The organism is Gordonibacter faecis, from assembly GCF_030077735.1.
Classification (GTDB): domain Bacteria; phylum Actinomycetota; class Coriobacteriia; order Coriobacteriales; family Eggerthellaceae; genus Gordonibacter; species Gordonibacter faecis.
This window is the reverse complement of sequence record NZ_JASJEU010000003.1, coordinates 171,590-228,528: the sequence shown is the minus strand read 5'-3', so window position 1 is coordinate 228,528 and position 56,939 is coordinate 171,590. Positions and strand designations below refer to the sequence as shown.

Below are 56,939 nucleotides of genomic sequence, written 5' to 3'. Positions count from 1 at the left end.
CACGTGCAGCCCACGGCGCAACAGCGGTAAGTGCGTGCACGGCTGCGGCCTCAGTGCGCCGGGAGAGGCACACCTGGCGCTGGTGCGCGAAGATATTGGCCGCCACAATGCGCTCGACAAACTCATTGGTCAGGCGTGGCTTGACCGCATCAATGTGCGCGACAAAGCTCTGTTCATCACGGGGCGCATCAGTTGCGAGATGGCGCTCAAAGCGCATCGCGCGGGCTGCCCGGTTCTCGTGTCACGCAAGTCCGCCACCGACGAGGCGGTGCTCCGCGCGTCCGAGCTCGGCGTGGCGTTGGTTTCCCACTGCCGCGACGGCGCGTTGCGCGTCCTTTCGTGCCCTGAGCGTATTAGTAACTAAATGCCCTCTGCGCTTCGTCCCCCCCCACAAGCCGAAAAAAGAGCCACGAACCATCCCTCTACCTCACGCTACCCGCCCAAACATTTCTGACCTGGCAAAATGCACACGCTACTCCGTTTGCATGACACGGCACACAGCGCTCTCCCGGACAAAATCACGCGTCTGCATGATAGGCGAGCCGTACGTTTCGGGGCATACTGGGCCTCGTTGAAATCAGGCGGCGCGCGCATTCGCAAGACGTCGCACGAACCTTTTAGGAGGCGCACGTACATGAAGATCCTCGGCATGGGTATGCCCGAACTGCTCATTATTCTTGCGGTTGTTCTGCTCATCTTCGGCCCCAAGAACCTTCCCAAGTTGGGTGCTTCCCTTGGCAAGACGGTCAAGGGCCTGCGCGAAGGTTTGGGCGGCACTAAGGATGAAGTGGCCGAAGAAGTTGTGCTCGTTGAAGAGGACGAGGAGGAGGAAGAGCCCGCGCGTCCCGTTTCCCGCACCGTGAAGGCCACCAAGAAAAAGGCTCCTGCTACCGAAACGGTGTAAGTACTGCCGCATCGTACGCGGTTTGAAGCACTTGTTATTTCTTCCGACCTGCGCCTTGTTTCCGGGCGCTGAGTCGTTGAAAGCGGGCGCGTAACCTCCCTCCCTCACGCGCCCCCGCACGCCTCCGCGCACGCTGTCATGCGCGGAGGCGTGCGCGTTTTCAGGAGGAAGGTACCCCGGCACCTTCTGCTCGCACGCTCCTGCTATCATGAATGCTCGTTTTACTGGGCAAGAAGAGAGGCATTCATGGGGCAGGGTGCGAAAACAATGCGGCACAAGGTACGGGCATCCCTGCGCCCTGTGGTGGGATTCGCCTGCAACCAGGGCTTTGTCTTTTCACTCTTCTATTTGGGAACGAATCGGGCGCTCGCGTTTGGCCCGCACGCCTTCGAGCGGGCCGATCTGTTCGGCACCCTGGCGTTCATGGTGGTGGCGTTCGTGCTGCTGCGCGCTGCGTCCGAACGGGCGCGTGCGGCGCTGCTTTCGCGGCCGCTTCTGTGGTGCTACGCGGCGTTGCTCGTGGTGGGCTCGGCGCTGCCTACACTCGCGGCCGATGTTTCCGCAGCGGGGCTTCTGGTGGAATGCGTTCTTGTGGGCATGCCAGCTGGGTTCATGCTGGCTGCGTGGGGTCGGGCATTGGGCGCGCGGCCCTTCGCGCAGGCGACGTTCGAGGTTTTCGCTGGTTCGGCGCTGGGGGCGACGGTGTGTTTGGCGCTTTCCCTTGTGCCGGTGGCGGGTGTTTTGCTGGCACTTAAGCTGCTGCCAGTAGGAAGCGTGCTCGCTCTGCGCGGGCTGGCACCGTTCGACGCGCCCCGGGCAAAAGAAGCGCGCGCGGATGCAGGGGAGAGCGAGGGGGAAGGTTCCTCGCTTTCGTTCGGCGACCTCTTCGCCACGAGTGCTCAACGGGCGGAAACGGCGCGCCTGTCAAAAAAGATTGTCGCAGGTACGGTGCTCTTTGGCCTGGCCGCGGGCTTCATGGAGACCTATGGCTCCGAACCGGGCATGGCGTCCACGCCGACGTTTTCTGCAACGCTGCTGTTGTTTGTGCTGTTCTGCATTGCTGCGCTCCAGTTTATTGCAACCCCTGCCGAGGACGCTGCGGCTCCCGTGAAAGAGGCCCGTCGTCGCGAGGTGCGCGGGGCACCTCTGCCCACGCCGACGGAGGCGGAAGGCCCGCTTGATAGCGTGTATCGCCTGGCCATCCTCGTGATGATGGCGGGCTTTCTCTTCGTGCCGGTGCTTTCCGATTTCGGCGTGCCGGGTGAAGCCATTGTGCTGGCGGGCTATTTGGGACTCACGTATGTGCTGGTGTCGCTCTTCTTGGTGATGGCGCGCCTGACCGGCCAAGATGCGGCGCTCTCGTTCGCGCGCGGCTTTACAGCGCTGTTCGCGGGCGAGATGGCGGGCATTGGCCTGGGCAACGTGCTTGACGTGGCCGTGCCCACCGGTCAAACGCCCTACGTTGTGGTGGCGTGCGCGGGACTCGCGGCGCTCTTCGCCTACCTTTTCCTGTTCACGGAGCGCGACTTCCGCGCGCTGTCGGTTATTGCGCGCGACGCGGATCGCTTTGACGACGCGTGTGCCTACATCGTTCAAACGTGTAGTTTGTCGAAGCGTGAGGCAGAAATTCTGCCCCTTGCCCTGCGCGGTCGCACGGGTGAGCGCATTGCCGCCGAGTTCTTCATCTCGAAGAGCACGGTGGACACCCACCTGCGGCGTATCTACACCAAATGCGGCGTCCATAACCGTCAAGAACTCATCGACCTGGGTGAACGTACGGCCCGCGCGGAGTTCCCTGACCTCGCCGCGCAAGATGCCGCGCCCGCGTTTCGCACGAAGCGCTAGGCTAAGTCGGCGCAGTAACCGCGCGCCACAGGGCGCTGGGAACGCTCAGGGAACAGGTGAGCGTGCAGGGCGGTGAAGTAGCTGTCGGTCATGGAGGCCAGGTAGTCGGTCACAATTTGGTTCGGCTCGGTGGCCAGGTAGCTCTCAGGTGTGATGGAGGATGACTTCGCACACAGAGACGTCACGTGGTGGCGGAACACTGGCGAGGATTCATCGCCAGCCAGAAGGTCGGCCAACAGGCGCTCGTAGAGTTCTTCGAACATCTCTTCCACCACATTGCCTGCGCCCGACACCATGCCTTCGCGCTCATAAATGAGTTCGTAGTTTTGGCGCTTGGCGCGCTTGAGGTCGGCAAACATGTCTTCGCCAAGCGCAATGCGGTCGCGCCCGTAGCTGTGATTCACAATATCCACGGTAAGGTTGTTGATAATGATGGTGTTGCGCTTACCCATGACCGTGGTCTCGAACGGCGCGTATGACGAAAGCACGCCCATATCCACAGCGTCGGCACGGTCCTTGCCCACATATGCAATCATGTCGGACACGCGCACGACGCACCCTTCCAGCGTGGAGGGTCGCAAGCTTTTAATGGTGCTCTCATCAGCGGTGCAGGCTTCCACGAGCCCGTCGAGCGTTTCGAAATCGTGCGTGTCGCCCATGCGCAGCACCTGCTGGGCGAATTCGCCGTTGTGGCAGAGCACGCCATCGAGCGTTTGCAGGCTGATGTTGCGACGATAGAGCTGGTCAAGTACGCGTACCGAGTGCACGTTGTGGTTGAAGAAACGCCCCGTGCGCTCGTGATAGCACTGGTTGAGGTAGCGTTCGCCTGCGTGCCCAAATGGCGTGTGGCCCACGTCGTGGCCAAGCGCGATGGCCTCAATGAGCTCGCAGTTCAGGCCCAACAGCGACCCGATGCCACGCGCGATACGGCTCACCAGCTGTACGTGCAGCCCGCGTCGGCAGATGTCGTCGTTTTCCACGAACGAGAACACTTGCGTTTTGTCGGCGTAGCGGTTGTAGGCCGGCACGTTCAGGATTTTCTCGATGTCGCGCGCGAAGGCGGGGCGCGTGAGCGTGGCCCTATCGTGCGGGTTCGGCTCGCGGCGTTTCACCTGGGCGTCGTCGAAGGCGTGCGGGTGTTTACGTCCCGCCGCGCGATCGGCGCGAATGGCGGCTTCGATGTCTGGGTCAAGGGTCAGGTAGGGGATGCTCTCGCTCATGGGTGTCCTCTTTCGTCTCGTTCGAGGACATTGTAGCGCATGAGGTGGCCGCGCCGTGCGACAGCGTGCGTTCCATCACGCGCGCGGCGAGCGCGGCATCCCTTCCTTATATATATTAGTAGCGGTACAAAGCCGCAATGCTGGCGCCGTTGGGCATTTGCTCGGCGGGAAGCTCCAGCACTTCGGCATCCTGGGCGAGCGCGGCGCGGGCGAACTGGTCGGCAAGTTCCGGCCCTTGGAAGCGCTCGTGGGGCTCCTGTTCAAAAAGCACCACTGCGCCGGTTTCTTCATTGAAGCCGCCGGGAAGATACACATCTTCAGCTACAAAGAGGGCACGCACCTTGCGTTCCACCAGGGCAAGCCCGATGTCTGCCGGGTCAGCCGAAGCGCCGCCATGCGCCTCGGCATCGCCGAAGAGCTGCAGCAGCTCACGCGCGTGCGCCTCACGGGCACGCTCAATTACCACACGTGCCTCGGCTAAAAGTTCGGGTTCGCCTATTCCACCGACATCCTTCTCGATACCTTCATCAAGCAGATGCGGCAGCGTGGACACACGGCGAAACGCGGCCTGATGCTCGGGCAAGCTCACCAAAATGACGGGCAGGTCAACGTCCTTCAGCAGGCGTTCTGTCACCACCTTGTCCACATAGCGGAAGAACTTTTCGGCCTCTTCCTTCTTCACGTCGTTGCGCGACTTGTAGCCATGGTAGGGCGGCATATGGTTTTCGAGCGACTCATAATCGAGCGCGCCCTCGAGGCCGTCATACACCATCGGGAAGAGCTCGCTGAATTCGTCGGACAATCCCTCGGGAAACTTCCAGCGGCGCAGGGAGCCGAAGTCGCCTTCGATGAGGGCAAACCGGTCGGCTGACAAACCGAGCAGCACATAGTGTGACCCGAACGCGAAGTTCTTCAGCAGCGGCTTCACATAGAAGGAATCATCCACCACCGCAAGCGGCCCGACCGCATAGCCTAGCTGGTATACGAGCGTACGGTCGTTGCCGACCAGCACGGCTATGCTCCCTGCTGCACCTTCGGCCAGCTCATCAAACCGCTCGATCACCTGATCAAGACGCGCATCAACGCCCGTATGCTCGCGGTGTGCGAACTCCTGTTCAAGCTTGTCATTCACCTCTTGCAGAAGCTCCTTTAGGCGAATGCGCGCGGCGGCGCGGTCGTCCACCGGCAGATAGAGGGACACGAGCGGCCCTTCGGCCTGCTCAAAGAGTGTGGCGTCGAAATCGGGCGCGACCGTAATGTCGTCATTCATAGCAAAGCCTCCTGAAAGCCGGGGACGAAAAGGGGCGCCTCGCAAGCGCCAAACGTGTTCCGCCAGCATAGCAGCGCCCCCGTACCCGGCGAGAAAGCGCGACGGTACCGTCAGCGTTCGGTTGGCAATCTGCTGATCTCGCCGAGGTCGGCTGCGACGGCCTACCCGTGCGCTATACTATTGGGAACACAAACGGAAGGGCAGACATGGCGGGCATCAACGAAGACGACATACAGAAGGTGCGCGAGGCAAGCGATCTCGTGGCTGTCGTCGGCGAGCGCACGCCCGTGAAGCAGCGTGGGCGTGATTTTTGGTGCTGCTGCCCCCTGCACAACGAAAAAACGCCGTCGTTCAAGATCGACCCGGTGCTGCAGCTGTGGCACTGCTTCGGCTGCGGCGAGGGCGGCGATGTGTTCGGCTTCCTCATGAAGACCGAGGACCTCACGTTTCCCGAGGCTGTGCGCAAGTTGGCCGCTCGCGCCCACATTGAGTTGGCCGACGACGGGCGCACGCGCGTGGCGAACAGCAAGAAGGCGCGCCTGAAAGCCGTGTGCGAGGAATCGGCCCTGTTCTTTCATCAACAACTCATGCGCAACCCCGAACCCGATGCGTCTAACGCGCGCAGCTATTTGGCGAAGCGCGGGCTCGGCGGCGAGGTGCCGAAGCGCTGGCGGCTGGGTTTTGCGCCCGGACACGGCGCGCTGGTGCGCCATTTGGCAGCGCTTGGCTTCAAACCGAACGAAATGATTGAGGCGAATGTGGCCTTGAAAGGTCGCGATGGTCGCTTGCGTGACCGCTTCTACAACCGCATTATCTTTCCCATCAACGACGCGCAGGGCGAATGCATCGCGTTTGGCGGACGTGTGGTGGGCGTGGGCGAGCCGAAGTACCTGAACTCGCAGGAGACGCCGCTCTTCCATAAATCGCAGGTGCTCTACGGGCTTGACAAGGCGAAATCGGCGATGGCTTCCACCGGCGTGGCCGTGGTGGTGGAAGGGTACACCGACGTTATTTCGCTGCATGAGGCGGGGCTGGAAAACGCGGTGGCTACCCTGGGTACCGCACTCACGACCCGCCATATTCGGATACTTTCGCGCCATGCGCAGCATCGTATTGTGTATCTATTCGACGGCGATGCCGCAGGTCAGCGTGCGGCTGACCGCGCGCTGGGCTTTATCGACGAGAGCATGACGCCCGAAGCGGGGCGCCACCAGGTGGAGCTGGCCGCCGTCACGCTGCCCGACAACTTGGATCCCGCTGACTTTGTGGAGGCGCGCGGCGTGGATGCGCTGCGGGAACTCGTGGCCGACGCGCAGCCCCTGCTGAAGTATGGCATTGACCGCCGCCTGGCTGCCCAAGATCTCAGTACAGCCGAAGGGCGCGCCCGTGCGCTCGTGGAGGCGCTGTCGGTGCTGGCACCCATTAAGGATTCCATCCTCGCGAAAGACTACGCCATGCAGATAGCGGGTCGCGTGCGGGCGCGTGAGGAAGATGCGCTTGAACAGCTGGCACGCTTGGAACCGCCGCGGCGCGGTGACGAGGAAGCGGACGAGCCTTCGGGAGGCGCCTCCACCGACCAGTTAACCGCGGCATCGCCCGCGTCGGCGCCTGAACAGGGAAAACCTCGCCGCGCTCTGCCTCAGGCTGAGGTGAACCGTCGTCGCTTTGAGCGCGAGTTCTTGAGTTTGACCGCCCAGCGCCCTGAACTGGCGCTTGCTCACGCCGACGCGCTTGCGCAAACCCAATGGCGCGAATCCGTACATGCCGCGCTTGCGCAGAGCGTACTTGACACACTCGCTGCCGACCCCACCTCATCGGGTGCGCGCGTCATCAACGAGGCCGCTCGTGAGATTCCGCGTGCGGCGGGCATTCTCACCTCGGGAACCATGGATGCGGGCACCGATCCGGGGGCGCTTGCGCGCTTTTTGGCCGAGGAGCTGGCCATAGGTGACGTGGAAGACACCGTAGCTTCAATGCGTGCGCAGCTGTCCGACCCCGCGTCGCTTCCGCCCGACGAGTACGAAATGCTCTTCCAAACGGTGACCGCGCTGCAAAAAGACCTCACGAACCGCCGCCTCGCTCATAAACCTCTCGTCACGGAGTAGGGGAGCGCCGCCTCGCGCACCCTCGTGCACGCGCTCCTTGTATAGAACGTGTGTTCCTTTTTCGGTACTCACTCGTACTGGTGTACGGGCGTGGTATACTCTTCACGAGAGAAAGGAGGAGCCATGAGCCCCTTCATTTGGCTGGGAATTGCGGCTGTGATGGCCGTTGTCGAAGTGGCTTCACTCAGCCTCATCACCATGTGGTTTGTCGTGGGTGCCCTCATTGCCTTTGCGGCGAACTTGCTGGGCGCAGACGTGCTCATACAGGTGGTGGTGTTTTTGGTGGTGTCGGTGGTGTGCCTTATTGTGCTGCGCCCCGTCTTTGTGCGCTACCGTGACCGCGGCAAGCAGGAAGAGCCCACGTGTATTGGCCTGACGGCCGTGGTGTGCGAGGCTATTGACAACGACCGCCTCGTCGGGCGCGTTGAAACGCCTGATCACATGACCTGGGCTGCCCGCTCCGCCAACGGTGCGCCCATTCCCGAAGGTGAGAACGTGATCGTTGTCGGGCAGGAGAGCGTCAAGCTCATCGTTGAAAGAAAGGTGTCCTCATGATTGATCCTGTGCTTATCGCTCTTATTGTCGTAGTGGTGTTGGTGGTGCTGTTCAGCGTCACGTGCATCAAAATTGTTCCGCAGGCCGAAGCTGCCATCGTAGAGCGCCTGGGTTCGTATTTGGCTACGTGGGACAACGGTCTGCACATTAAGGTGCCGTTTATCGACCGCGTGCGTCCTTTTGTCTCACTCAAAGAGCAGGTGTTCGACTTCCCGCCGCAGCCCGTCATCACGAAGGACAACGTCACCATGTCCATTGACACGGTGGTGTTCTTTAAAATTGTGGACCCGAAGCTGTTTAGCTACGGCGTGGAAAACCCCATCATCGCCATTGAGAACCTGACGGCTACCACGCTGCGTAACATCATCGGCGACCTGGATTTGGACACGACGCTGGTGTCGCGTGACACCATCAACGCCAAGATGCGCTCCATTTTGGACGAGGCAACTGACGCCTGGGGCATCAAGGTGAACCGCGTCGAGGTGAAGAACATCACGCCGCCTGCCGCTATCCAGCAGGCCATGGAGAAGCAGATGAAAGCCGAGCGTGAAAAGCGTGAGGCCGTGCTTCTGGCCGAAGGTGAAAAGCAGGCTGCCATCACCATTACTGAGGGTAACAAGCAGGCGCAGATTCTCGCCGCCGAGGCTGAAAAGCAAACGGTCATCTTGGCCGCGGAAGCCGAGAAAGAAAAGCAGATTCGCGAGGCCGAGGGTGAAGCTGCGGCTATCCTCAACGTGCAGCAGGCAACGGCCGATGGCATTCGCATGGTGCGCGAAGCCGGTGCCGACCACGCCGTGCTGACGCTCCAGGCCTACGAGGCCTTCAAGTCCGCTGCGAACGGTCGCGCTACCAAGATCATCATCCCCTCAGATATCCAGGGCATTGCCGGCTTGGCTGCCTCGTTGAAGGAGATCGTGACGGACGCTCCCGAAGCAAAAGCCTGATCAGCGGGTTTTCATTCATCATGCCACACAGGGCGAGTGGAGGGGTACACCTTCTGCTCGCCCTTCTTTTTGCGGTGGTGGCGTCGGGCATGGAGGCGTGGCTTCCCTTTCTCACCTCGGGTTTCTGTGGATGTTTCCCGCAGGATACTAGACAACTTCCCGGTGAAACCGCACAATGACGAGCATATGAACGTTTACGTCCCGGCCCTGCGCCGGGACGCCTTCGATAGCAGAGAAAAGGACGTGCCGACGTGATTTCCATCGTACAATCGCCCAATCCCATTTTGAACACGGTGTGCGAACCGTGCGACTTGAACGACAAAAGCCTGCGCAAGCTGGCGAAGCAAATGGCGAAAGCCATGTACAAAAACAGCGGCTGCGGCCTGGCGGCACCCCAGCTGGGCGTGGCGCAGCGACTGGTGGTTATCGACTGCGACCAGGACGAATCCGGTGAGGAAGACCCTATTGTGCTGGTGAACCCCGTACTGATAGAAACAAAGGGCGACCCGGTGACGGAAGGGGAGGGGTGCCTGTCGTGCCCCGGCATTTCGGTACCCATTTCACGTCCGCCATGGGCACGTGTGCGCTACTTCGATTTGGACGGCGAAGAGTGGGAGATTGAAGGCGACGGGCTGTTGGGTCGCTGCCTCCAGCATGAACTCGACCACCTTGACGGCATCACCATGTTTGAGCGTGCCGATCCGCTGGCTCGCATCCAGGCGCTGCGCGACTACGACGAGGCCCTTGCCCAGGGTGCGAAGCCCGGCGAAACCTCACTTGAACCGCGGGTGCGCTAATCATGCGCGTCGTGTTCATGGGCACGCCGGAGTTCGCGGCCACCATTCTGGAAGACTTGTCTCAACAGTACGAAGTGGTGGCCGTCTACACGCGCCCCGATGCCGTACGCGGCCGCGGCAAGCAGCTGGAGCCTTCGCCGGTGAAGCGTACGGCCGAGCGCCTGGGTCTTCCTGTGCTCACGCCCCGCACGCTGCGCACCGAAAAGGCGCAGGCGGAACTGGCCGCATTTGAACCCGAGGTCATTTGCGTTGCCGCATACGGGGCTATTCTGCCCAAGGCGGTGTTGGATATTCCGAGCCATGGCTGCCTGAACGTGCACGCGTCGCTGCTGCCGCGCTGGCGCGGGGCTGCACCGGTGGAGCGCGCGTTGTTGGCGGGCGACGAGGAAACAGGCGTGTGCGTCATGCGCATGGAAGAAGGCCTGGACACGGGTGCTTTCTGCGTGTGTCGCACGGCGCGCATCGACGCTAAAACCGCCGATGAACTCACCGATGAATTGGCGAACCTTGGCTCGCATGCGCTGCTCACGGCCCTGGTGCATGTGCAAAACGACGCGGCCGAATGGACTGACCAGGACGAGTCACTAGTTACCTATGCCTCGAAGATTGAAAAGGGTGAGCTTGACCCGCTCCCAACCGACACGGCGGCCACGGCCGTGCGCAAGGTGCGTGCCTCGAGCGCAGCGCATCCGGCGCGCGCGATTCTTGCGGGGCGGCCGGTCACCCTCTGCGCGCTGGTTGAACCCGATGACGCACGGGGGCGCGAACTTGCTTCTGGATTGCCAGCAGGAGAGATTCGCTTCGCGGGCAAGCGGTTGTTCCTGGGCTTTGCCGATGGAGCGGCTGAGGTGTTTTCGGTGAAGCCCGACGGCAAGCAGGCCATGGACGCGAAGGCGTTTGCCGCCGGCGTGCAGGGTATCAAGGCGGGCGGCATGTGCTGGGAGGCTGCGCATGAGTAACGAGCAGCGCCGCGCATCCAAATCACGTGTGGGTCGCGTGTCAAGCGATGCCACTCAAAGCACAGCGCCGCGCACCTCGTCCAAGGCGAGCCCGGCGCGTCGTGCCGCGTTGGACGTATGCCGCGCCGTGCGCGAGCGCGATGCCTACGCACAAGACCTCATTGCCTCACATATTGATTCCTCGCGCTTGAGTCCGGAAGATCGCGCGTTCGCAACGCTTTTGGTGCGTGGTGTGACGAGCGCTCAGGGCACGCTCGATGAAGTGATTGACCGCGCCCTGCGTTCGCCGAATGACGTACAGGATGACGTGCGTGATGCGTTGCGCATTGCCGCCTACGAGATCATGTTTTTGGACAAAAGCCCGCATGCGGCCGTTGACCAGGGGGTTGAACTGGTGCGTGCCGTGCAGCCTCGCGCCGCCGGCCTCGGCAACGCGGTGCTCCGCAAAGTGACGGCGATGAAGGAGGACTTTCCGTTTGGCGATCCGGCGCGTGATGTGGCGGCACTTGCGCGTGCGAATGCGTTTCCGCTCTGGCTCACCAAGCGCCTCATTGCCGATTTAGGGGCACCCGCGGCGGTGAACTTCATGCGCGCTTCGAACGAGCCGGCACCGGTGCATATTGCGGTAAACGAGATTCGCGCGAGCGCCGATGAAGTGCTCTCTGCGTTTGCTGAGGCGGGCTCGCCACTTGAGCCGGACGGCTCGGCAGGAATTGAGGTGGCGGGGTGCTACCGCGTGCACGACCCCCGCGTACTGCAGCACAAGCGCGTGAAGCAGCTGTTTACACAGGGCAAAGTGCTCGTGTCGGATGCCACCTCCCAGCTCATTGCCGCTTCCGTATTGCCTGATCACATGCCCGCCTCTCTGTTGGAAATTGGTGCCGGCCGCGGCACCAAAACCGTACTGCTGCAAAGCGGGGCCCTGCGCGCCTACGGCAGCCAGGTGGAACTTTCCACGCTGGACAACCATGCATTTAAGACAAAGCTTCTGCGCGAACGCGCCGCAACGTACGGCGTGCACGTGGCCGAGACCTTAACGGGTGATGCCACCGCGCTTGATGACGTGGTGGGAACGGGCCTGTTTGATGCGGTGTTCATCGACGCGCCGTGCTCGGGTTTGGGCACGCTGCGCCGCCATCCGGAAATCCGCTGGCGTTTGACCGAACAGCGTGTGGGCGAGCTGGCGGCGCTCGAACTGGCGCTTCTGCGCTCAGCCGCCGGGCATGTGGTGCGCGGCGGTCAGTTGGCGTACGCCACCTGTTCGGTCACGCATGCTGAGAACAACGGCGTGGTGAAGCGCTTTCTGGAAAGCCCTGAGGGCGCCGCCTTCGAGCTGGCCCCCCTGGCGGGTCGCTCGTGCATCGCCCCGCCGCTTGTGCCCGGTTCCCCCGACGCTCACTTTGCGGTGCGTTTCATACGCACGCGATAGTCCGCACAGCTCTCAAGCGCGGGGCTGGGTTTTGTTCATAAGAACTGCCGTTCACGGATACGCGTGAGAATTTTCTTCGTTTCCGCGTGAAGCCGACCAGAGTGCTATACAATAGGAAAACTTTTTCAAATGATGGCGCGCCACCTGCGAAGGCGGCGCTCGGATGACCGTAAAGGAGGTCTGCGCTCATGGAGCCGAATATCAAGGAGGTGGCCGGGCGCATCCGCGCTCTGCGCGAGGATTTGGACCTCACCATGCAGGAGATGGCCGACGCGACGGGGCGCTCGGTGGCTGAATACACCGCTCAGGAATCCGGCGAACAGGATTTGTCGTTCACCTTCCTGTTCAAGTGCGCCCAGCGCTTGGGTGTGGATGTCATTGAGCTTCTGACCGGCGAAAACCCCCACCTGACGGGCTACTCGCTCACGCGCGCTGCCGACGGCCTTTCTATCAAGCGCCGCGCGGGCTTTGAGTATCTGCACAAGGCACCGCACTTCAAGGATAAGCTTGCCGAGCCGTTTTTGGTCACGGCACCCTACCTTGAGGAAGAGCAGAACGTGCCCATTCACCTGTCGTATCACAAAGGACAGGAACTCGACTTCATCATCTCAGGCAAAATGCGCTTCGCCTACGAGGACCATGTGGAAGAACTCGAGGCCGGCGATTTGCTGATGTACGACTCCGGGCGCGGTCATGGCATGATTGCCACCGGCGGCGAGCCGTGCGTGTTTTTGGCTGTGGTCATGAAGCCGAACGGGGAGATTATCTAGGCGCTGCCGCGTTTTCGCGACCGCGCCCCACCTTCGATAATCAATCCGTCTCGCGGCGGGTTCTTCCGCTGCATCTTGAGTAAGAAAGAGCTGTTCATCATGAGAAATATCAACCTTCGCTTCGTCACGGAAACCTACGACGAGGACGGCTTGCTGACCGATTTTGCCGTCAACTGCCCCGAGAACTTCAACTTCGGCTACGACGTGGTGGATGACATTGCCGTGAACGACCCCGATCGGCGCGCCATGGTGTGGTGCAACCCCGAAGGCGAAGAGCACGTGTTTACGTTTGCCGACGTGAAAACGTGGTCCGACAAGACGGCGAACTTCCTGGCCGCGCAGGGCATCGGTCGCGGCGACATGGTCATGGTTATTCTGCGCCGCCACTACCAGTTCTGGTTTGTGGCCACAGCGCTGGCGAAGCTGGGCGCGGTCATGGTGCCCGCCACGTTTATGCTAAAAGAGCACGACCTGGAGTATCGCCTGAACGGGGCCTCGGTGAAGGCTATCATTGCCACCTCGCTCGGCGACATCGCACAGGTGGTGGACAACGTGGCTGACGCGTGCCCGACGCTTACCTGCCGCATTCTGGTAAATGGCGCAGGTGGCGGCCTCACGCCGGAGGATGCGGAGGGCAACCTCGTATTCCCCGATGACGGGCTGCCGTTGGGCGCGGCGCTTTCCGGCCCGGACGGTATTTGCGCCGCACCGATTGAGCGTGCAGGGTGGCTCGATTTCAACACGGGCGTGCGCGCTGCCTCGGCCGACTTCGCGCGCGTGGACACGCTGGCCGCCGACCCCATGCTCATGTACTTCTCGTCCGGCACCTCGGGTAACCCCAAGATGGTGCTGCACGATTCCGAATACGCCATTGCGCACCTGGTCACGGCCAAGCACTGGCACAACGTGAACCCCGACGGCCTGCACTTCACCATCGCCGATACGGGCTGGGGCAAGGCCGTGTGGGGCAAATACTATGGCCAGTGGCTCATGGAAGCGTGCGTGTTTACGTACGACTTCGACCGCTTCCACCCCTCCGAAATTCTTTCGCTCATCGGGAAGTACCGCGTGACCACGCTCTGCTGCCCGCCCACGATGTATCGCATGATGATGGCCGAGAACATCGACGCCTACGACCTCACGTCGCTCGTGTACTCCACCACGGCAGGCGAGGCGCTGAACCCGGACTTGTTCGATTTCTGGAAAGAGCACACGGGACTCACCATTTATGAGGGCTTTGGCCAGACCGAGACGCCACTTACCATTGCGAACCTCACGGGCTCCACACCGCGCCCCGGTTCGATGGGTAAGCCCGTGCCGCTGTACAACGTGGAAATTCAGCGCGCCGACGGCAGCCGCTGCGACACGGGCGAAACGGGCGAGGTGTGCATCGACATCCATCAGAAGGCTGCCGGTATCATGTTGGAATACTACCGTGACCCGGTGAAAACCGAGGCCGCCATGCACGACGGTTGGTACCACACCGGCGACACAGCCTGGTGTGACGAGGACGGCTACTTCTGGTACGTCGGGCGCAACGACGACGTTATCAAGTCGAGCGGCTATCGCATTGGGCCCTTCGAGATTGAAAGCGTGCTGCTGGAACACGAGGCCGTGCGCGAATGCGCCGTTACGGGCGTGCCCGACCCGGTGCGCGGCAAGGCCGTGAAGGCCACCATCGTACTGGCCGAGGGCTTCGCGGGCACCGATGTGCTCACTAAAGAGCTCCAGACCTGGGTGAAGAAGCGAACGGCACCCTATAAATACCCGCGCATTGTGGAGTACGTGGACGCCCTGCCCAAAACCGTGAACGGCAAGATTCGCCGCGCCGCTATCCGCGAGGTGGACGAAGCAGAAGCTCCGGAGGGCTTGGTGTGACGGCGAAGGGCGGCAAGGGCCAGATGAGTGGAGCTGAGATTGCTCGTTTTTTCTCCAGCGGGCCTTTCGATAGATTGAAGCCTTTGCCCAGTTCAAGACCTCCCATAACACTGACAGCAGTCGTGGTTATTTGCGGGCATTATGGGGTAGGCAAGACTAATCTCACCCTGAATCTGGCGTTCGATATAGCGACGCGCGGGTTTGCGGTGACTGTCGTTGACCTTGATGTAGTGAACCCGTTTTTCCGCTCAAGCGACTATCGCGCACGGCTTGCCGAACACGGTGTGCGCCTCATTGCGCCCGTGTTCGCCGGCACGAACCTCGACGGCCCGAGTCTGTCGGGAACTATCCTGCCCGCCGTTGAACAGGCACAGCGCTCGTGGTTGCCACTCTCTGCTTCAGTGTGTTCTCCCGATGAGCCTGCACCTATCGCAGAACGGCAAAAAAGAGAAGTGCTTATCATCGACGCGGGTGGCGATGATGTGGGCGCGACGGCGCTTGGTCGCTTCGCCAATACGGTGGCAGCCGGGCCCTACGAGATGCTGTACGTGGTAAACCGCAGTCGCAATCTCACGCAGGAGCCGGCGGAAGCAGCCGCCATCCTGCACGAAATTGAGGCGAAGTGCCACCTGCGTGCAACCGGCATTGTGAACAACACGCACCTTCAGGATGACACCGACGGCGACGCTATTGCGCAAGGCATTCCCTTTGCTGAAGCTGTGGCGCAGGCGTGTGAGCTTCCCCTTGTGTGCACGACGGTGCCCGCCAGCGGCCTCGCGCAGGTCACCGACCGGGAAATCGCCCGCGTTGCGCCGAATGAGGGGGCCTGCGCGCTCTATCCTGTGCAAGTATATGTAAGAACTCCCTGGCAATAAGACTGAGAGCGCACCGGACCCCGTGAGGGTTACCCTGTGTGTCTGGACGAGATAAGAGAGGCGAATCATGGCGAGCATTAGCGTAGACGACTTCTTCTGCAAGGGGTGCGGCCTGTGTGTCGACGCGTGCCCCGAGCATATCATGGCGCTCGACCACGACAAGATTACCGCGAAGGGCTATCACCCCGCGTACTGCACCGACCTGGATGCATGCACGGGCTGCGCGTCCTGCGCGACGATGTGCCCCGACGTGGCCATCACGGTGGAAAGGTAGGACGGCATGGCAGAGAAAGTGCTCATGAAGGGCAACGAGGCCCTGGCGGAAGCTGCGCTGCGCGCGGGCTGCCGCTTCTTCTTTGGTTACCCCATCACGCCGCAGACCGAACTTGCGGCGTACATGTCCAAGCGCATGCCGAAGGTGGGTGGCACGTACTTGCAGGCCGAAAGCGAGATTGCGGCCATCAACATGGTGTACGGTGCGGCGGCGGCGGGCGCGCGTGTCATGACGTCGTCTTCCTCGCCGGGCATTTCGCTCAAGGGCGAAGGCATTTCCTACATGGCCGGCGCCGACTTGCCGGGCGTTATTATCAACGTGCAGCGCGGCGGCCCTGGCCTTGGCGGCATTCAGCCGTCGCAGGCCGACTACTGGCAGGCCACGCGCGCACTCGGTCACGGCGACTTCCGCGTGGTGGTGTACGCACCCTCCACGGTGCAGGAAATGGCCGACTACGTGTACACGGCCTTCGACGTGGCCGACAAGTACCGCACGCCCGTCATGATTCTGGCCGACGGCATGCTGGGCCAGATGATGGAACCCGTGGTCATGCCCGAGCCGCGCGACGAGCAGATCGAGAAGCCGTGGGCCACCACCGGCCACAAACACCAGCGCGCCCACAACGTGGTGAACTCGCTGTATCTGACCGCTGACGAGCTGGAACGCCTCAACATCGAGCGCTACGAGCGCTATGCAACCATCGAGCGCGAAGAGCAGCGTGCTGAAACCTTCCTCGTTGACGACGCCGATATCGTGGTGGTGGCATTTGGCGCGAGCGCCCGCGTGGCGCGCTCGGCCGTGGTTGCCGCCCGCGAGAAGGGCGTGAAGGCGGGCCTCATTCGCCCGATTACCCTCTGGCCGTTCCCGACGGATGCGATTGAGGCCGTGGTGCCCACCGCACAAGCGTTCCTTTCCGTTGAGATGAACATGGGCCAGATGGTGGACGACGTGCGCCTGACCGTGGCGGGCCGTCGCCCCGTGGAATTCTTCGGCCGCACCGGTGGCGTTATCCCGACGCCGGTTGAAGTGCTGGTCAAGCTTGAGGACATGAACGAAACCATCGCGAAAGGAGGGGAGTAGACCATGGCTGAAAAGGAAACGAAGGTTGTGTTCGAGCGCCCCCATGCGCTGTTGCCTGTTGTGACAAACTACTGCCCCGGCTGTTCGCATGGTATTGTGAACCGTCTGGTGGCCGAATGCCTCGATGAGCTGGACGTGGAAGGCGACGCCATCGGCGTTGCGCCCGTGGGCTGCTCGGTTATGGCGTACGACTTCTTCGGCTGCGACATGATTGAGGCCGCGCACGGCCGCGCCCCGGCGGTGGCCACCGCGGTGAAGCGTGTGCATCCCGATGGTGTCGTGTTCGCCTACCAGGGTGACGGCGACCTCGCCTCCATCGGTATGGCCGAGACCATTCACGCCGCCACGCGCGGTGAGCATATCACGGTCATCTTCATCAACAACGCTATCTACGGCATGACGGGCGGCCAGATGGCTCCCACCAGCCTGCCGAACCAGGTGACGCAAACCTCGCCCTACGGCCGCGACACGGCTCAGGCGGGTTTCCCCATTCGCGTGTGTGAGCTGCTGAGTTCGCTTGATGGCGTAGCGTACCTGGAGCGCGTGACCGTGGACAGCCCGCGCAATGTGCGCAAGGCGAAAAAAGCCATCAAGAAGGCGTTCAAGAATCAGATTGACGGCGTGGGCTACTCGCTTGTTGAAGTGGTGGCAACGTGCCCCACAAACTGGGGTTTGACACCGCAAGACTCGTTTGAGTGGATGCGCACCAACATGCTTCCGTACTATCCGCTGGGCGTGTACAAAGACGTGGTGGCCGATGGCTTTGTGAATGCGGCGGAAGCTGCTGCGGCGCGTGCGGCCGACTGCCCTATTGCGAACCCTGCTCCGCAGACGGAAGGGAGTGCGCAATGAGCTGCAACCTGAACATTGTGCTCGCAGGCTTCGGCGGCCAAGGTGTGCTGTTCGCCGGCAAGCTGATTGCCTACGCCGGCCTCATTGAGGACCGTGAGGTGTCGTGGCTGCCCTCGTACGGCCCTGAGATGCGCGGCGGCACCGCCAACTGCAGCGTGTGCCTGTCGGACGACCCTATCGGCAGCCCGCTGGTGCTGGCGCCGAATGCACTCGTGGCTATGAACCAGCCTTCGCTCGACAAGTTCGAGCATAGCGTGGCTGAAGGCGGCGTTGTGGTGGCCGATTCCACGCTCATCCTGAACATTCCGGAGATCCCCGGCGTGAAGATGTGCGCCATTCCCGCCACCGCGCTGGCCGAAGAGGCGGGTTTCAAGAAGCTCGCGAACATCATCATGGCCGGCAAGCTGTACGCCGAGACGCACTTCTGCGAAGAAGAAACCCTCTGGAAAGCCATGGAGAAATGCGTCCCCGCCAGCAAAGCCGCCATGCTCGAGATGAACAAGAAGGCCCTACAGATTGGCATGAACGCGTAACCCCTTGTCATCCTGAGCGGAGGCGCGAAGCGCCGGAGTCGCGACGCGAAGCTAGTCCCGCAGGGGAAGGATCCCGAGCGGCGACAGCAGGAAAAGTTGCGAGTTTTTGTTTGGGAGACCGTGTGATTGATGAAAGGAACTTCATGGTAGCTGAATTGGCCGAGATTGGCCTGCGTATAAAAGGCCTCCGCGAGGCGTGCGATGTCACGCGCGAAGAAATGGCGGCCGAACTTGAGGTACCCTTGGAGACGTATGTCCGCTGGGAAGAGACGGGTGACGATGTGCCCATCTCCGCCATTTATCACATGGCACACCACTTCGGTGTCGAGTTCACCGAGATTCTTACCGGTACGGCGGCAAAACTCAACACCTATCAGGTGGTAAAGAACGGCGAAGGTCGCGAGGTGGACCGCTACCCCGGCTATCACTTCGAAGACCTCGCATGGCGCTACACCGGCAAGATTATGCAGCCGCTTCTGGTGGTGCTTGACCCCTCCGATGAACCTGCGAAACTGGTGACGCACACCGGGCAGGAGTTCAACTTGGTGCTTGAGGGTACTGTAGTGGTGACCTGGTGTGATAAGGAGTTTGAACTGAATGCGGGCGATAGCATTTACTTCAACCCGGAGTATCCGCATGGACAGCGCTGTGGGGGAGACGTACCTGCCAAGTTCGTCACCATTATTGCTGAATGACCTGCGGGACGAGCATGGCGGGTGAGGAACGCCGTGCTCGGGCAGTCCTGAGCTCGCACGAAACGTCCGTCGGACGTTTCGGCTCGTGCGGAATCTGCGCGCGGCGTCCCTCACCCGCCATGCTCTGCACTTTGTTGGTGGCGAACTTGTCATTAACAACCTGATGAGAAGTTCAACCTGTGAGATAGAGAGAAAGAACGCGACCAGTGAACTACATCCTGAATAAGTATTGTCCCCGCATTGATTTCGACTCATACGAGGACTTCTACGAGAACTTCCAGATCAACGTGCCTGAGGCGTTTAACTTTGGGTTTGACGTGGTGGACGAGTGGGCGCGCGTCGAGCCGGAGAAGCGTGCGCTGGTGTGGTGCGATGACCACGACGGCGAGCGTACGTTTACGTTCACCGACCTGTCTCGCTTGTCGAACCAGGCGGCTAATGCTTTCCGTAAGCTGGGCATCGGCAAGGGTGACGTGGTCATGATGATTTTGCGTCGTCGCTGGGAGTATTGGGTGTGTGCGGTGGCGCTTTGCAAGCTGGGAGCCACCATTATTCCGGCGTCGTTGCAGCTCACGAAGAAGGACATCGCGTATCGCGCCAACTCCGCACAGGTGAAGATGATGGTGTGCGTGAATGACGACTACGTGTGTGGGCAGACTGAAGAGGCGCTGCCCGAGTCGCCCTCCATTGAGAACCGCATCATTGTGGCGGGGGAGCGCGCGGGATGGACGCCGTTTGATGAGTTGATTGCGGGCGAGTCTGACGAATTCGAGCGCCCGACGGGTGAGGCGGGTGTCACGTCGAAAGACATCATGCTCATCTACTTCACTTCCGGCACCACCGGCATGGCGAAGGCGGTGTGCCACAACTTTGCACATCCGCTGGGGCACATCATCACGGCGAAGTATTGGCTGCAGGTGGAGGAAAACATGCTCCACATGTCTGTGACTGACAGTGGTTGGGCGAAGTTTGGTTGGGGTAAGATCTACGGCCAGTGGATTGCCGGTGCCACCATTTTCGCCTATGACATGGACAAATTCGTGCCGACGAAGCTTTTGCAAAAGATTCAGGACTACCAACTGACTACCTTCTGTGCGCCGCCGACGATGTATCGCTTTATGCTGCAGGAGGACGTGAGCGCCTACGACCTGTCGAGCGTGCACAACTTTGCCACGGCCGGCGAGCCGCTGAATGCCGAGGTTACGCTTGCGTGGGAGCGTCTGACCGGCAAGAAGATTCGCGAGGGCTTCGGTCAGACGGAGGGTCCTGTGCTGCTGGCCACGTTCCCGTGGATTGAGCCGCGGCCGGGCTCCATGGGGAAGCCGTCTCCGCTGCTGAACATCAAGCTGCTGGATGACGACGGTCAGGAAGTGCCCGATGGCGAAGAGGGCGCCATTTGCGTAACTGGTCTCAAAGAGGCCTACCCGCCAGGTCTGTTTGTGGGCTACTACCAGGACGAAGAGCGCACGCGTGAGGCTGTGGGTGGGGAGTACTACAACCTGCACGACATGGCGTGGCGCGACTCGGATGGCTACTGCTTCTTCGTGGGTCGCAACGACGACGTCATCAAGTGCTCGGGCTATCGCATCGGCCCCTTCGAGGTGGAAAGTGCGCTCATCGAGCACCCCGCCGTCGTGGAATGCGCCGTCACCGCCGCACCCGACCCCATCCGTGGCAAGGTGGTCAAAGCCACCGTCGTGCTGGCAAAAGGCTGGGAACCCTCCGATGAACTGGTGAAAGAGCTTCAGAACCACGTAAAGAAGACGACCGCGCCCTACAAGTACCCGCGCGTTGTCGAATTCACCGACGAACTCCCCAAAACCATCGGCGGCAAAATCAAACGCAAACTAATCCGCACCAACGACGGCATCAAAGATTAGCGGCAGGTTCAGGGGGCTGTAACAAAAGCCCCCTTTCCGCTGCACAAAAGTGTGACGCACTTCACGCTGGCTATTACGCCACGACTTTTCTCGCATCCTTTACCTTACGACGCGGGCTGGCTGGCTTGTAGGCATTGTCTTGCGATAGGGATAACCCCCGTAGCGGCGTTCTCCAGAGCGCCGTTCGCGCGAAGCGCGAAAACGCAGGTCATTATTGCGTTCTTTGCCTGGCGGCTGCGCGGATCTCACCTCTAAAGGGACTGGGCATCTCGCGCCGTCGCGGATTGGACTTCTACGGGTTGTTCCCTGTCTCTCTTGTGCTCTTTGGCTTGCGTGATTTGCGGTGACAGACAACGAACGATTTTCACGTGAAGCATCGGGGTACACTGTGCGTGCTATGATAGAGGCATGGAATCGAACCATCCGACATATCGAGACTTTGCCTGTTGGGCGGCGCTTCCGCTTGACGAACTTGAGCGTGATTGTGAGATTCAGGCGTTCCGTGCAAGCGGCCCCGGTGGACAGTGCGTGAACACTACAGACTCTGCCGTGCGTATGACGCACCTGCCAAGTGGCATAACGGTAGTGTCACGTGAATCGCGCAGCCAGTTTCGCAACCGTCAGCTCTGCCTTCAGAAGCTGCGCGCCGAATTCACTCGCCGCGCAGTGCCTCCCAAGGTGCGCCGTGCAACCAAGCCTTCTCGCCACGCCCGTGAACGTCGCCTCGCCGACAAACGCCACCGCGCCCACCTCAAAGCCACCCGCCACCTCATCGACGAGTAACGTTCGCGTTTCTCTTCACCAACAATCTTCGCACAGTTCGGTGACTGCTTGCTCAGGGGTCGTATCGTTGTCCTGTTGTGATGGATGGCGCTTGGCGGTGTGTCGGCGCCTGTGATAGAGGAGGCACTATGGCGGAATTACAGAGTGCGAAGGATCGCATTGAGATGCGCAACGGATATAGCATTCCCTGCGTGGGCTTTGGAACGTGGAAAATGCCTGATGGCGAGACGGGGCTTGAGGCGTTGCATCAGGCGCTCGCCGACGGATATCGTCACATCGACACAGCGGCAGCGTACGGCAATGAAGAGACGGTGGGTAAGGCTCTTGCCACAGCCGACATTCCGCGCGAAGAGTTGTTTGTCACCACGAAGGTGTGGAACGACAGCCGTGGTTATGATGCCACGTTGAAGGCGTTCGAAGAATCGCGCGCCAAGCTTCACCTCGATTACCTGGATCTTTACCTCATCCACTGGCCGGCCGCTCAGGGCGCGGATGCCGATTGGCAGCGCACCAATCAGGAAACGTGGCGGGCGCTTGAGTCGCTCTACCTGGATGGCAAGGTGCGCGCAATCGGCGTGAGCAACTTCAAGCCGCATCACCTGGAGCCCCTCATGGATGCGGCGGAAATACTGCCCATGGTGAACCAGATTGAGCTCCACCCCGGGTGCAACCAAGAGGTCACGCGCGATTTCTGCAATCGCCACAACATCGTGGTGGAGGCGTGGTCGCCACTCGGCAGCGGACGCGTGCTTGAAAACCAACTGCTCATCGACATCGCTGCCAGCTACGGTTGCACGGTGGCGCAGCTGTGCCTGCGCTGGTGCCTCCAGCGTCGCGCTATCCCGCTGCCGAAGTCCACGGACGCAAGCCGCATTTCGGAAAACGCGCGCATTTTCTGGTTCAATCTCACCGACGAAGACCTCCAGCGCATCGACGAGTTAGACCCTCTCGGCCAAAGCGGCCTCGACCCCGACACCATCGACTTCTAAGCGATAGCAAACACCAACCGCACTTCCCCAGAAGGCCCGCCTCACGCGGGCCTTCGTCATGCTTGCCGTCTGCGAGAACTTAGCTGGCAGCTAATGAATCCACCCTTGCATTTCACTAGCATGGTTGCTGCTTCGAAGAAGCTACTCATACAAGGGGATTTACTTACACGAAGGAGAGATGTGCTATGAAAAAGTCTATCGCCAGGGTGGTGCTCGCGGCCTCGTTGGCCGGATGCATGATGCTGTTCGGCTGTTCATCCGGAGGATCTTCAGTGGAAAATGAAAAAACTTCCGATCCCACACCTCCCGAGCCTGCTCAGCAGCAGGAACAAGCTGATTCAAAGTATGCGGTCACAATCGATGATTGTCAGGTGACTTCGGATTATTCTGGAAAACCTGCTATCGTTGTCACCTATACGTTTGCGAATAATTCAGAAAAAGCAACGTCTTTTGTTGTAGCTATTTCTGCAAAGTGTTTTCAGAATGGGGTGCAACTTGATTCGGCAATCGTGAATGATATCGATAGCCAAAGCACGATGAATGAGATCAAGCCGGGTGCCACTACTACAGTACAGTGGGCGTATTTACTTGACGATCAGTCTGATGTGAGCGTGGAATGCACCGAACTTATTAGCTTTAGTGACGCAGTACTTGCAGAAAAAACGTTCTCCGTCGCTCAGGCGTAGAGAAGTGTGTGCAAGGGCGTTGTGCTGCTCCAACGCCCTTGTTACATCGATCTGATACCATGAAACGAAACCCTCAACCAAAGAAAAGAAGGAAACGGCGCGTGAGAGAGCCTTTAACTGAAGAACTGCTTCAGGAGTTGTTGGCGGCTCCTGATCCGCGTAGTTTTGCTGAGAGGCATCGGCTGACTAAGCGCAGCCTTTCGGAGTATCTTCAGTATTTGCTTGACGAAAAGGGGTTTGAGCGATCAGACATCGTACGCAAGGCGGGGCTTAATGACACGTTTGGGTATCAGATATTCATGGGGCAGCGCGGCGCTTCGCGCAATAAGGTGTTGCAGCTTGCGTTCGCCATGGGACTCACACTAAAGGAAGCCGACCGGCTGTTGCAAGCTGCCGGCGCAAACCAGCTCTACTGCAAAGACCGCCGCGACGCCATCATTATCTTCTGCCTCGACCACGGCTACACCCTCCAAAAGACCGACGAAGAACTCTACCGCTTCGGCGAGGACACCATTTGCTGAAAGCTCTGGGCGCCGCAGCTGCTTTGGCGGTTCGCGCGACGCGTACTGTGCGGCTTCTGGTACCATACTGCTGTTATGTCTGACGAACTTGCCGAACACCTCGATACCCTTGCGCGCGATGCCTGCTACCGGACAGACGTCGTGCTGAAAAGCAGTCCCTTTGAAACCACGGAACGCGTGTACTTCAAGGGCGAAAATGGGGCAGAATTAGGCCCCTTCGTTCGCAAGGCCATTGACCGAGACGCGGGGCTTGGGATTGCGTATGAGCGTATCTGTGCAGCTCAAAAGGCTGGGCGCCGCTTTCGCTATCTGCCGCACATTATGGATTGCTACGACGTGGGCGGAAAGCTTGTCGTGGTGATGGAGTACGTGGGTGGCGAGACCTTGGCTGAAGTGGTGTATCGCTGCGACCCCTCCATCGCGCTTGCGTGTGACGTTTTTCCGCGCCTCTGTGATGCGGTGACCGAACTGCACGAAGGGTTTGATGTGCCACTTATCCATCGTGACCTCAAGCCTTCCAATATCATGTTGTCGCGCGATAGCATGACTATCATTGATTTTGGCATCGCCCGTGCGTTCAAGGAAGACTCTGACGAAGACACGCGCCACTTCGGGACGAGGGCCTACGCGCCGCCTGAGCAGTTTGGGTTCGGTCAAACCGATGTGCGTTCGGACGTGTATGCGCTTGGAATGCTGCTCTATTTCTGCCTAACCGAAAAAACGCCTGATGCGAAGGCGCGTAAAGCGGACTTTCGGGAAGAAGGGCTGCCCGAGCCATTTCGCGCCGTGATAGAACGTGCCGCTGCGTTCGATCCAGCTGATAGGTTTGCGAGCGCATCCGAGCTGAAGCGCGCGTTCTGCGAAGCGGCGGCAACCGTGGTGCCCGACAGTGCGTTTTTGGGCACTGCGTCCGCAGCCTATGAAGTGCCACGCTTTGCCTCAGGAGCCAGCGGTTCTTTCAACCCCACCGTGCAAACCACGCTTACCTCCACAGGAGGCAGTGACGGCGAAAAGCCCATAGTTCCTTCTGGCCGCGTAAAGGGGAGCCGCGTCCCGCGCACCGTGTTCGGAAGTTTTCTTGCGCGTATTCCGTTTCCCGTTGGCGTTATCTGGGATGTGGCCCTTGTTCTTTTCTTTGCCTTCTTTTGTGTGGCGGCATTTAACAGTGCTATTAACCCCTCTGCTGAGTCGATTCAGATGGGTTCAACTTTGTGGGCGCGCCTCATGGCTTATGGCAGTATAGCGCTGCTCATGATCGGACCGTTTCTTTTTACGCTATCAGATCGACGTCCCCTTGTTCGTCTGGTGCCGCGGTTTGCCTCGGTGCCAGTTGAAAGGGATATGGCGGCTTGTCTGGTCATTATTATTGTTGGGGCGCTTTTGTATGCTCTATCGGGGGAACTTGTTGCGCAGTAAAGTGACTTCCTCTCTCTTTTTCCTTCGTCATTAGAACCTATCAGGGGCGCTACGGCTGGTCAACAGCGTGCGGGGTGCCGTTGGAGGCGGAGGCTGGTGCGGCTAAAGTGGGTCGGACGGGGTGCGTGGCTTGGGGCTGCGTGCTAATTGATGACTCGGAAGGAGCCGCGCATGGGAACGGGCGCGCAGCACAAGGTGGCGAAGCATGCGGCAAGTACCACCGCTGACCCCTCGACGTCGGCATCCGCGTCGACGTCGGGCGCGGGAAACCAGCAATCCAACCAGGGATCTGGCTATAAGCAGCAGCTGAAGCGTGTGCTCACGGTGCCGGACATGATTGTGTATGGCCTCATCTTCATGGTGCCCATCGCGCCGTTTGGCATCTATGGCGGCGTGTTCTCGGAATCGGGCGGGATGCCCGCGCTGGTGTATCTGGTGGGTACGCTCGCTATGGTGTTCACCGCGCTTTCGTACGGCATGCTTATTCGCGAGTGGCCCGTGTCGGGGTCGGTGTATGCCTACACCTCACGTGGCCTGGGAAAAGGCATTGGTTTCGTGTCGGGATGGACGCTGCTTTTGGACTATTTGCTTATCCCGTTGCTCATGTATGTGGTGGCCTCGACGGCACTCTCCGGGCTCGTGCCCGAGGTGCCGCCCTGGGTGTTCTCCATCGTGTTTGTGGTGGCGAACACGTTTGTGAACGTGCGCGGTATTGCGCTCACTGACATTGTGAACCGCGTCGCGCTTGTGCTGGAGTTGCTGGTGCTTGCCATCTTTGTGGTACTGGGTGTGCGGTGGCTGCTCACCGACCCCGCGTCGCACGGATTCTCACTTGACCCCTTCTACAACCCGGCCACGTTTGACCCGAACCTGGTCATGAGCGCGGTATCGCTCGGTGTGCTGTCGTTTCTAGGTTTTGACGGCATTGCAACCCTGTCGGAAGAAGCCAAGGATGGCCGGCGGGGCCCAAGCCGTGCCATGATGGCGTCGCTTGCCATTGTGGGCGGGCTGTTTGTGCTGCAAACCTACATCGCGGGCTGCATCAGCCCTGATGGCGCGGTGTTCGCTCACAACCAAGGTAATGCGTTCTACCTGGTGGCGCAGCTGGTGGGAGGGCGCTGGCTCTACGTGGTGTGCGCGGTGGCCACGGCGTTGTCGTGGGGCATCTTCACAGCCCTTGCGGCGCAGACAGCGGTGTCGCGCATCCTGTTCGCCATGGGGCGCGACGGTGGACTGCCGCATGCGCTTGCGAAGGTGCATCCGAAGTACCGCACGCCGTATGTGGCATCTATTTTCGTGGGCGTACTTACGCTGGTGTTGGTGCTGACGTTTGGGCAGATGGGCTCGGACACCATCTCCCTCTTCGTCAACTTCGGCGCACTCACGGCGTTTTTACTGCTGCACGTCACCGTGATTGGCTACTTTTTCGTGAAAAAGCGTGACGGACGCTGGGTGGCGCATTTGTTGGTGCCACTGTGCGGTATCGCAGTAATTGGCTATACGTGGTGGAGCCTTGATGTGCCGGCGAAAATTCTCGGCGTAACCTGGATGGTTATTGGCATAGCCTATTATCTGGTGCTTCGCTACGTCTTGAAGCGTGAGGTGCACCTCGGCGGCTAGCGCGGTGCTACAATAAACGAAGAGCGTCCGCCTCGTGAAAGGATCTCCTATGAGTATCGTCGCGGCTTACGTCGTTCCCCATCCGCCGCTCATTATTCCCGCCGTCGGGCGAGGGGAAGAGCGCGCGATTCAGCACACGATTGATGCGTATGAGGAGGTGGCGCGCCGCATTGCCGCGCACGCGCCCGACACCATTGTGGTTGTCTCGCCCCATGCGCCGGCGTTCTATGACTGCTTCCACGTGTCCACGGGAGACGCCGCCCATGGCGATATGGGAAATTTTGGCGCGTGGGACGCGTCCATGACGGTGCCCTACGACCAGCAGTATGCCTCCGCCGTGTCGGCGTGTGCGCGCGGTCGGGGTGTCCCCATCTGCGGCAGCGGCATGCACGACGGGGAGCTGGATCACGCCACGTTTGTGCCGCTGTATTTCGTGAATGAACAGTATGGCGGCTACCAGCTGGTACGCGCGGGGTTGTCAGGGCTTGCGGCGGCCGACCATCGTGAACTGGGTCGTTGCATTGCCGAGGCGGCGCGCGATTTGAATCGCACTACCGTGCTCATAGCGAGTGGGGATTTGTCTCACAAGCTGAAGGCGGACGGGCCGTATGGATATGCGCCGGAAGGCCCCGTGTTCGATCGCGACGTGACGCGGCTGTTGGATGCGGGCGATCTCGAGGGACTGTTCCATTATGATGGGGCGTTTTTGGAAGAAGCCGCCGAATGTGGCTTGCGTTCATTCCAGATTATGGCGGGCGCACTGGACGGTCTTGCGTGTACGCATGAGCTTTTGAGCTACGAGGGTCCGTTCGGCGTGGGCTATGCCGTGGCGGCGTTTGAGGTGAAGGGCGCGCAGGGTGACAACGCGGTGCAGGCGGCCGTTGATGAAGAAGCCGACGTACGCGAAACGCTTGATGAAGCGGCTGAGGCTCGCGTTGACCCGTTCGTAGCTCTGGCGCGTCGTGCGGTTGAGGCGTATGTGCGCACGGGACGCCCTCTTGCTCTGCCCGACGGACTGCCGCCTGAACTGGTGGATCAGCGTGCGGGTGTCTTTGTGTCGCTGCATGAGCGCGGCGACTTGCGCGGATGTATTGGCACGATTGATGCCTCTACCGCCTGCGTGGCTGAAGAAATTATACGCAACGGAGCGCTGGCGGCGAGCGAAGACCCACGTTTTGCCCCGGTGCGCGAAGATGAGTTGGATGCGCTTTCGTATTCGGTCGACGTACTGTTCCCGGCCATGCCGGTGAGTTCTTTGGATGAGCTGAACCCCACGTGCTGGGGTGTCATCGTGGAAAAGGGGAGTCGCCGCGGGCTGCTGCTGCCGGACTTGGAAGGTGTCGACACGGTAGAAGACCAGGTAGCCATAGCTAAACGCAAGGCGGGCATTCATCCTGGTGACAACGACGTGGAACTGTATCGCTTTGAGGTGGTGCGTCACGACCGGGGAGGGGAGGCTCGTTGTGACTGAGGGGCACTTTCAGCATTGTCCACCTGCCACGTAGAGGTGACAACCCTCGTTATCCCCGGCCTCAACGACAGCGAGGAAGAGATCGAGCGGGCGGCATCTTGGCTCGCCTTGCTCGACCCTTCCATCCCGCTGCATCTCACGCGCTTCTTCCCGAGCCACCGGATGCTTGACCGGCCGCCCACACCGGTGGCCACGTTGCAGCGCCTGGCCGCCGTAGCACGCTGCCACCTGGACGACGTACTGCTCGGCAACTGTTAAATCAACCTACTAAATGGCATCCGTGCGCAGCGCTTCCACGATGCTACCGGCGCGAGCGCGGTGGAGAGCGTAGGCTACACTCAGCGCAAGTACCACCAAAACTACGGCCACGGCGGCACCAAGGTAGGGCCAGGGTAGCGTGAATGCAAGCCCCATGAACGACTGTGTCGTGGCCAAGTACAACGCATATGCCACCGCAATGGCAATTACCAGGCCGATAACCAGCCCGCGCACCGCATAGCTTGCGCATTCGTAGGCCAACATACGGGCGAACGCGCGGTTGCCCATGCCGGTTGAGCGTAGCACGGCGAACTCGCGGGTGCGCAGGATGATACTGTTGGCCAGCGTATTGAACACATTCGCCACCGCAATGAGCGCCGTAATGACCGAGAAGCACAGCACGAACAGTTGCATGGCTTGCATCATCAAGCGGTTCTGCCGCGAACTTTCGGTGATGTCCGCCACATTAAACGTGACCCCGCTGTAGGTAGCGCCCAGCGCTTCGAGCGCTTCGGCAGCCTTCGCGTGATCGTCCGCCTTGAACGAGAAGCTGGCGTTTCCGTAAGTCAGCGGGCTCTCGCTGCCACCGGCCGCCGCGCTTTCGGGTAGAATGAAAGCGGGGAAGCGGCTGCTCGCAGCCATGGTATTGAGCACGGCCGGCTCGTCCTCGGTGAGCGCGGCCACCTCCAGCGCTATCGATGTTGCCACTTCGGACGCGGGCAGCATCTTTATATCGTAGTCGGTATCGGCTTGAGTGTTAATGAAAGCCACAGCCGGCAAACCATCGTCGCCTTCGCTCATTCCGATTGATAAGAAGCCCTCTCTATCCTGAATTGTGTACAGCGAAACGGCACCGACGTTCGCGAACGGTTTGGTGGACACGTACGTGCCGTCCGACAGAACGTTGTTGAACGTATTGAGGCCAAGAGCACGCAAGTGTGCCGGATCGGCGAAGGCGCTCTCGTCCTGCCCCAGCTCATTCACGAGCTTACGCCACGACGCATCATCCACGTAGAACAGCGTGGCATCGCCATAATAGGTGCCATTCTTCCCGAAACTACGTGGGTAGTACGACGGCATCTGCTCGGTGTCAAGACTTTCGCGCACCTCGCGTGCTTCGGTGGTAATCATGTCACCAGGGATAACTACCTCGGTTTGACCCTGGCGCGCCGAGCCAAGGAACTCAACGCCGTCGAGTGTGCGCGCATCCGCAAGGAAGTGGTCGAGGTCCTCCACATGGTCGGACAGCATGGCATCGTTGCTCGCACTTGAATAGTCGATGTGTGCCGACACAATCACATCCGCGCCGCTGCCGGCTCCACCACTGCTTTGGGCTCGTTCCATGATGGGGTCCATGGCAACCGCCAAGCTGCCGGTGGTTACAATAAGCACAGTGCTCACCGCGAGCGACGTTACCACCGTGCGCCCGCGCGCGGTGGAGCGGGAAAGGTTGCGGTGCGCCACGAATCCGGGGATGCCGAACAGACGGCCGGCAAGCCCCAGCTTCACCGACGTGCCGTCCGCGCTGGCTGCCCCTTGCGCTCGGCGCGCTTCGAGAGGTGGACGTCCTGCGTCTGCCGGATAGCGTCCACGGCGGATACGCGTGCCGCGCGAGCGGAGGGAATCCACGCGCTTGCCAGCAAGGTTGCCAGCGAAAGCACCGCGGCCACAACCATCACAAACGGTTCTACCTGCACGGAAAGACCCGTCTCGTTGCCAAACATCGTGGCAAATGCCTCCTGTGTTACGGCGAACACACCCGCCGTCCCCGCCACACCCAGCGCAAGGCCCAGCGGCACGCCTATCACACCAAGCACCAGCGCTTCAACAAGCACGCTGCGGCGCAGCTGTCGCTTCGACGCGCCAAGCGAGGCCAACAGCCCGAACTGCCGCGTGCGCTCGGCCACCGAGATGGCGAATGCGTTGTAGATGAGCGACACCGACGCCACCACAATCACCACCGCCAGCACCGCGGCAACCATCCAAAGCGTTCCCCAGATGGGATTGCCGACGTCGATGCCCTGGTAGCGGAAGAGGTTCGTGTGGTAGATGGTTGCGTCTGAATCTGAGGCACCGGCTGTGGTCGCGAGCTCTTTCATGGCATCGAGGCTGGTCACACCACGTGTGGTGGCATAGGCGGCAAGAGCGCCTTCCTCGGTGTCGCCAGAGACGGTCAACGCCACAATGGAAGAAGCTGATGTGGTGTAATAGTCACCGCCGAAGGGAGGCTGGCGCTCATAGAACCCTACCACTGTGAAGGTTTGCGGCTGGGCATCAACGATCTCGCTCTGAGGTTCGCCGTCATCGGATACGGGTTCCACCTCGAAGCTCCCTGTAGCAATCGTACCGTCGTCGGTTTTTATCATGTGAGTGCCCAGGTCAAGTTCAAGCGTGCTGCCCACCGCAAGCGGGCCGCCGCTGCGAGCACCGGCGCCTTCCAGCTCCTGCCCACGGCTGTAGTCCGGCAGCACGATCTCGCTGGGGGCTTCGGGCATGCGGCCTTCAATCAAATCGGGCAGCTGCGCCAGCGTCATGCCGTCAGTCTCCCACAACCCCTTCTCCACGGCTGGCAACTCGCGCACGGCCACGTAGGAGCCAATGTACTCCGCTTCCGCCTCGGAAAGCTTCGCCATGCCTCGTTCGCGCATGAGGGCCAGGTCAACCACTTGATCGTCGGCCGCGAGATTCGCTACGGTTTGCTCAGATACGCCCCGTGCGAAGATTTGCCACGTGCCTTCGGTGTCTGCCGTGCGTTCGTAGAGGCCCGCCTGCACGCTTGCCACGCTCGTTAGTACTGCAGCCAACAGCGCTGTGGAAAGCGCGATGCCTGCCACGGTAACGGCGGTGCGCACGCGGTTCTTCGCGAGCGACCGTAAGGTGAAACGCGTGAAGATGCCAGCCATTTAGCGCCGCCTCTCGTCCGAGGCAATGCGCCCGTCCTCGATGGCGATCACACGGTCGGCCGCGCACGCGATGTCCTCGTCGTGTGTGATAACCACGAGCGTCTGCCCGAACTGGCGGTTCGAGTCGCGCAAGAGGCCCATGATCTCACGCGAGTTGCGCGAGTCGAGGTTGCCGGTGGGCTCGTCGGCCAGCACCACGGCCGGCGCGTTCATGAGGGCGCGCCCAATGGCCACGCGCTGCTGCTGGCCGCCCGAAAGCTGGTTCGGCAGGAAGCGCTCGTGGCCGCGCAATCCCAGGCCGTCGAGCAGCGTGTTCAGGCGTTCCTCGTTCACCGGGCGACCGTCCATCAGCACGGGCAGCGTCATATTCTCCACCACGTTCAGCACGGGAATGAGGTTGTAGAACTGATACACCAGCCCCACTTCGCGGCGACGCAGCACGGCCAGTTCTTCGTCGGAGCGCGCGTACACGTCGGCACCCGCCAGCCGCACGGTGCCCGAAGTGGGCCGATCCACGCCGCCCATCAGGTGCAACAGCGTGGACTTGCCGGAGCCCGACGAGCCCACAATGGCCGTAAACTCGCCCTGCGTGATGTTCAACGACACGTCGTCAAGCGCTTTGAGGGCCGTGTGCCCCTGCCCGTACACCTTCGTGAGATGTTCGATGGTCAGAATGTCCATAGGTATGCCTTTCTCGCTGGGAGGTCTACCAACCAGTCTGCCACCCCACCCTTGCCCCGGCGTGAAACCCGCATTACAGAATAGTCACTTTACCTTCAGAAGCGAGAGAAAGCCCTACAAAACGGGATACACAAATCTGCCCCCCATAAAAACTAAGGCGAAACTGCATGCGGCTCCGCCCTTACAAAACCCGAAGGTTTTCACATCGTTTTGTTGGCACGCGGAAACTGGAATTTAACCTATCGTTTGTTCCGCAAATCCAACGGGAACACCATTTTCATACATCCATTCTGAAACCTTTGTGATGGACAATTCAAAAAACACTTCATCGGTTTGAATAAATTCATCTTCCTTACTAAATGAATCAGGATAACGCATGAGATAGGCTTCCTTTATTTTACTGTTACTCTCATCGAGCGCAGAACCGAGCGTCTTTGCGTAACCTGTAAAATAGAAATTTCCAACGCACACGGCAATATGAGAATTAGCCGTCATTTCTTTTGCTTTTCTCGTAGCGGCTGATGTTCTAATGAATAGTCGCAATCCAATATTTACTGGACTAACGGGTCTGGAAGAAACAACATCGTTCAAACTTGTTGATAAATAAATGACTTCAGCCTCATTCAAGGTATTCTCTAATTTTTTCAAATCAACTTCCATGTAGCAAAATCTCCCAACTTCCAATTTTTCGTCCGATAAACTGAAACGATCTATTTCTTTACACCACCATCTTGGGAAAGGTGAAGTCGAAGCGCGCGCCGGAGGTGGTGCGGTTGTTGCTGGCGCGGAGGGTGCCGCCTTGGGCGGTGGCCAGCGCTTGGGCAAGCGAGAGGCCAATGCCGAAGCCCTCGGAGCCGGCGCCACGATAGAAGCGCTCGAACAGGTGGGGGAGGTCCTCGGGCGCGATGCCGGGGCCGGTGTCAACCACGCGCAGCCGCAGGGCCACGGCATCTTCGGTGGCGCTGATGCGGATGGTTCCGCCGGTGGCCGTGTGCTCCATGCAGTTCTTCAGCACGTTGCCCAGCGCCTCGGCGGACCAGGCGGCATCGCCGGTGAATGTCGCGCCGGGTTGCACGTCCACCTGCACCGTGATGCCCCGCAAGTCGAGCGCGCCTGCGAGCGGAGCCAGCGCGTCATGCACGAGTCGCGCCACATCGACGGGAACCGCTTGCACGCGAATGGCACCCGCGTCGGCCTTCGCCAGCTTAAGCAGGGTGGTTACGAGCCACCCCACGCGGTCGACGAGGCCTTCCAGCTCGCGCAGCGCGCGAGCGCGCTCGGCTTCGCTTTGGGCGTCCTCGATAGTGGGCACCAGTAAGCTGATAGCCGTGAGCGGCGTGCGGATCTGGTGCGACACATCGGCTAGCGCGTTGGCTAACGCCTGTTTCTCCTGGTTGAGGTGTTCGTTTGCGCCTGCGAGTGCGGAGGTCATCTTCGTCAGCTCGTTCTTGAGTACGGCAAGGTCGCCTTCGCGATAATCCGAGAAGTCAATACGCCTCCCACCGTGCAGTATCTCGTCAACCTCCGCAGCTAACTGGGCGATCTCCTGGAAGCGCTGCACCGAGTACGCCCAGAACAGCGCGCAGGCTACCACCCCCGCGCCAAGCACCCAAAGGCTTGTCTGCGGCCCGGAAAGCAGCCAAGCGAGTGCGGCGAGTATCGCCAGTACGCCGGCCATCAGCGCTAATTCGGCGGCGAAGGTGCGGTTCCTCAGTAGGTTCATGCGCGTCCCCTTACGCTCCGGCTCCTGGTCCGGCCTTATAGCCCAGGCCGCGCACCGTGAGCACCAGCTTCGGGTCGGCCGGGTCGTCCTCAATCTTGTCGCGCAGGCGTTTTATGTACACATTCAGCGTGTTGTCGCTTACGTATTCGCCGGCGCTGTCCCAGATGGCGTTGCGCACATGCTCGCGCGTGACGAGCCGTTCCTGTCTCTGCGCGAATAGAAGCAGCAGTCGGTATTCAAGCGCCGTGAGCGCCACCTCGCACCCCGCCTTGCGCACGACGGCCGCCGCGGGGTCAATCTCGACATCGCCCAAACGCACCGTGGCCGCCGCTGCACCACCCGCACGCCGCAGCACGCTTTTGATGCGCGAGAGCAACTCGCGAGCGCGGAAGGGCTTGGCAATGTAGTCATCGGCCCCCATATCGAGGCCCGCCACGGTGCTGTACTCATCATCGGAAGCCGTCAGAAAGATAACCGCCGGCGCTGGATCGGCCGCCTTCGCCGCCGCGCACACCGCAAATCCGTTGCCTTGCGCGAGCGCCACATCCACCAGCGCCAAATCAAACGCCCCCGCGCACAGCAACTCCACCGCCTCGTCCTGCCGCGCGGCATTTGCGGTTTCATACCCTTCGCGGTGCAGCAATTCCGTCAAACTACCCACAATGGTCGCGTCATCCTCCACAATAAGTATGCGCATGCTGAAGCACCCTTCTCGAAACGCGTGTTGTAAGGCACGGTACCAGAAAACACGCGGAAGGGAAGAGGAAGGGGCACCTTTTAGGAATTCATGACGCGGTTGATGCGCTTGAGAACGGGGTAGGATATCGCGGCGCCTACGAGTGCGCCAAGGGCGTCGGGAAGCCAGCTGGCAAGGCCCATGTCCCAGGTGAACAGGCGATAGAGAGACACAGCTGCACCGAACAGGAGCGCGATGGCGGCCGCAGCCATGCACGCACGACTGAGCGGCATATGCTGGAAGAGCGCATTCGCCAGCAGAAACGCCAGCCCTGCGAACACCACAGCGCGCACAAGCGCGGACGATGTCACAAACCCGAGCGCAATAGCCACCACGCCAGCCACCACCAGCGCCCAGCGTCCAAACACAACCAACCCCCGCGAGGGGGAAGGGGATGAGCCATGAGAAGAGCGGTTGTCTGTTGGTTTTGTCATACTTGAATCATACTGTGTGAGCATCGGTTATCAGATAATACAAATGCTCTGGCAAATAGGTGTTACTCAGACGATGTCGCGTCGCAATTCATGAACCTTCAAGAATGGTTTTGCCTAGGCGCCCGCACCGCTTTTACCGCTGAGCGCCAGGAGCGCGGCGTTGTGCCAAATCGGGCACGGAATGCCTCGGAAAAACTTCCCTGTCGGGCGAAGCCCGTCTGCTCTGCCACAGCAGAAAGAGGCAGGTCGGTATCGGCCAAAAGATCGCACGCGCGTTCCATACGCAGCTCGCGCGCGTATTCGCCAGGCGACAACCCACATGATGTGCGAAAAAGGCGCGCGAGTTTCGTGGCACCGACACACGCTTCGTGGCAGAGTTCATCACTACTCACAACGCGGTGGAGGTTATGCTGTAACAGTCGCTGCGCCCGCGCGAGAGTACGCACATCCTCTTCCGACAGATGCTCGAGACCCATTCGGTTGTTCGCAAAACGCCAGTCCACAATCAGGGAGCACGCCTCAATGATCTTGCTGCGGTAGTAAGCTCGCGCCGTGACGGCGCTTGGTCGAGCACGCCGCAGGTCGTCGAGCAGCGCAGCGAGGCCGGCTGGGCAAGCGGAGCCATCAAGCGCGCCGATGGCCGACGATAGCACCACGGGGTCGCAGCTAAGTTCAAGGCTCACCGCACGCAAACCTGAGGGCAGAAGCGCGACAAAGGTTTCGCCGAGTCGTTCGCCCGCGTGCACGGGCTGGTAGTAGGGCCGTCGTTTCCATATGTGACCGACAACCGTTCGATCAGGTCCCTCCTCACAGGTGCCCAGGTAGGGGAGCATTGTGTGCGAATACGAGCCGAAGTACCAGCAGTCGGGCGCGTCGCAGGCAAAGCCGCCATCCTTGTGCAGGGTGAATGTGAACGCCCCGACAGCAAGCCCCTCTTCAACGGCGAAGTACCAATAAAAACCTTCGCCTCGCGCAGGGTCGAAGGTCCAGACGCGTCCCTGCCGCCCCTGCGCCCCTGGTGGGGCGGGCACGCCGCCAAGCTGTATGATCTGAGGAGAGAACAACTCCTCCACCTGCGACTCAGCAGCATTGGATTCGCTCTGGGGGCGGTCTGTTCGCAGGGCGGGCGCAATTTCGGCCCGCGCTTCAGCTTTTTCGGCAGTGTCACGCAACGGCAACCTCCTTCCCTTGCAGTTCCTCCTGCTTCGTTAGTATGTTAACCATGGATAACAATGATAGCATACCACAGGCCACGGTGCACACCGTGGCACCTCAGGCGAACTCCGGCGCGTGCACGGCATCGTTCTCAGGAAGAATGGCACCAAGGCAGGTGCTGGCTCTCGACGCCGCTGAGGCAAAACGCACATCCGTCACGTTTCGCAGATTGGATCCCCGTGTGGCTCTCGGCATCGTGCTGCTGCTCAATGTGACTGCGTTCTCGTCCTCGTCAATCCTCTTCGAGCTGGCCGCAATGGGCGGCAGCGCCGCAGCCATGTGTTGGAGTGGACGTACGCGGTCGGCCCTTCGCTGGCTTGTCGCCTATGCCGCGTTGCTCATGCTTAGCACGCTTTTCGTGGCGGGCGGGGGGCTGCTCGCGCCGTTCGGGGCATCGGTGACGATGATTCGCCGGGTGCTCTGCATTGCGGCGTTCGCATCGAACATGGTGGCCACGACGCGTGCGGGCGAGTTGGCCTGCGGTTTGCAACGCTTGCGCGTTCCGCGCAAAATGGCGTGTGCCCTCTGCGTTATGCTGCGGTTCTTCCCAACGCTTGGCCAGGAGTTTCGCTGTGTGCTCGACGCGATGAAAGTGCGGGGGGTGGCGCTCACGCCTCTGCGTTTACTACGTCACCCGCTGCAAGTCATCGAGCACGTGCTTGTGCCGGTGGTGGCACGCGTGGGCATTGTGGCTGACGAGTTGGCGAACGCTGCTGTCGTCCGCGGTATAGACTCTGACGCTTCCCGCACCTCCTACTTCGATCTGCGGATCCGTCCTTGCGATTTCGTGTTTGCTGTTTACTTCGCCGCGCTGACCGTTCTGGTTGTTGCGACGCGTTGGGGGGTGCTCGTATGAATGCCGTGTCGTTTAATCATGTGTCGTTTCGCTACTCAGACGCCGAAGGTGCTTTGAGTGAACAGGTACTCGACGAGGTGACGCTCGAAGTGCCTGCTGGTCAATGTTTGGTGCTGACCGGCGCGTCGGGTTGCGGCAAGACCACGGTCACGCGCCTTGTGAACGGCTTGATCCCGCATGTGTACCAGGGAGAACTCGCCGGGGAGGTGCGCGTGTTCGATCGCTTGACCGACGAGTTGGGCATGGATGATCTGTCCCGGCGGGTTGGCTCGGTGTTTCAGAACCCGCGCAGCCAGTTCTTCAACCTGGATACCACCTCTGAGATTGCGTTCGGCTGCGAGAATCTGGGCTTGCCGGCGAACGAGATACGCTCCCGGGTGCACGATGCGGCTTGCGATCTGGGAGTAGAGCACTTACTTGACCGCGACATTCGGGCGCTGTCGGGAGGGCAGCGTCAAATGGTGGCTCTCGCGTCGGTCTACGCGTTGGGGCCGGATATCCTCGTGCTCGATGAGCCTACGGCGGCACTTGACGTGCATGCGATGCGCACGCTTGCGCGCACAGTGGCGCGCTGCAAGGACCTGGGCAAGACAGTAATCGTTTCGGAGCACCGGCTGTGGTGGCTGCGCGACATGGCTGACCGCATCGTGCACGTGGAGGGCGGCCGCATCGCCCATGATTGGACGGCAGAAGAGTTCGACGCACTTTCTGTAGACGAGCGGCATGCACTCGGCCTGCGGGCGTGGCGACTCGATGAACTGCACGCACCCATCGGCCCAACGAGTGGCACCCAGCGGGGCGCCAACGCTCCACCCGCGTTCGCTGTCGAAGACCTCCATGTGGGCTACGGTCGCGCAAGGGACGTGCTGTCCGGTGCGACGGCGGCATGGAGGGCAGGCAGCGTTACGGCCCTCGTGGGCAGTAACGGCGCAGGTAAGAGCACGCTCGCGCGGTGTGCGGCAGGCTTACATCGCGAGCGTGCGGGTTCCGTAGCGCTCGCCGGACGCTCAGAGCCGTGTCGTCGCCGCGCCGGTCGAGTGTTTCTCGTCATGCAAGAGCCGGGCTATCAACTGTTGAGCGATACGGTACGCGGTGAGTTGGAGGGGGCAGCTGTGCACGTTGGCCGCCAGACCGACGTAACTTGTCTGCCAGCGGCGGAAGCGCTTTCACGCTTTGGCCTGGAAAACCTTGCTTCTCGCCATCCGTTGTCGCTGTCGGGTGGGGAGCGCCAACGGACAGCCATCGCAGTTGGTACCTTGCAGGGTGCGCGCGTCGTCGTGCTTGATGAACCCACGAGCGGTTTGGACTACGGCAACATGGAACGCGTGGCGCGTGAGCTACGCCGTTTGCGTGATGAAGGCGCGTGCGTGCTGGTCATCACGCACGACTATGAGTTTTTGTGTACCGCCTGTGACAGCATAGTGGTGCTTGACGGCGGCGTTGTGACCGACCACTACCGCCTCGACGACAACACGCTCGACAAAACGCGACGTACGCTCGGGTTCGCCTCGTAGTGTTTCCTACGCGGAAGCTGTTTCACTCTTACGTCTTTGGTATCAATCTTCGGAAAGGAGTTTCACTCATGGAAACGACAACAACAAAAACGAAAACGAAGGTATCTACGAAAGCTGCGATCACGGGCCGCACTGCGGGCAGGATGACAGGCCGCGATTACGTGCTGGTTGCGCTGTTCGGCGTGCTGCTGTTCGCGGTATTTATGGCCTGCTCAATGGTGTTCTCAGCCAACGCGAACATGGCATGGTTCACCCACACGGTGGGCGCCGTGCCTGGTGGCATCGTGTGGACGTACGTGCTGGCGCGCGTGCCGAAGCGCGGCGCAGTGGCGGTAATGAGCGTGCTCGTTGGTGCTCTGGGGCTGCTTATGGGTATGTTTTGGACCGGCCCGGTTGGTATTGTCGTCGGCGGTCTCGTTGCCGAACTCGTGCTGGGGGCACCCACTCAGCGCACCGCGACAAAGCGTATTGTTGCCTTTGCGGCCTTTGTACTGTGCTTCTGGGCTGGGCAGATATCACTCATCTTCATTGCGGGGCAAACCTATGTGGATATGTGCGTAGCCATGGGCCTATCGGCCGAGTACGGCCAGCAACTCGTTGACTTCGTGTACGGACCTCTCTGTCTTGTGGCGGCCTGCACCACGGTGATCGGTTCGGTGGCAGGCGGTCTGCTTGGTGAAAAGCTGTTCAAGAAGCACTTCGCCCGCATGGGCGCGTAACGCAAGAGAACACGGGAGTGCAGCGTCTGCTGCGCTCCCTTTTGGTCTCACAACCTGGCCGTTGAGCCAGGTTGTGCGGCGGAAAGGAGCTTTTTATCATGTCAAACGAATCGTCGGCCGCCGCCGCTCCGCTTGCGGGCGATGCTGTCGCGCCGATATCGACCGAAGTTTGGCGCGATGTCGGAAAGGAAGCGAAGCCGCGAAACGCCATTCTGCGTCTGCTCGACTTCGCTGGTCCCCGAAGGAAGCTTGCTGTTATCGGCTGTATCCTTTCGGCGGTGAACGCCGTCGTGGCGCTCATGCCGCTCGTGTTCGTGTGGTTTGTCGTGCGCGACCTTGTGGCCGTTGCGCCGAACTGGAGTGAAGCTGCTGACGTGACCCAGTGGGGCTGGTGGGCCTGCGTCTTCGCAGCGGCGGCTCTCTTCATTTATCTTGGAGCACTCATGTGTACGCACCTGGCGGCATTTCGCACGGCGGCTAACATGCGCCGCGCGGCCCTCAAGCACCTCGGGCGCGTACCGCTCGGGTACTTCGACTCCCATGCTTCGGGGCAGGTGCGCCGCATTGTGGATGGCTGCGCGGCCCAAACCGAGGACGTGCTGGCGCATAAGCTGCCCGACTTCGTGGGCTCGCTCGTCACGCCGGTGGCGTTCCTCGCGGTCATGCTCGTATTCGATTGGGTGCTGGGACTCGTGTGCCTCATTCCGATTGCCGTGTCATTCTTCGCCCTGTGGTGGATGATCGGCCGTCAGACGAAACGCGACGGCATGACATTCATGGTGCGCTACCAAGACGCGCTCAACCGCATGAACAAGGCGGCCGTGGAGTACGTGCGCGGCATTCCCGTGGTGAAGGTGTTCCAGCAGACGGTGCATTCGTTTAAGGCATTCTCCGAGGCCATTATGAGCTACCGCGACATGGCTGGCAGCTACGCGAGGTCGTGTCAAAAGCCGCAGGTCATTCAGCTTGTTGCCATCAACGCCACCTTCGCCGTGCTCGTGCCGGCAGGCATCCTTTTGGCGCACAGTGCGGGTGACTTCGCCACCTTCCTCACCGATTTTCTGTTCTATGTGGTGTTTTCAGCCTTGACCACCATCATGATGTCGAAGGTGATGTACGCCGCCGAGGCTGTGCAGATGGCGCAGGACTCCGTGCGTCGTATCGATGAGGTGCTGAGCGTGGAACTTTTAGCCGAGCCGCCGGTCGATTGCGGCTTGATGCCGCGCGATGCCTCGATCTCGTTCGAACGCGTCGGGTTCACCTATCCCGGCGCCGACGGGCCGGCGCTGTCGGGCGTAAGTCTGGAGGTTCCGACGGGTGCGACGGTAGCTCTTGTAGGACCGTCCGGTGGCGGCAAGACCACGGCGGCCAGCCTCGTGCCGCGTTTCTGGGATGCGTGCGAGGGCGTCGTGCGTGTGGGTGGCGTGGACGTGCGCGACATCCCCACGAGTGAGCTCATGGCGCAGGTGGCGTTCGTATTCCAGAACGACCGATTGTTCAAGCGCAGCCTGGCCGACAATATTCGCGCTGCTTGCCCTTCGGCCACGCGCGCTCAGGTGGAGGCGGCGGCTCATGCGGCGCAGTGTGACGACATTGTGTCGAAGTTCCCAGCGGGCCTCGACACGGTGGTGGGCGCGAAAGGCGTCTATCTGTCGGGCGGTGAATGCCAGCGCATCGCGCTTGCCCGCGCCATCTTGAAGGACGCGCCCATCGTGGTGCTTGATGAGGCCACGGCCTTTGCCGACCCCGAGAACGAGGCGCTCATTCAGGCTGCGCTCGCCGAGCTGACAAAGGGCAAGACGGTGCTGATGATCGCGCATCGTCTGTCCACCGTGGTGCACGCCGATGCCATCCATGTGCTTGAAGGCGGACACCTCGTGGAAAGCGGCACGCATGACGAGTTGGCTGCGGCCGGTGGTTTGTACGCGAAGATGTGGGACGACTATCGCACGTCAGTGTCGTGGAAAATCGAAAGGGGTGAAAGCCATGCTGCGTAACATGTTTGCGCTCACCGAGCAGGGTGTCCGCGACTTCAAGCGGGGAGCGGCATCGGCCGCGCTTGCCAACATCGTGCTCATGGCGCCTATCGGGCTTTTGTACCTGGTCACATCAGAGTTCGTAGCGCATCTCGTCAATCCAGCTGTGCCGCTGCCCGCCTTGGGCGGCTACCTTGTGGCCATCGTGGCCATCCTCGCGCTCATGTTCGCCACCCAATGGCTTGAGTACGCCAACACCTACAACGTGGTGTATGACGAGAGCGCACGCAAGCGCGTGAACCTGGCCGAGAAGCTGCGCCGTCTGCCGCTGTCGTTTTTTGGCAAGCGCGACCTGTCGGATCTTACGAGCGCTATCATGAAAGACTGCGCCGATCACGAGCGCATGTTCTCGCATGTCATGCCGCAGCTGTTCGGGCTGTCCGCCTCGACGCTTGTGGTGGCTGTGTGTCTGATTATCTTCGACTGGCGCCTTGCGCTCGCGGCGTTGTGGCCCATCCCCGTGGCCGTGCTGCTGGTGGCGGGCACGGCGAAACTACAGCAGCGAGCCGGGCGGCAGCGCAACGCTGCGAATCTCGCACTGACCGATTCCCTTCAGGAATACCTCGAGTGCGCCCGCGAGATCCGAGCGACGAATCAGACCGACGCGTTTTACGACAGCGTCAGCGAGCGAGTGCGCGACTTCGAGCGAGCGAAGATCAAGGTAGAGCTGGTAACGGGCGTTTCAGTGTCGTCGGCACAGGCCTTCCTTAAGTTGGGTACGGCCACTACGGTGCTGGTGGGTGCACTGTTGATTGCGGCGGGGCAGGTGGATTTCATGGTGTACTTTTGCTTTCTGCTGGTGGTAACGCGCGTGTACGATCCCATCAATCTCGTGCTGCAGACCACGGCCGAGCTGCTCGACTTACGCCTGAACGTGAAGCGGCTGCAGGCCATCGAGGCCGAGCCGGCGCAAGCGGGTTCCAAGACGTTCGAACCAGCGGGGCATGATCTGGCCTTCGAGCAGGTATCGTTTTCGTATGGCGATGGAGAGCGTGTGCTTGAGGATGTGACGTTCACAGCCCGCGAAGGGGAGGTGACCGCCTTGGTAGGGCCATCGGGCGGCGGCAAGTCCACCTGCGCGAAGCTGGCGGGCCGCTTTTGGGATGCGTCGGAGGGCACGGTGCGCGTGGGCGGCGTTGACGTGGCGGGCGTGGATCCTGAGACGCTGCTGGCCGATTATGCCGAGGTGTTCCAGGACGTGGTGCTGTTTGACGACACGGTGATGGGCAACATCCGCCTGGGCCGGGCCGATGCCACCGATGAGGAGGTGCGGGCAGCGGCCCGCGCTGCGAACTGCGACGAGTTTGTGGCGCGCATGCCACAGGGCTACGACACGATGATCGGCGAAAACGGCAGCCGCCTGTCGGGCGGTGAGCGGCAGCGCATCTCTATCGCGCGTGCCATTTTGAAAGATGCGCCGGTGGTGCTTCTCGACGAAGCCACCGCCTCGCTCGACGTGGAGAACGAGACGCAGGTGCAGCAGGCGCTGTCCCGCCTGCTCGTGGGCAAGACGGTGCTCGTCATTGCGCACCGCATGCGCACGGTGGCCAATGCCGACAAGATCGTCGTGCTCAAGGAGGGCCGTGTAGCCGAACAGGGCGCACCGGCCGAACTCATGGCCCGCGAGGGCGGGCTGTATCGCCGAATGGTGGACCTACAGACCGAGGCCGCCGGGTGGTCGCTCGCGTCATAGTTTCTATTGAAGGCGAACCTGTCAGGTTGACAGTAGGGTAAAGACTTTGTCCTTGCTAGCAACCACGTTTGACCTACAAGTTTTCTCATGCTGGGCGACAAGGGTAATCCTTATCGCCCAGATTTTTGCATTGGAATTATTTCATGTTCCTCACGTTCATGGCGCGCATGGCGTTCAGGATAGCGATGATGGCTACCCCCACGTCGGCGAACACGGCAAGCCACATATTCGCAATGCCGAAGGCGGCCAGCACCAGTACCAGCAGTTTTACGCCGAGGGCGAACACGATGTTTTGCCAGACGATGCTCATAGTGGTGCGCGCAATGCGGATGGCACGGGCGATGTTGGACGGCTTGTCGTCCATGAGCACCACGTCGGCCGCTTCGATGGCGGCGTCTGAGCCCATCGCGCCCATGGCGATGCCGATGTCGGCGCGCGTGAGTACCGGTGCGTCGTTGATGCCGTCGCCGACGAAGGCCAGTTTGCCTTTGCCGGTGCCGTGGGCATGCGTTTCGTCAAGCAGCTTCTCCACTTCGGCCACCTTGTCCTGGGGGAGCAGCTGCGCGCGGTATTCGTCAATGCCGAGTTCTTGCGCTACGGCTGCCGCCACGTCGGCGCGGTCGCCGGTAAGCATGACGGTTTTGCGCACACCGGCCGCTCGCAGCGCGGCTATAGCTTCAGCGGCATCCGGTTTCACCACGTCGGCAATCACAATGTGGCCCACGTACTCGCCGTCAAGCGACACGTGCAGGATGGTGCCCGTCAGTTCGCAGTCGTGGAAGTCGGCGCCGCATGCGCGCATGAGCTTGTCGTTGCCCACATACACCGTGCGCTCGTCCACGCGCGCCCGCACACCGTGGCCGCTCTGTTCTTCGACCTCCGCGATACGCTCGCGGTCGATGGGCCCCGCATACGCCGCCTTCACGGAAAGCGCGATGGGATGGTCGGAATATGCCTCGGCGTGCGCGGCGATGGAGAGCAGCCGGTCGGGGTCGATGCCCGTCTCCGGGTGCACGGCCACTACGTTGAACGAGCCGTCGGTGAGCGTACCCGTTTTGTCGAACACGACGGTTTCCGCATGCGAAAGCGTTTCGAGGTAGTTGCTGCCCTTCACCAGGATGCCGAGGCGCGACGCCCCGCCAATGCCGCCAAAGAACGACAGCGGCACGCTGATGACCAGGGCACACGGGCACGACACCACGAGGAACACCAGGCCGCGCTGCACCCAGTCCGACCAGCTTTCGCCGAAGAAGAGCGGCGGAATAACGGCCAGCAGCACCGCAATGCCCGTGACCGCCGGTGTGTAGTAGCGCGCGAAGCGGGTGATGAAGTTCTCGGTGCGTGCCTTCTTCTCGGCGGCGTTTTCTACCAGCTCAAGGATGCGGCTTACGGTGGACTCGCCGAAGGGCTTGGTCACGCGCACGGTAATGAGACCGGTAAGGTTCACGCACCCGGAGATGATCTCGTCGCCCTCGCGCACCTCGCGCGGCACCGATTCACCGGTGAGCGCCGCGGTGTCAAGCTGGCTTGCTCCGCTGACTACCACGCCGTCGAGCGGCACCCGTTCACCCGCCTTCACGACAATCTCATCACCGACGGCCACCTCGTAGGGGTCAACCTGCACGAGTTCGCCGTCGCGCTCCACGTTGGCGAAGTCGGGCGCGATGTCCATCATCTCGGCGATTGACGCGCGGCTCTTGCCCACGGCGTAGCTTTGGAACAGTTCGCCCACCTGGTAGAACAGCATGACCGCCGCACCCTCGGCCATGTGCGGGTCGCTGTCGGGGAAGAGCACGAGCGCGAACGCGCCGATGGTGGCCACGCTCATGAGGAAGTTCTCGTCGAACACCTGGCCGTGGCCGATGTTCTTCGCCGCACGCAGCAATACGTCGTAGCCGGCGATAAGGTAAGGAATGAGGAACAACGCAAACTCCGCCCACAGCGCCGCCGTCTCGCTGCCAAGCCACGTGGAGAGCGGCATAAGCTCCGCAATCACGTAAGCCACAACGAAGAGCGCAATGGCAATAAGAATGCGATTCCTCGTACGTCTTTGTTTTCTATTCATGGGATTGATCCTTGAGGTTCGATTAAGTTTTAAGTGGTTTGTCATCCTGAGCGAGCGAAGCGAGTCGAAGGATCCCGAGCGGTGCCAACCGAAAGACTCCCAGCTATCGCCCGCTCGGGATCCTTCCCCTGCGGGACTAGCTTCGCGTCGCGACTACGGCGCTACGTGCCTCCGCTCAGGATGACAAAGAGGTTTGCTTCACTACCGCACAATCACACAGTCGGGTTCTATCTTTTTGCAGATGCGGGCGGCTTCTTCGACAATTTCGTCGAAGCGAGCGTCGTCGGCTTCGAGCACGAGTTTCTGGGTCATGAAGCTCACGGTGGCGCTCTTTACGCCGTCGATGCTCTTGATACCGTTCTCCATTTTGGCGGCGCAGTTGGCGCAATCGAGATCCTGAAGTTTGAAAGCCTTACGCATAGTGGTTCCTTTCGATCGGATGTCATCCTGAGCGGAGGCGCGCAGCGCCGGAGTCGAAGGATCCCGCGCGGCGCCAGCTGGATATATTATTCGCAGATATGGGTCAGGCCTTGGGCCAGCATGGTATGTACGTGGTCGTCCGACAGCGAGTAGATGACGTTTTTGCCGTCACGCTGGAACTTCACGAGGCGCGCCTGCTTGAGTGTGCGCAGCTGGTGCGACACGGCGCTCTGCGTGGCGCCAATGAGCTCGGCGATGTCGGCGACGCACAGCTCCGTGCCCATGAGGGCGTAGAGAATTTTGATGCGCGTCGTATCGCCAAACACCTTGAAGAGGTCGGCGAGGTCATAGAGAAGTTCCTCGTCAGGAAGGGTAGGGGGAAAGCCGTTTTCGGCCGCATGCTGAGCATTGCCGCACGAGCACCCACCGTCGTGGGAACTCGCCTTCGTCGCGGCCTCCTTATCAGGAGTGCGGATAACGGGCACTTTCGCGTTCTTGGTTGTTTTCTTCGATGCAGCCATAGTAACCTCTCAACATATGAACAACTGTTCATAAGTATACGAATGAGAAGCAGCGTGTCAAGAGGGTTCTTAAAGATTTTGTTACGGGCCTTACTTCTTTGCACGAGCTGCTTCCTGGACGCCGACCGCAATTTCGTTCAAACGACCACCGTGGCTTCGTGGTATTGTTCTCATCTTGGACGAAAGGGAGGACATGGGAACGCTTGAGGAATGGAACGTACGGCCCGAAGTGCGGGGTGCGCGCCTGGCCGACCCTGATATGGGCGCGGAGCATCGGCACATCGCGGAGTTTCGGGCGTGTTCGGGAGTGGAGCTGGTGACGCTTGAGGGTGTCGTGCAGCCGTTTCCCCTGCATTTCCATGACTTCTGGACCATGGGCGAAATTGTATACGGGCGCCGCCGCACCACGTGTCGCGGTGAGGTGCGTGAGCTGGGGCCGGGGGACATCGTGCTGTTTGGCCCTGGTGAGGTGCACGGCTGCGAGCCGATGAACGGGGAACCGTTCTTTTATCGCAGTGTGGTGGTGCCGAATGACCTGTTCGCTCAGGCGTGCGGGGAAACGCCGGCGCGTTTCGATCGCTTTACCGTGCGTGACGAGGCGCTGGCGTCCGAGCTTGGAGCGGTGTACGCGCTCGCGGATGATGCGATGGCCGACGCACTTGAGCAGGAGGAAGCGCTCGCTGCCCTCATTTCCCGTGCCGCCACGTACTGCGAGGGCGCTGCCATTGAAGACCCCGCACCAACTGCCACCTCCGCCGCGGTTGAGCGCGCCCGCGCCCTGCTTGAAGAGCGCTGCGCCGCTGGCCCGACGCTTGCCGAGTTGGCCGAGGTTGCGGGTCTTTCGCGCTACCATCTGGTGCGGGTGTTCGCGGCCGAAACGGGTCTTACGCCGCATCGCTACTTGCAAGCTGTTCGCGCGAACCGTGCACGTGACCTGCTGGCGCAGGGTGTCGAGCCCGCCGAGGTGGCCGCTCGCGTTGGCTTTTCTGACCAGGCGCATATGACCCGCGTGTTCAAAGCTCTGTTCGGCCTGACGCCCGGACGCTACCGGGAAGCGGCGGCCGCATCCGCGCGCCATGACGAAGAGGGGCGGTAACCATGCCAACAATCGCCGAAGGAGAATCCAGCACTTCAACCGAGACAGCGCTTCGTCATCCCGCAGCACGCGGGCATGTCTTTGCGCTGGTCACCGTCTTGGTATGGGCGGTCACCTTCGTGTCCACCAAGGTGCTGCTCGTCCATTTGACACCCATCGAAATACTCTTTTTCCGCTTCGTCATTGGCTTTGTTGCGCTTGCCGCCCTGCGTCCGCGCCGGCTGCACGTCGAAGGTTTCAAACAGGAGAAATGGTTCATGCTTGCAGGTGCCACCGGCATCACCCTCTACTATTTATTAGAGAACATTGCGCTCACGTTCACCACAGCTTCCATCGTGGGCGTGGTGGTGGCTGCAGCACCCCTGTTCACGGGCGTGTTATCGGCCCTCGTGCTGAAGGAGCGTTTGCGCGTGCCGTTCTTTCTGGGGTTTGCGCTTGCGATGGCGGGCGTGTGCTTGGTGAGCTTTGCGGGCGGTGCGGCCACCGACGGGCTGGGGGAGGCCGGACTCACGGGCGTGCTGCTGGCGCTTGCCGCGGCCGCCACCTGGGCGGTGTATTCCATCGTGACGAAAAAGATAGCGGGGTTCGGCCACGACAGCATCCTTGTAACGCGCCGCACGTTCGCGTGGGGCTTGCTGTTTATGGTGCCCACACTGCCGTTTTTGGGCTTCTCACCCGACTGGGGTTCACTCGCTGCGCCGGAAATGTGGGGCAACCTGGTGTTTTTGGGCCTCGGCGCAAGCGCGCTCTGCTTCGTCACGTGGAACCTTGCGGTGAAAGAACTCGGCCCGGTGAAAACGAGCCTCTATATCTACCTGGTGCCAGCCCTCACGGTGCTTGCGTCTGCCGCCATCCTCAGCGACCCACTCACGCCGCCCGTCATCGTAGGCGTCCTCCTCACCATCGGCGGCCTGCTGCTTTCTGAGCGAGGGAAATAGCACTCTTGGCCCGTTGCGTGTACCTGCCTAATGAGAAACAACGGGGAAGGGTGAAGCAAAGTGGGTGAACTTATGCTTCAGGTGCGCTTGTAAGAGGCAGGCCTTCGCGGTTGAGAAGTGGGGCGTAATTTCCGGTGAGCCAGAGAGTGGCTTCCTTCGTGTCAAGCGCGAGGGGCATGCGGTCATGGACCGGTGCCACTGTTTCATTCGGCTGTGTGGTTACCAGCGAGAAGCACCCCTGATCGTGAATGCCTGCCAGCAGAAGCGGCGCGCCATCGGGACGTTCGAAGGCGTATTGGCGCTTCACGGGCTTGCCGGTGCGCGCGCTTGGGACGGTTTCGGTGGCGTGTGACTCGTAAAACGCCCACGCTGGCACAAGGCAGCGCCGCTTCGCGAGCGATTCCGCCCACATGCACGTCGGGTCATCAAGCGCCGTTTCAATGCGCGTGTTAAACACCGGCCCCTTCTTCCAAGGAACCTCAAACCCCCACACCATATCCGCGACCGCCAGCTGAGCGCCCACGCCAGTTGGCGCAATAAGCGGCACAACTGCCTGGGGAAACGCTTCGCGCTGCACCCCCGGCGCATCCGACACTGGCGCGCTTAAAAAAGGACGCCACGCCTCCAGCGGGTCAAGCACACTCAACTCGCCCGCATGTGCCGCCACATCGCGCGCAACTTCAGCAGCAATACGTGCCACCTCCGCCCGCTCAACCACCACAAACCGTCGACACACGGTGTTTATACCTCCGCTCTTAGCGCGCACTCAATCGTGCGGGGCATTGTATCACGGCCTTCAACCGTCCGCGGGTAGTCCAGTGATTGACGCTTGACAATACCCATAGGGGGTATATACTGACGCCAAAAGAGAGATGCCCCTAGGGGGTATATGAAAGGCGAAGGAAGTGCACTCATGGAAGACAAAGCCTGCTGCCATCAAAAGAATACCCCGCGCTCAGAAGAGTTACAGGCCGATTTGCAAAAGCGCCTCAACCGCGCAATCGGCCAGCTCAACGGCGTGAAAGCCATGATTGAAGACAACCGCTACTGCGGAGATGTGCTCACACAACTTGCGGCCGCCGAAAGCGCCGTGCATCGCGTCTCGGCGCTTCTCCTGCAAGACCACCTGGAAACCTGCGTCGTCGAACAAATCCAAAAAGGCAACGTAGAAGTGGTCGACGAAGTAATGCAACTACTCCAAAAGTTCTCACGATAGAGAGAGTGAAGCCCCTTCCTGTCATCCTGAGCGAGCAAAGCGAGTCGAAGGATCCCGTGCGGCGGTAGCGGGGAGGCTTTCAGTTAACACCGCACGAGATCCTTCGACTTCGGCGCTGCGCGCCTTCGCTCAGGATGACAAAAGGGTGCGGCAATAGCGAATGGGTAGTTCAGGCTTCAACTAGAGAGGAATTCGTCGTGAAGGTGACGTTTGATATTGCGGGTATGACCTGTGCGGCGTGCTCGGCGCGGGTGGAGAAGGCCACGCGCGCGGTGGACGGCGTGCAGGACGTGGCCGTGAACCTGCTTAAGAATAGTATGGAAGTGGAACTCGATGACCTCAACACGGCAACCGCCATCGAGGCAGCCGTGGAAAAGGCGGGCTATGGGGCCACCCAGCGCCCCGAGCGGGGTGCTGCGCCCAGTACTCGCGCCGCCGAGGCGCGCCCAGTGGCCGACGCTGCGGCCGAAGCCAAGCGCGTACGCAACCGCCTCATCATATCCATCATATTCACGATGCCGCTGTTTTACCTGTCCATGGGCCACATGTTCGGCTGGCCGCTGCCGGGCTTTCTCACGGGCGACTCAAACATCATGCCGTTCGCCTTTACGCAGTTTTTGCTGCTGCTGCCCGTGATCTTTGTGAACTTCAAGTTCTTCCGCGTGGGTTTCAAAACGCTCGCGCACGGCGCGCCGAACATGGACTCGCTCATCGCCCTCGGTTCGGCCGCATCCACCATCTACGGCGTGTACGCGCTCTACAAAATTGGGTACGCGCTCGGCGCGAGTGATGCAATGGGCGCGCATGTGGCGGTGATGGATCTCTACTTCGAGTCCGCTGCCATGATTCTCACGCTCATTACACTGGGGAAATACTTCGAGGCGCGCGCGAAGGGCAAGACCACCGACGTCATCGCGAAGCTCATGGATTTGGCGCCGAAGGAGGCCACGCGCTTGGTGGACGGCCGCGAAGAGCGCATTCCCGCTGATGACGTGCGTGCGGGAGATGTGTTGGTGGTTCGCGCGGGCGAAGGGGTGCCGGTAGATGGTACGGTGCTTGAAGGCACCGGCACGCTTGATGAGTCGGTGATCACGGGAGAAAGCGTGCCGGTGGACAAGGGTCCGGGCGATACGGTGACGGGCGCTACCGTGAATCGTACGGGATGGTTCACCATGCGCGCCGACCGCGTGGGCGACGACACCACGCTCGCGGGCATTATTCGCCTGGTTGACGAAGCCACGTCCACCAAGGCTCCCATCGAGAAGCTGGCCGACAAGATTTCGGGTGTGTTCGTGCCTATCGTTATTGGCATTGCGTTGGTCACCTTTGCGGTGTGGCTGCTTGGTGGCGCAACGCTGGAAGTGGCGCTCTCGCACGCCGTGAGTGTGCTCGTTATCTCGTGTCCCTGCGCGTTGGGCCTGGCCACGCCCACGGCTATTATGGTGGGTACGGGCCGCGGCGCACAAAACGGCATCCTCGTGAAGTCGGCCGAGGCACTGGAAACGGCGCACGGCGTGAAAACGGTCGTGCTCGACAAGACGGGCACGGTCACGGAGGGCACCCCGAGCGTCACCGACGTACGCGTAGCCCCCGGCGTGGACGAAGCGCGCCTGCTTGAGGTGGCCACATCCATCGAAGGCCGCTCCGAGCATCCGCTCGCACGCGCCGTCTGCGACTACGCCCGCGCACACCAGGCGTACCCCCTCATCGTGGAGGACTTCAAGCAGATTCCCGGCGAAGGGGTGGAAGCGCTCGTGGATGATATTCCCACGTGTGCGGGTAACCTGCGCATGATGGAGGCGCGTGGCATTGCGCCAGGTGAGTTGGCTACTGTTGCGCAAACCTTCGCTGACGAGGGCAAAACCCCGCTCTTCTTCGCACAGAACGGCGAGGTGCTTGGCGTGCTGGCGGTGGCCGATACCGTGAAGCCCTCAAGCGCCGCCGCACTGGCCGAACTCAAGGCCATGGGCATTCACACCATCATGCTCACCGGCGACAATGAGCGCACCGCGGCCGCCATTCAGCGCGAAGTGGGTGCCGACGAGGTTATTGCGGGCGTGCTGCCCGACGGCAAAGAGCGCGAAATTCGCCGCCTGTCCGAAAGCGGCGCCACGGCCATGGTGGGCGACGGCATTAACGATGCGCCCGCGCTTGCCCGTGCGGATGTGGGCATTGCCATTGGGGCGGGTACCGACATCGCCATCGAAAGCGCCGATGTGGTGCTCATGCGCAGTGACCTGATGGATGTGCCTGCCGCCATCCAGCTGTCGCGTGCCACCATGCGCACCATCAAGCAAAACCTTTTCTGGGCGCTCATCTATAACGCCGTGTGCATTCCCGTGGCCGCTGGCGTGCTGTCAATGTGGGGCGTGAACCTGAACCCCATGATTGCCGCTGCCGCCATGAGTTTGAGTTCGGTCTGCGTTGTCACGAACGCCCTGCGCCTGCGCGGCTGGCGCCCCCGCTTCACGGCAGTCGCACCGCTCCCGCCGTTGGAAGCGTCACTTCCTGAGGGAACACCGGGCACCACGCCCGAGAACCAGACACAAACCGAGGACGCAGAAGCGCCCGCACGAAAGGAGATCACCATGGAGAAGACGCTGCACGTAGAAGGCATGATGTGCCAGCACTGCGTGGCTCACGTGAAAAAGGCCCTGGAAGGCATCGACGGAGTTGAAGAGGCCGTGGTTGATCTCGATGCCGGTACCGCCACCGCCCACCTGACTCACGATGTGCCCGCTGATACGCTGTCCGCCGCCGTCGTTGACGCCGGCTACGAAGTGACCAGCATCGACTAGGCATTGCGTCACAAGTGCAGAGCAAAAAGGGGAGGGACACAGCCCTCGCGTCCCTCCCCTTACATTTGTTCACTTACAGAACGCTCTGCGCCTCGCTAGCACCCGGCGATAATCTCGCGCAGGGCTGCAACCAGCTTCTCGTTGTCCTCGCGCGTGCGCACGGCCACGCAGAAGTAGCGGCCATCGGAAAGCCCCGGCGTTCCTTCCAGCTTGCGAATAAGGAACCCGGCCAGCTGCAAACGGTTCGCCAGCTCTTCGGTGTTTGCCACGTTCAAATCTAAGTCCGGGCCGTTCTCGAACGTACACATGACGTAGTTCGCCTCGGCGGGGAAGATGTCGATACCCGGCACCAGGCTAAGCATGCACTGCATCCAGGGAATTTCGTACTCCAAAAACTCGCGCGTGCGTTCCAAATGCTCGCGCTCAGCCAGGGCTAACTCGCCCAGTACCTCGGCAAACATGGGCACGCAGGAACTGTCGTAGAAGCGCGCGATCTGCGCGATGGTGTCAGGGTGCGCCACGCAGTAGCTAATGGGAATGCCCGGCATGGCGTACGGTTCGCAGAACGAGCGCACCACCACCAGGTTGCGATGTTCGCGTACAAGCGGCACCATGCTTTCGCCGCCGAGCGTCAGCTCAATGGAGCGTTCGTCCACCACCACCCACGTGCACGCTTCCAAATAGGAAAGTAACGTGGGCAGGGGCAGAAGGCGGCTCGTGGGATACCCCGGGTTCGCCAACACGGCGGCATCGAACACAATACCGTGGCGAGCAGCCGCCGCGGGGTCGGGCATCACAAAGCCAGCGGGCCCAGAAATTTCCACCACGCGATGACCAGCGTTGCCGGCCGCAAGTGCGTACTCAACCGGGCCCGGCACCGTCACGCCCACCGTGCAGGGCTGATAGGTTTGCGCAACGGCACGCACCATGTCGCCCACAGTTGAGCCAACCAAGAACGACTCCACCGGCATGCCGTGCTGACGCGCCAGCACACTGCGCAGCGCGTGGGCCTCGCGGTCAGGCGGGTAGTTCAACTCGCCGGCCGTGAGGGCATCTTGCATGGCGCGAATGAACGAGGGCGGCGTCCCCAGCGGATTCGCCGTTCCCGAGAAATCAATCCAGTTCATTTCGGTACGGAGTTCATAGGGAGGGGAGAGCAGCTGTTCAGGCAGTGCAGTGACTGCGGCACGCACGGCAGAGCGCGCCTCGCTTCCGTTCGGCATCTTTGGTGTCTCTCCTTTCCCGTTCGAACCCGTGTGTGCATGAGGGCCAAAGGGGAATCTGAAGCGTACGTTTCAGCTGGTGGCAGATTCAGAAGCGGCCGTGCATGCCCATGGCATCCAGCCGCGCGCGGCACGTCGGATGCAAGGGAATGATTATCCTAGCACAACTTGGCAACCGGCGCGCGTCGCATGGTAGACTAATCCTTATATGAAGCCAGAATTCCCGCAAAGCGCAGCGCCCCTCCACGGCGCCAGCACCCCCGCACGAGCGGCGGGAACTGCCACCACGCCCGCTAGCGTAGAAAACACGGGGGCGGAACGCGATGCCTTACCGCTGGAGCCGTGGGAAGGCCCCGCCATTTTGCTGGTAGACCTGGATGCGTTCTTCGCGTCGGTTGAGCAGCTGGACCACCCCGCGTGGCGCGGCAAACCGGTCGTGGTGGGCGGCGACGCGGACAAGCACGGCGTGGTGTCCACGGCCTCGTATGAGGCGCGTGTCTTCGGCGTGCGCAGCGCCATGCCGGCCTCCACCGCCAAGCGCCTGTGTCCCCAGGCCATTTGGACGCACGGCCACTTCGACCGCTATCGCGAAATGTCGAACAAGATTATGGACATCCTGCGCGCTGAGACGCCGCACGTGCAGCAGGTGAGCATTGACGAGGCGTTTCTCGATGTGACGCCCACCACGGTGAATCGCGAACACCCCGTGGCGGTGGCGCGCCGCATTCAGGTGCGCGTGGAAGAGTTGGGCGTGACGTGCTCCATTGGTGTGGGCACGTCGAAAACCATCGCAAAAATTGCCTCTGATATGGATAAACCGCGTGGGTTGACCGTAGTGTATCCCGGCGGCGAGCGCGACTTTTTGGCGCCGTTGCCCGTGCGCACCATGAGCGGCATCGGCGCGGCGGCCGAGGAAAAACTGCGTACCCGCGGCATTCGCACGCTGGGGCAGCTGGCCGACGCCGACCTAAATATGCTCGTGCGCCTGTTCGGTAAGAACGGCCGCGTGATGCACCTGCGCGCAAACGGCGGCGACGATGCGCCGGTTGAGCAAGACGACATCGTAAAGTCGGTGTCGAACGAAATGACGTTTGCCGTCGATCTCACCGAACGCACCGACATGGAAGCTGCCATTGCCACGATGGCGGCGAAGGTGGGGCGGCGCCTGCGGCGCAAAGGGCTGCGCGGCCACACGCTCAGTTTGCGCGTGAAGTTCAACGACCTCAGCGTGCGTTCGGTGCAGCGCCAGCTGCCGAACCCAAGCGACGACGAGCTGGCGTACACGCCGCTGCTCTATCGCATGGTGGATGAAATATGGCGCCCAGGTATGCCGCTGCGCCTCATAGGTGTGGGCATGAGCGGCTTTGACGAGGTAGCGGTGGTGCAGGAAAGCCTTTTCGACGTGGCCGAAGCCGCGCCCACCGAAGACGACGTGGAGCCCGTGATAGCTGACGCGCGCAAGCGCCGCGGTCTCATTGAAGCCACCGACCTTGTGAAAAACCGCTTTGGCGAAAGCGCCGTTCGCTTCGGCCACGAACTCCGCAACGACGAAAACACCACCGGCTCCGCCGCCAAAAACCCCGCAGACTATAAATAGTTGAATGCTCCGCCTACGGCGGAGAGGGCGATTCGTGACGCTTCTGGCGTAATCGGTAGCGCGTAAGCGCGTCACACTTTTTGCTATCGCTTGTCAGCCAGGAAGAACAAAGCCATAGTGCCGGGGCCCGAGTGGGCGCCGATCACCGGGTCGACGTAGTTGATGACAACTTCCTTTACGCCGAAACGCTCCTTCACCTGGTCGGCCACATATTCGGCCTCTTCCAGGCAGTCACCGTGAGTGATGAACACCATTTGCTGGTCGATGGGCTGAATGGCCGACTGCTCCATGTGATCCACGAGCGCGTTCAGCGACTTCTTGCGGCCGCGCACCTTCTCCAAAGGTACCAAGTGGCCCTCGTCGTCCACGTGCATGACCGGCTTGATGTTCAGCATGGTGCCCGCCCAGGCCGCCGTCTTGGATACGCGGCCGCCGCGGAACAAGAACATGAGGTCATCCACCGTAAACCAGTGGGCCAGATGCAGCTTGTTTTTCTCCAGCCAGTCGCGCACTTCTTCGATGGAGGCACCGGCGCGGGCGCGCTGCACGGCGTGCCACACTAACAAACCCTCGCCGCCTGAGGCCGCCAGCGTATCCACCGCAAGAATGGTGCGCTCAGGGAACTGCGCGGCCAAATCGCGCATCAGCAGCTCAGTGGCCTCAAACGTGCCCGACAGCCCGCTCGAAAAGCCAATGTACAAAATGTCGCGGCCCTGCTCCAACAGCCCGCGCATAAGCGCCTCGGAATCGGCCAGGTTCGGCAGGGAGGTGGTGATCACCTTGCCGTCGCGCATCATGGTATAGAACTGCGCAAGGTCGGTGTGTTCGCCTTTGAGGTAGCTTTGATACTGCTCGCCGTCCACCATAAACGTGAGGGGCAAAATGTGCAGCCCGAAATCATCAATCATGTCCTCAATGAGGTTACTGCTTGAGTCGGTGACAATTTCAAAATTCATAGCGGTCCTCCGATGCGCTCTCGCCGCCTAAGCGACGGGTGATGTCCTCGGTAAAGTATACCTATTTCCCTGCAGTTTCCTGTGTCACATTTTTGAAATGTGGCCCCGCCGCGCGGGAATGTGCGCGTATTGGCCGCGCATTCGCCTATACTATAGCGGTTTGAAAGAAAAGCGTCTTGACGCGCTGAGCATAAGATGAAAGGTACGGACGGCCGTGGCGAATAGTTACAAAGAAACGATGAACCTGCCGAAGACCGACTTCGCAATGCGGGCAAACCTGCCCGAAAGCGAGCCGAAGCGCCTTGCGAAGTGGGAAGAGGAGCGCATCTACGAGCGCGTGCTGGAGAAGAACAAAGACGGCAAGCCGTTTATCCTGCACGATGGCCCGCCGTATGCGAACGGCCCCATCCACATTGGCCACGCTTTCAACAAAATCCTCAAGGACTTTGTGAACAAATCCCACGCGCAGCGCGGGTTCTTCACGCCGTACGTGCCGGGTTGGGACTGCCACGGCCAGCCCATCGAGCACATGGTGGAAAAGACGCTCGGCCCCGAGAAAATGGCGAAGATCGACCAGCCGACGCTGCGCCGCCTCTGCCGCGAGTGGGCCGAAAAGTACGTTGACGTGCAGCGCGAGGGTTTCAAGCGCCTGGGTGTGAACGGCGACTGGGAGCATCCCTACCTCACGTTTTTGCCGAACTACGAGGCCGGCAACGTTGAGGTGTTCAAGAAGATGTATCTGGACGGCTCGGTGTATCGCGGTCGCAAGCCCATCCATTGGTGCTCGCGCTGCCATACGGCGCTCGCCGAGGCGGAAATCGAATACGGCGACGAAACTTCTCCCTCTATCTTTGTGAAGTTCAAGCTGGACGTGATGCCCGGCATGTTTGAGACCGCGGGTGCCACGGGGGATGCGTATGTGCTCATCTGGACCACGACGCCCTGGACGCTGCCGGCAAACACGGCCGTGTCACTGGCGCCCGACGCCGA

The 56,939-nt window shown here is 61.0% G+C and carries 53 protein-coding genes (2 of these 53 running past the window's edge); 37 read left to right on the top strand and 16 right to left on the bottom strand.

The features are described from left to right. The 3 genes from QNJ86_RS01300 to QNJ86_RS01290 all read left to right on the top strand — a co-directional run. A protein-coding gene (locus QNJ86_RS01300; RefSeq protein ID WP_283830760.1) for a formate dehydrogenase accessory sulfurtransferase FdhD crosses the window boundary here: on the top strand, positions 1 to 364 show its end. 389 nt of this gene lie to the left of the window's left edge; the window shows 364 of its 753 coding nt (coding positions 390-753); the start codon falls outside the window, past its left edge; it ends in the stop codon at positions 362 to 364. 270 nt (positions 365 to 634) lie between these two features. Next, complete coding sequence (gene tatA / locus QNJ86_RS01295) at positions 635 to 904, top strand: twin-arginine translocase TatA/TatE family subunit (protein WP_283830759.1); 270 nt, start codon at positions 635 to 637, stop codon at positions 902 to 904. Between the two features lie 246 nt (positions 905 to 1,150). Beyond that, positions 1,151 to 2,749, top strand: coding sequence for a helix-turn-helix transcriptional regulator (locus tag QNJ86_RS01290; RefSeq protein WP_283830758.1), 1,599 nt, complete (start codon positions 1,151 to 1,153; stop codon positions 2,747 to 2,749). Here the strand turns inward: QNJ86_RS01290 and QNJ86_RS01285 are convergent. Next, complete coding sequence (locus tag QNJ86_RS01285; RefSeq protein ID WP_283830757.1) at positions 2,746 to 3,969, bottom strand: deoxyguanosinetriphosphate triphosphohydrolase family protein; 1,224 nt, start codon at positions 3,967 to 3,969, stop codon at positions 2,746 to 2,748. The two genes, QNJ86_RS01290 and QNJ86_RS01285, sit on opposite strands and share 4 nt — an antisense overlap. A gap of 115 nt (positions 3,970 to 4,084) precedes the next feature. Then, a complete protein-coding gene (locus QNJ86_RS01280; RefSeq protein ID WP_283830756.1) occupies positions 4,085 to 5,239 on the bottom strand; it encodes a baeRF8 domain-containing protein in 1,155 nt (384 codons plus the stop codon). A gap of 206 nt (positions 5,240 to 5,445) precedes the next feature. Here QNJ86_RS01280 and dnaG point away from each other — a divergent pair, with 206 nt between their 5' ends. The 23 genes from dnaG (at position 5,446) to QNJ86_RS01165 (ending at position 28,609) form a co-directional block, all read left to right on the top strand. Further along, positions 5,446 to 7,344 carry a DNA primase gene (dnaG, locus tag QNJ86_RS01275; protein WP_283830755.1) on the top strand — a complete coding sequence of 633 codons (1,899 nt, stop codon included), beginning with the start codon at positions 5,446 to 5,448 and terminating at the stop codon, positions 7,342 to 7,344. 123 nt (positions 7,345 to 7,467) lie between these two features. Further along, positions 7,468 to 7,899, top strand: a complete 432-nt coding sequence (locus QNJ86_RS01270; protein ID WP_283830754.1) for an NfeD family protein — start codon at positions 7,468 to 7,470, stop codon at positions 7,897 to 7,899. Beyond that, the gene (locus tag QNJ86_RS01265; RefSeq protein ID WP_283830753.1) at positions 7,896 to 8,843 is read left to right on the top strand and encodes an SPFH domain-containing protein; all 948 of its coding nucleotides are present in this window, start codon (positions 7,896 to 7,898) and stop codon (positions 8,841 to 8,843) included. The genes QNJ86_RS01270 and QNJ86_RS01265 overlap by 4 nt, the downstream gene beginning before the upstream one ends. Positions 8,844 to 9,094: 251 nt before the next feature. After that, positions 9,095 to 9,640 carry a peptide deformylase gene (def, locus tag QNJ86_RS01260; protein WP_283830752.1) on the top strand — a complete coding sequence of 182 codons (546 nt, stop codon included), beginning with the start codon at positions 9,095 to 9,097 and terminating at the stop codon, positions 9,638 to 9,640. A 2-nt stretch (positions 9,641 to 9,642) separates the two neighbouring features. Beyond that, positions 9,643 to 10,599, top strand: a complete 957-nt coding sequence (gene fmt, locus QNJ86_RS01255) for a methionyl-tRNA formyltransferase (RefSeq protein WP_283830751.1) — start codon at positions 9,643 to 9,645, stop codon at positions 10,597 to 10,599. Next, a complete protein-coding gene (locus tag QNJ86_RS01250; protein ID WP_283830750.1) occupies positions 10,592 to 12,028 on the top strand; it encodes a transcription antitermination factor NusB in 1,437 nt (478 codons plus the stop codon). The genes fmt and QNJ86_RS01250 overlap by 8 nt, the downstream gene beginning before the upstream one ends. Positions 12,029 to 12,216: 188 nt before the next feature. Next, the gene (locus tag QNJ86_RS01245) at positions 12,217 to 12,798 is read left to right on the top strand and encodes a helix-turn-helix domain-containing protein (protein ID WP_283830748.1); all 582 of its coding nucleotides are present in this window, start codon (positions 12,217 to 12,219) and stop codon (positions 12,796 to 12,798) included. Between the two features lie 99 nt (positions 12,799 to 12,897). After that, positions 12,898 to 14,676 (top strand): AMP-binding protein, encoded by a 1,779-nt coding sequence (locus QNJ86_RS01240; protein WP_283830747.1) that lies wholly within the window; start codon positions 12,898 to 12,900, stop codon positions 14,674 to 14,676. Positions 14,677 to 14,759: 83 nt separating this feature from the next. After that, the gene (locus QNJ86_RS01235) at positions 14,760 to 15,551 is read left to right on the top strand and encodes a nucleotide-binding protein (protein ID WP_420052729.1); all 792 of its coding nucleotides are present in this window, start codon (positions 14,760 to 14,762) and stop codon (positions 15,549 to 15,551) included. Positions 15,552 to 15,618: 67 nt separating this feature from the next. Continuing rightward, entirely contained in the window at positions 15,619 to 15,825 is a 207-nt protein-coding gene (locus QNJ86_RS01230) for a 4Fe-4S binding protein (RefSeq protein WP_283830745.1), read from the top strand. 6 nt (positions 15,826 to 15,831) lie between these two features. Beyond that, positions 15,832 to 16,905, top strand: a complete 1,074-nt coding sequence (locus QNJ86_RS01225) for a 3-methyl-2-oxobutanoate dehydrogenase subunit VorB (protein WP_283830744.1) — start codon at positions 15,832 to 15,834, stop codon at positions 16,903 to 16,905. A 3-nt stretch (positions 16,906 to 16,908) separates the two neighbouring features. Further along, positions 16,909 to 17,757, top strand: a complete 849-nt coding sequence (locus tag QNJ86_RS01220; protein WP_283830743.1) for a thiamine pyrophosphate-dependent enzyme — start codon at positions 16,909 to 16,911, stop codon at positions 17,755 to 17,757. Further along, entirely contained in the window at positions 17,754 to 18,290 is a 537-nt protein-coding gene (locus QNJ86_RS01215) for a 2-oxoacid:ferredoxin oxidoreductase subunit gamma family protein (protein WP_283830742.1), read from the top strand. The genes QNJ86_RS01220 and QNJ86_RS01215 overlap by 4 nt, the downstream gene beginning before the upstream one ends. 143 nt (positions 18,291 to 18,433) lie before the next feature. Beyond that, positions 18,434 to 18,985 (top strand): helix-turn-helix domain-containing protein, encoded by a 552-nt coding sequence (locus QNJ86_RS01210; protein WP_283830741.1) that lies wholly within the window; start codon positions 18,434 to 18,436, stop codon positions 18,983 to 18,985. Between the two features lie 206 nt (positions 18,986 to 19,191). Continuing rightward, positions 19,192 to 20,865, top strand: a complete 1,674-nt coding sequence (locus QNJ86_RS01205) for an AMP-binding protein (RefSeq protein ID WP_283830740.1) — start codon at positions 19,192 to 19,194, stop codon at positions 20,863 to 20,865. A 408-nt stretch (positions 20,866 to 21,273) separates the two neighbouring features. Next, on the top strand, positions 21,274 to 21,648 hold the full coding sequence (locus QNJ86_RS01200; RefSeq protein ID WP_283830739.1) for a peptide chain release factor-like protein: 375 nt from the start codon (positions 21,274 to 21,276) through the stop codon (positions 21,646 to 21,648). A 128-nt stretch (positions 21,649 to 21,776) separates the two neighbouring features. Then, on the top strand, positions 21,777 to 22,637 hold the full coding sequence (locus tag QNJ86_RS01195; protein WP_283830738.1) for an aldo/keto reductase: 861 nt from the start codon (positions 21,777 to 21,779) through the stop codon (positions 22,635 to 22,637). Positions 22,638 to 22,822: 185 nt separating this feature from the next. Further along, positions 22,823 to 23,323 carry a DUF5067 domain-containing protein gene (locus QNJ86_RS01190; RefSeq protein WP_283830737.1) on the top strand — a complete coding sequence of 167 codons (501 nt, stop codon included), beginning with the start codon at positions 22,823 to 22,825 and terminating at the stop codon, positions 23,321 to 23,323. 101 nt (positions 23,324 to 23,424) lie between these two features. Continuing rightward, positions 23,425 to 23,844, top strand: a complete 420-nt coding sequence (locus QNJ86_RS01185) for an XRE family transcriptional regulator (protein ID WP_283830736.1) — start codon at positions 23,425 to 23,427, stop codon at positions 23,842 to 23,844. A gap of 75 nt (positions 23,845 to 23,919) precedes the next feature. Further along, positions 23,920 to 25,260 carry a serine/threonine protein kinase gene (locus QNJ86_RS01180; protein ID WP_283830735.1) on the top strand — a complete coding sequence of 447 codons (1,341 nt, stop codon included), beginning with the start codon at positions 23,920 to 23,922 and terminating at the stop codon, positions 25,258 to 25,260. 171 nt (positions 25,261 to 25,431) lie between these two features. Beyond that, positions 25,432 to 26,880 (top strand): APC family permease, encoded by a 1,449-nt coding sequence (locus QNJ86_RS01175; RefSeq protein ID WP_283830734.1) that lies wholly within the window; start codon positions 25,432 to 25,434, stop codon positions 26,878 to 26,880. Between the two features lie 49 nt (positions 26,881 to 26,929). Next, on the top strand, positions 26,930 to 28,351 hold the full coding sequence (amrA, locus tag QNJ86_RS01170) for an AmmeMemoRadiSam system protein A (protein WP_283830733.1): 1,422 nt from the start codon (positions 26,930 to 26,932) through the stop codon (positions 28,349 to 28,351). 15 nt (positions 28,352 to 28,366) lie between these two features. After that, positions 28,367 to 28,609 (top strand): radical SAM protein, encoded by a 243-nt coding sequence (locus tag QNJ86_RS01165; protein WP_283830732.1) that lies wholly within the window; start codon positions 28,367 to 28,369, stop codon positions 28,607 to 28,609. Positions 28,610 to 28,618: 9 nt separating this feature from the next. Here the strand turns inward: QNJ86_RS01165 and QNJ86_RS01160 are convergent, their stop codons facing one another. From QNJ86_RS01160 to QNJ86_RS01125, 8 genes are all read right to left on the bottom strand, one after another. After that, positions 28,619 to 30,118 carry an ABC transporter permease gene (locus tag QNJ86_RS01160; protein ID WP_283830731.1) on the bottom strand — a complete coding sequence of 500 codons (1,500 nt, stop codon included), beginning with the start codon at positions 30,116 to 30,118 and terminating at the stop codon, positions 28,619 to 28,621. Continuing rightward, complete coding sequence (locus QNJ86_RS01155) at positions 30,115 to 31,512, bottom strand: ABC transporter permease (protein WP_283830730.1); 1,398 nt, start codon at positions 31,510 to 31,512, stop codon at positions 30,115 to 30,117. The genes QNJ86_RS01160 and QNJ86_RS01155 overlap by 4 nt, the downstream gene beginning before the upstream one ends. Then, positions 31,513 to 32,193: an ABC transporter ATP-binding protein gene (locus tag QNJ86_RS01150; RefSeq protein WP_283830729.1), complete on the bottom strand. Its 681-nt coding sequence runs from the start codon at positions 32,191 to 32,193 to the stop codon at positions 31,513 to 31,515. Between the two features lie 234 nt (positions 32,194 to 32,427). Continuing rightward, positions 32,428 to 32,853, bottom strand: a complete 426-nt coding sequence (locus QNJ86_RS01145) for a pyridoxamine 5'-phosphate oxidase family protein (protein ID WP_283830728.1) — start codon at positions 32,851 to 32,853, stop codon at positions 32,428 to 32,430. 58 nt (positions 32,854 to 32,911) lie between these two features. Beyond that, entirely contained in the window at positions 32,912 to 33,916 is a 1,005-nt protein-coding gene (locus QNJ86_RS01140; protein WP_283830727.1) for a sensor histidine kinase, read from the bottom strand. 10 nt (positions 33,917 to 33,926) lie between these two features. Then, positions 33,927 to 34,613 carry a response regulator transcription factor gene (locus tag QNJ86_RS01135; RefSeq protein WP_283830726.1) on the bottom strand — a complete coding sequence of 229 codons (687 nt, stop codon included), beginning with the start codon at positions 34,611 to 34,613 and terminating at the stop codon, positions 33,927 to 33,929. 80 nt (positions 34,614 to 34,693) lie between these two features. Further along, positions 34,694 to 35,020: a Tat pathway signal protein gene (locus tag QNJ86_RS01130; protein WP_283830725.1), complete on the bottom strand. Its 327-nt coding sequence runs from the start codon at positions 35,018 to 35,020 to the stop codon at positions 34,694 to 34,696. Positions 35,021 to 35,184: 164 nt separating this feature from the next. Continuing rightward, positions 35,185 to 36,258 carry a helix-turn-helix domain-containing protein gene (locus tag QNJ86_RS01125; protein WP_283830724.1) on the bottom strand — a complete coding sequence of 358 codons (1,074 nt, stop codon included), beginning with the start codon at positions 36,256 to 36,258 and terminating at the stop codon, positions 35,185 to 35,187. 50 nt (positions 36,259 to 36,308) lie between these two features. Here QNJ86_RS01125 and QNJ86_RS01120 point away from each other — a divergent pair, with 50 nt between their 5' ends. From QNJ86_RS01120 to QNJ86_RS01100, 5 genes are all read left to right on the top strand, one after another. Further along, positions 36,309 to 37,157 carry an energy-coupling factor transporter transmembrane component T family protein gene (locus tag QNJ86_RS01120; protein ID WP_283830723.1) on the top strand — a complete coding sequence of 283 codons (849 nt, stop codon included), beginning with the start codon at positions 36,309 to 36,311 and terminating at the stop codon, positions 37,155 to 37,157. After that, entirely contained in the window at positions 37,154 to 38,671 is a 1,518-nt protein-coding gene (locus tag QNJ86_RS01115; RefSeq protein ID WP_283830721.1) for an ABC transporter ATP-binding protein, read from the top strand. The genes QNJ86_RS01120 and QNJ86_RS01115 overlap by 4 nt, the downstream gene beginning before the upstream one ends. 68 nt (positions 38,672 to 38,739) lie before the next feature. Then, a complete protein-coding gene (locus tag QNJ86_RS01110; RefSeq protein WP_283830720.1) occupies positions 38,740 to 39,390 on the top strand; it encodes an MptD family putative ECF transporter S component in 651 nt (216 codons plus the stop codon). A gap of 98 nt (positions 39,391 to 39,488) precedes the next feature. Then, positions 39,489 to 41,387, top strand: a complete 1,899-nt coding sequence (locus tag QNJ86_RS01105; RefSeq protein ID WP_283830719.1) for an ABC transporter ATP-binding protein — start codon at positions 39,489 to 39,491, stop codon at positions 41,385 to 41,387. Then, positions 41,377 to 43,119, top strand: coding sequence for an ABC transporter ATP-binding protein (locus tag QNJ86_RS01100; RefSeq protein WP_283830718.1), 1,743 nt, complete (start codon positions 41,377 to 41,379; stop codon positions 43,117 to 43,119). Before QNJ86_RS01105 ends, QNJ86_RS01100 begins: the two co-directional genes overlap by 11 nt. Positions 43,120 to 43,255: 136 nt before the next feature. On the opposite strand, the gene QNJ86_RS01095 is transcribed toward QNJ86_RS01100, so the two are convergent. The 3 genes from QNJ86_RS01095 to QNJ86_RS01085 all read right to left on the bottom strand — a co-directional run bounded on the left by QNJ86_RS01095 (position 43,256) and on the right by QNJ86_RS01085 (position 46,125). Further along, the gene (locus QNJ86_RS01095) at positions 43,256 to 45,184 is read right to left on the bottom strand and encodes a heavy metal translocating P-type ATPase (protein ID WP_283830717.1); all 1,929 of its coding nucleotides are present in this window, start codon (positions 45,182 to 45,184) and stop codon (positions 43,256 to 43,258) included. A 201-nt stretch (positions 45,185 to 45,385) separates the two neighbouring features. After that, positions 45,386 to 45,604: a cation transporter gene (locus QNJ86_RS01090; RefSeq protein ID WP_283830716.1), complete on the bottom strand. Its 219-nt coding sequence runs from the start codon at positions 45,602 to 45,604 to the stop codon at positions 45,386 to 45,388. Between the two features lie 86 nt (positions 45,605 to 45,690). Further along, positions 45,691 to 46,125, bottom strand: a complete 435-nt coding sequence (locus QNJ86_RS01085) for an ArsR/SmtB family transcription factor (RefSeq protein WP_283830715.1) — start codon at positions 46,123 to 46,125, stop codon at positions 45,691 to 45,693. A gap of 193 nt (positions 46,126 to 46,318) precedes the next feature. Between QNJ86_RS01085 and QNJ86_RS01080 the strand changes: the two genes are divergently transcribed. Together QNJ86_RS01080 and QNJ86_RS01075 are read left to right on the top strand one after the other, a co-directional pair. Beyond that, the gene (locus QNJ86_RS01080; protein ID WP_283830714.1) at positions 46,319 to 47,221 is read left to right on the top strand and encodes an AraC family transcriptional regulator; all 903 of its coding nucleotides are present in this window, start codon (positions 46,319 to 46,321) and stop codon (positions 47,219 to 47,221) included. 2 nt (positions 47,222 to 47,223) lie between these two features. Beyond that, the gene (locus QNJ86_RS01075; protein ID WP_283830713.1) at positions 47,224 to 48,159 is read left to right on the top strand and encodes a DMT family transporter; all 936 of its coding nucleotides are present in this window, start codon (positions 47,224 to 47,226) and stop codon (positions 48,157 to 48,159) included. 70 nt (positions 48,160 to 48,229) lie between these two features. On the opposite strand, the gene QNJ86_RS01070 is transcribed toward QNJ86_RS01075, so the two are convergent. Further along, complete coding sequence (locus tag QNJ86_RS01070; RefSeq protein ID WP_283830712.1) at positions 48,230 to 48,895, bottom strand: SOS response-associated peptidase family protein; 666 nt, start codon at positions 48,893 to 48,895, stop codon at positions 48,230 to 48,232. A gap of 177 nt (positions 48,896 to 49,072) precedes the next feature. Between QNJ86_RS01070 and QNJ86_RS01065 the strand changes: the two genes are divergently transcribed. Both QNJ86_RS01065 and QNJ86_RS01060 read left to right on the top strand, forming a co-directional pair. After that, positions 49,073 to 49,375 carry a metal-sensing transcriptional repressor gene (locus QNJ86_RS01065; RefSeq protein ID WP_283830711.1) on the top strand — a complete coding sequence of 101 codons (303 nt, stop codon included), beginning with the start codon at positions 49,073 to 49,075 and terminating at the stop codon, positions 49,373 to 49,375. A 197-nt stretch (positions 49,376 to 49,572) separates the two neighbouring features. Continuing rightward, positions 49,573 to 52,173: a heavy metal translocating P-type ATPase gene (locus tag QNJ86_RS01060; RefSeq protein WP_283830710.1), complete on the top strand. Its 2,601-nt coding sequence runs from the start codon at positions 49,573 to 49,575 to the stop codon at positions 52,171 to 52,173. A gap of 95 nt (positions 52,174 to 52,268) precedes the next feature. On the opposite strand, the gene QNJ86_RS01055 is transcribed toward QNJ86_RS01060, so the two are convergent. After that, positions 52,269 to 53,396 carry a pyridoxal phosphate-dependent aminotransferase gene (locus tag QNJ86_RS01055; RefSeq protein ID WP_283830709.1) on the bottom strand — a complete coding sequence of 376 codons (1,128 nt, stop codon included), beginning with the start codon at positions 53,394 to 53,396 and terminating at the stop codon, positions 52,269 to 52,271. 208 nt (positions 53,397 to 53,604) lie between these two features. Here QNJ86_RS01055 and dinB point away from each other — a divergent pair, with 208 nt between their 5' ends. Further along, positions 53,605 to 54,993, top strand: a complete 1,389-nt coding sequence (gene dinB, locus QNJ86_RS01050) for a DNA polymerase IV (protein WP_283830708.1) — start codon at positions 53,605 to 53,607, stop codon at positions 54,991 to 54,993. Between the two features lie 83 nt (positions 54,994 to 55,076). On the opposite strand, the gene QNJ86_RS01045 is transcribed toward dinB, so the two are convergent. Beyond that, a complete protein-coding gene (locus tag QNJ86_RS01045) occupies positions 55,077 to 55,949 on the bottom strand; it encodes a DegV family protein (protein WP_283830707.1) in 873 nt (290 codons plus the stop codon). A gap of 214 nt (positions 55,950 to 56,163) precedes the next feature. On the opposite strand from QNJ86_RS01045, the gene ileS reads away from it, so the two are divergent. Continuing rightward, positions 56,164 to 56,939: the beginning of an isoleucine--tRNA ligase gene (ileS, locus tag QNJ86_RS01040; protein ID WP_283830706.1), read on the top strand. 2,074 nt of this gene lie beyond the right edge of the window; only the first 776 of its 2,850 coding nucleotides appear in the window; it begins with the start codon at positions 56,164 to 56,166; its stop codon lies beyond the right edge, outside the window.

What these genes read in the sequence shown, in the direction of transcription:
- tatA (WP_283830759.1), top strand. Translation starts at nt 635, where the DNA reads ATGAAGATCCTCGGCATGGGTATGCCCGAACTGCTCATTATTCTTGCG.
- QNJ86_RS01290 (WP_283830758.1), top strand. Translation starts at nt 1,151, where the DNA reads ATGGGGCAGGGTGCGAAAACAATGCGGCACAAGGTACGGGCATCCCTG.
- QNJ86_RS01285 (WP_283830757.1), bottom strand. Translation starts at nt 3,969, where the DNA reads ATGAGCGAGAGCATCCCCTACCTGACCCTTGACCCAGACATCGAAGCC.
- QNJ86_RS01280 (WP_283830756.1), bottom strand. Translation starts at nt 5,239, where the DNA reads ATGAATGACGACATTACGGTCGCGCCCGATTTCGACGCCACACTCTTT.
- dnaG (WP_283830755.1), top strand. Translation starts at nt 5,446, where the DNA reads ATGGCGGGCATCAACGAAGACGACATACAGAAGGTGCGCGAGGCAAGC.
- QNJ86_RS01270 (WP_283830754.1), top strand. Translation starts at nt 7,468, where the DNA reads ATGAGCCCCTTCATTTGGCTGGGAATTGCGGCTGTGATGGCCGTTGTC.
- QNJ86_RS01265 (WP_283830753.1), top strand. Translation starts at nt 7,896, where the DNA reads ATGATTGATCCTGTGCTTATCGCTCTTATTGTCGTAGTGGTGTTGGTG.
- fmt (WP_283830751.1), top strand. Translation starts at nt 9,643, where the DNA reads ATGCGCGTCGTGTTCATGGGCACGCCGGAGTTCGCGGCCACCATTCTG.
- QNJ86_RS01250 (WP_283830750.1), top strand. Translation starts at nt 10,592, where the DNA reads ATGAGTAACGAGCAGCGCCGCGCATCCAAATCACGTGTGGGTCGCGTG.
- QNJ86_RS01245 (WP_283830748.1), top strand. Translation starts at nt 12,217, where the DNA reads ATGGAGCCGAATATCAAGGAGGTGGCCGGGCGCATCCGCGCTCTGCGC.
- QNJ86_RS01240 (WP_283830747.1), top strand. Translation starts at nt 12,898, where the DNA reads ATGAGAAATATCAACCTTCGCTTCGTCACGGAAACCTACGACGAGGAC.
- QNJ86_RS01230 (WP_283830745.1), top strand. Translation starts at nt 15,619, where the DNA reads ATGGCGAGCATTAGCGTAGACGACTTCTTCTGCAAGGGGTGCGGCCTG.
- QNJ86_RS01225 (WP_283830744.1), top strand. Translation starts at nt 15,832, where the DNA reads ATGGCAGAGAAAGTGCTCATGAAGGGCAACGAGGCCCTGGCGGAAGCT.
- QNJ86_RS01220 (WP_283830743.1), top strand. Translation starts at nt 16,909, where the DNA reads ATGGCTGAAAAGGAAACGAAGGTTGTGTTCGAGCGCCCCCATGCGCTG.
- QNJ86_RS01215 (WP_283830742.1), top strand. Translation starts at nt 17,754, where the DNA reads ATGAGCTGCAACCTGAACATTGTGCTCGCAGGCTTCGGCGGCCAAGGT.
- QNJ86_RS01210 (WP_283830741.1), top strand. Translation starts at nt 18,434, where the DNA reads ATGGTAGCTGAATTGGCCGAGATTGGCCTGCGTATAAAAGGCCTCCGC.
- QNJ86_RS01200 (WP_283830739.1), top strand. Translation starts at nt 21,274, where the DNA reads ATGGAATCGAACCATCCGACATATCGAGACTTTGCCTGTTGGGCGGCG.
- QNJ86_RS01195 (WP_283830738.1), top strand. Translation starts at nt 21,777, where the DNA reads ATGGCGGAATTACAGAGTGCGAAGGATCGCATTGAGATGCGCAACGGA.
- QNJ86_RS01190 (WP_283830737.1), top strand. Translation starts at nt 22,823, where the DNA reads ATGAAAAAGTCTATCGCCAGGGTGGTGCTCGCGGCCTCGTTGGCCGGA.
- QNJ86_RS01180 (WP_283830735.1), top strand. Translation starts at nt 23,920, where the DNA reads ATGTCTGACGAACTTGCCGAACACCTCGATACCCTTGCGCGCGATGCC.
- QNJ86_RS01175 (WP_283830734.1), top strand. Translation starts at nt 25,432, where the DNA reads ATGGGAACGGGCGCGCAGCACAAGGTGGCGAAGCATGCGGCAAGTACC.
- amrA (WP_283830733.1), top strand. Translation starts at nt 26,930, where the DNA reads ATGAGTATCGTCGCGGCTTACGTCGTTCCCCATCCGCCGCTCATTATT.
- QNJ86_RS01155 (WP_283830730.1), bottom strand. Translation starts at nt 31,512, where the DNA reads ATGGCTGGCATCTTCACGCGTTTCACCTTACGGTCGCTCGCGAAGAAC.
- QNJ86_RS01150 (WP_283830729.1), bottom strand. Translation starts at nt 32,193, where the DNA reads ATGGACATTCTGACCATCGAACATCTCACGAAGGTGTACGGGCAGGGG.
- QNJ86_RS01145 (WP_283830728.1), bottom strand. Translation starts at nt 32,853, where the DNA reads ATGGAAGTTGATTTGAAAAAATTAGAGAATACCTTGAATGAGGCTGAA.
- QNJ86_RS01140 (WP_283830727.1), bottom strand. Translation starts at nt 33,916, where the DNA reads ATGAACCTACTGAGGAACCGCACCTTCGCCGCCGAATTAGCGCTGATG.
- QNJ86_RS01135 (WP_283830726.1), bottom strand. Translation starts at nt 34,613, where the DNA reads ATGCGCATACTTATTGTGGAGGATGACGCGACCATTGTGGGTAGTTTG.
- QNJ86_RS01120 (WP_283830723.1), top strand. Translation starts at nt 36,309, where the DNA reads ATGGATAACAATGATAGCATACCACAGGCCACGGTGCACACCGTGGCA.
- QNJ86_RS01115 (WP_283830721.1), top strand. Translation starts at nt 37,154, where the DNA reads ATGAATGCCGTGTCGTTTAATCATGTGTCGTTTCGCTACTCAGACGCC.
- QNJ86_RS01110 (WP_283830720.1), top strand. Translation starts at nt 38,740, where the DNA reads ATGGAAACGACAACAACAAAAACGAAAACGAAGGTATCTACGAAAGCT.
- QNJ86_RS01105 (WP_283830719.1), top strand. Translation starts at nt 39,489, where the DNA reads ATGTCAAACGAATCGTCGGCCGCCGCCGCTCCGCTTGCGGGCGATGCT.
- QNJ86_RS01100 (WP_283830718.1), top strand. Translation starts at nt 41,377, where the DNA reads ATGCTGCGTAACATGTTTGCGCTCACCGAGCAGGGTGTCCGCGACTTC.
- QNJ86_RS01095 (WP_283830717.1), bottom strand. Translation starts at nt 45,184, where the DNA reads ATGAATAGAAAACAAAGACGTACGAGGAATCGCATTCTTATTGCCATT.
- QNJ86_RS01090 (WP_283830716.1), bottom strand. Translation starts at nt 45,604, where the DNA reads ATGCGTAAGGCTTTCAAACTTCAGGATCTCGATTGCGCCAACTGCGCC.
- QNJ86_RS01085 (WP_283830715.1), bottom strand. Translation starts at nt 46,125, where the DNA reads ATGGCTGCATCGAAGAAAACAACCAAGAACGCGAAAGTGCCCGTTATC.
- QNJ86_RS01080 (WP_283830714.1), top strand. Translation starts at nt 46,319, where the DNA reads ATGGGAACGCTTGAGGAATGGAACGTACGGCCCGAAGTGCGGGGTGCG.
- QNJ86_RS01075 (WP_283830713.1), top strand. Translation starts at nt 47,224, where the DNA reads ATGCCAACAATCGCCGAAGGAGAATCCAGCACTTCAACCGAGACAGCG.
- QNJ86_RS01065 (WP_283830711.1), top strand. Translation starts at nt 49,073, where the DNA reads ATGGAAGACAAAGCCTGCTGCCATCAAAAGAATACCCCGCGCTCAGAA.
- QNJ86_RS01055 (WP_283830709.1), bottom strand. Translation starts at nt 53,396, where the DNA reads ATGCCGAACGGAAGCGAGGCGCGCTCTGCCGTGCGTGCCGCAGTCACT.
- dinB (WP_283830708.1), top strand. Translation starts at nt 53,605, where the DNA reads ATGAAGCCAGAATTCCCGCAAAGCGCAGCGCCCCTCCACGGCGCCAGC.
- QNJ86_RS01045 (WP_283830707.1), bottom strand. Translation starts at nt 55,949, where the DNA reads ATGAATTTTGAAATTGTCACCGACTCAAGCAGTAACCTCATTGAGGAC.